The sequence below is a fragment of the Cardinium endosymbiont of Oedothorax gibbosus genome, from assembly GCF_936981045.1.
Classification (GTDB): Bacteria; Bacteroidota; Bacteroidia; order Cytophagales; family Amoebophilaceae; genus Cardinium.
In genome coordinates this window covers 230,687-288,357 of record NZ_OW441264.1, presented here as the reverse complement: position 1 = coordinate 288,357, position 57,671 = coordinate 230,687, and the positions used below count along the sequence as shown (strand labels likewise).

The window sequence follows — 57,671 nt, the reverse complement described above, 5'->3', positions numbered from 1 at the left end:
TAACCCAATATCCATTAAGCATAATGCTGCTATTTTAGCTAGTGGAACCTTAGTTGCTTTAGTAACAAAAGGGACTGTTCTTGAGGCTCTAAGGTTAACTTCCAAGACATATACTTCATTATACTTAACAATGAATTGAATATTCATAAGGCCTTTCACATTAAGAGCTATAGCCAGCATATTGCAATATTTTATTACTTTGTCAGTTATATGTTTAGTTAAGCTGAAAGCAGGCAAGCAACATATCGAGTCTCCTGAGTGAATGCCTGCAGTTTCCATTTGTTCTATTATTGCTCCAATTAAAAGCTCTTTGCCATCGAAAACAGCATCTACATCAATCTCAATGGCATGCTCTACAAACTGCTCTACTAAAAATGGGACATTGTTTCTGTTAGCTTCACTAAGATTAAGAAGGTAATCTTTTAATTCCTTTTGATTATATATTATTTTCATATTTCCCCCACCCAGCACATAAGAAGGACGTATAATAATTGGATAGGCAAGGGTAGCTTCTTGGATCTTTTGCTTACTATCGAATAGCAAACTATGAAAATGTGGTATTTCTAGTTTATGAATAAATTCTTTGAATAAGATTCGATCTTCAGTTGTCTCTATTGAAGCCATAGAAGAACCTAGAATCTTGACACCAATCTTATGTAAAGCTGAGGCTAGTTTAAGAGGCGTTTGACCACCAAATTGAACTATAACACCAAGTGGCTCTTCTATATTAATTATTTCTAATATATGTTCTAGCGTCAATGGTTCAAAATATAATCGATCAGATATGTCATAATCTGTAGAAACAGTTTCAGGATTGGAGTTAACCATAATTACCTCAAAACCTTTCTCCTTAAGCGCAAGAGCTGCATGGGTGCAACTAAAATCAAATTCTATGCCCTGTCCTATTCTATTGGGGCCACTACCTAGAATGATTACCTTTTTATTTTTTGTAGGTAAAGCTTCACAAGCCAAGTCATAGGTCGAATACATATAAGCTGTTGATGTAGCAAACTCAGCTGCACAGCTATCAACCCTTTTATAGACAGGCCTAATTTTAAGCTTATGCCTATAAGAACGCACCTGATCCTCGGTTACATTCAACAGTAAAGCTAGATAACTATCAGAAAAACCTTTGCTTTTTAGCTCCCACATCATAGAAGCATCTATTGCTTGTAGTGTTAAGCTAGTTACCAGGATTTCTGCATCGATTAGATCTTTTATTTGTAATAAAAACCACCTATCTATAGCAGTTACTTCATATATTTCTTCTATGCTGCAACCTAAACGTAAAGCATCCGCTATAAGGAAAACAGTATTTGGTTGGGGAAACCTAATGGCATCTAGTAAACACTGCGAAGTTAGTTGTTTTTTTTTATGGGTTTTACCTAATCCACTAAAGCCTAACTCGAGACTTTGTAAAGCTTTTTGCAAAGATTCCTGAAAGTTACGTCCAATTGCCATAACCTCTCCTACTGATCTCATTTGCGTATCCAGTCTATTGCTGGTATTGGGAAACTTTTCAAAATCAAATCTGGGTATTTTTGTAACGACATAATCGATAGTTGGCTCAAATGAACAGGGTATTACGGAATGGGTGATTTGATTCCTTAATTCATTCAGGGTATAACCAACCGCTAGTTTTGCTGCAACTTTTGCAATAGGGAAACCAGTTGCTTTAGAGGCAAGCGCTGATGAACGTGAAACGCGGGGATTGACCTCAATAAGCAATATTTGACCATTTTTAGGGTGCACAGCAAATTGCACATTAGCTCCTCCTGTATCTATGCCAATTGCTCTTATAAGTGCAAAAGCTGCAGCGCGCATATATTGATATTCCTTATCTGTTAGGGTCTGGGCGGGTGCTACAGTGATGGAATCTCCTGTATGTACCCCTACTGGATTTAAATTTTCTATGGTACATACAATGATGCAATTATCAGAAGGATCTCTCACTACCTCCATTTCAAACTCTTTCCACCCAATTATTGATTGATCAATAATAAGCTTTTGTTTGCTGTTCAAAGCAAAATTTTGTTGACAAATTTTTAGAAATTCTTCTTTTGTATAAGCAATACCGCTTTTATTACCACCTAAACTAAAAAAGCTTCTTATCACACAAGGTAAACCCAATTCATTTAATGCACAAAGTGCTTGATCTATATGTTCTACTATTAAAGATTTAGGTAGCTCCAACCCTAACTTATGTACTAAATATTTAAATAGTTCCCTATCTTCTGCCTTTTTTATAGAAGCATAACTAGCGCCTATCATTTTAACTCCATACTTGTTTAGTATGCCGGACTCATGCAATTGCATAGCTATATTTAAAGCGGTTTGCCCACCCATTGTTGATAGAATAGCGTCAGGTTTTTCTTTGTCAATTATTTTTTCAATAACCTCTACCGTAATAGGCTCTATGTAAGTTGCATGAGCAATTGCTACATCTGTCATGATAGTTGCTGGATTTGAATTGACCAACACCACTTTATAGTTATCTTCCAGTAAAGCTTTACATGCTTGTGTGCCAGCATAGTCAAACTCACAGCCCTGACCTATAATAATGGGGCCAGCGCCTATAACTAGTATAGTTGTTATATCATCTCTTCGTGGCATTTTTTTTATTTTTTTTGATACACTCTAAAAAACAATCAAATAGATAATTACCATCTCTTGGACCAGGGCCACCTTCTGGATGACCCTGAAAACCCATTGCATCAAAATGCTTGTGCTTTAAGCCCTGTATGGTGTTATCAAAAAGTGAGCGGCTTGTTACATATAAGGTATCTGGCAAATCCTCATCAGATACTGCGTAGTTGTGGTTTTGACTACTAATTATAACAGCTGATCTTCCATAATCATAGACTGGATGATTAGCACCATGATGGCCAAACTTCATTTTAAAAACTTTAGCTCCACAGGCTAATGCCAAAAGTTGATGACCTAAGCAAATGGCTAGCGTAGGGATCTTAGTTTGTAAGATCTCTTCTACTTTAGCAATAAGAGGTAGATATGCTCTAGGATCTCCTGGACCATTAGATAAAACTATACCATCTGGCTTAAGGCGGACAATGTATGCAACTGGTGTATGTGATGGTACAACCATTACTTCTAGCCCTTTAGCAACTAGGCAATTTAATATGGAGTTTTTTACCCCAAAATCATAAACTACAACTCTGTATTTATCTATTTGGTCTAGCTTAGTCGACTCAGAAAAGAATCGATTGGGAGCATTGTTTGGGTTATACCTATAGGCTTCTCTACAAGTAACTTTATCAATAAGATTAAAATTCATGTTTGCATTAAATGCTTGTATTAAATCAAGCGCAAGTACCTCATTTATATTTCCACACATAAGGCATCCTTTTAGAGAACCATATTTACGAATGTGTTGGGTCAGACATCTTGTATCTATTCCAGAAACAGCAAGTGTATTGTTTTCATCCAAATATGCCCTTAATGATTTTTCCATTCTATAACTACTACCGATTTCAATAAAATCGCGCATTACCATGCCAGAGACCCAAACCCGGCTAGATTCACTATCACAGCTGTTGATACCTGTATTGCCTATATGAGGGTAGGTAAACACTACTATCTGTGATGCATAAGAGGGATCCGTTATGATTTCTTGATAACCACTCATGGATGTATGGAATACAATTTCACCTACTGAAACCCCATTACTGCCAACTGAACGGCCATAGAAAACTGTGCCATCTTCTAACATTAGCAAAGAGTCATTCTTGTTTAGATATTTCATAATAAATAATCATTATGCAATAAATGTGTTATCTGTGCACAAGAAAATTATCCATAACTAAGTAATCCATCTCTGTTTTTTTAAAAGTATTTACAGCATCCAATGGAGTACAAACGATAGGCTCATTATCATTAAAAGATGTATTCAAAATCATGGGCACGCCTGTTTTTTCTAAAAATTTTGCTATTAAATGATAATAGCGGGGATTTGTCCTTTTATTTACCAATTGAACCCTGCTGGTATTATTCACATGGACCACGGCAGGAATTATGGGAATCTTATCTTCATGTACCGGAAAAGTAAAAAGCATAAATTGTTTGGATATTGAATCACAACAATCTGGAATTTTAAACCACTCCTGTGCGTATTCTTCTAATACGCTAGGTGCAAAAGGTCTAAAAGATTCTCTTTTTTTAATACGCAGGTTCAATATATCCTTCATCTTAGCATTCCTAGGATCTGCAAGTAATGATCTATTTCCCAAAGCTCTTGGTCCCCATTCCATTTTCCCTTGGAACCAACCTATAATATAATCGCCTTCTGCTAATAGTTCAGCAACTACTTCTTCTATATTGGTGATTTTATTGTAGTGTAATTCCTCTTTTCGAAGAACATGCTCTATGTCATTGGCCCCATACTCAGATGATGTATAGCTATGATCCATTACATATGTTCGCTGGTTGCCCATTAATGAATTCCAAATTTGAAAAGCTGCACCTAAAGCTGTTCCTGCATCGTTAGAAGCTGGTTGTATGTAGATACTTTCAAAGTATTTACTCTTTAAAATTTCATGATTGGCCACACAATTTAATGCTACACCGCCTGCTAGGCATAAATATGTTGATTTTGTTGCATTTGCAATGTATTTAGCAAGATGTAACATAGTGTCATTAGTGATTTTCTGCATACCAGCTGCAATATCTCTATGAGCTGATGTAATTTCCCTCAAGTTATTAACCTTTTTTACTTTAAACAGTTCCTCAAGACTGTGGAAATCTTCTAATCTGAATCTAGTAATATCATTATTAATGCTAAAAGTACCGTCACGCTCTAAACTTAACAATTGTTGAAAACAGTGGTGAAATTTATCTGGATTGCCATAAGCACTTAACCCCATTACTTTTGCAGCGTCATAATCTGAAAATCCCAAAAATTTAGAAATTTTTTCCCAGAGAAATCCTAATGAATTGGGGTAATTTATTTCTTTTAAAACAGACATGTTATTACCCTTACCTTGCCCTAACCAAGTACTAGCAAATTCTCCTATGCCATCTATACAAATAATAGCTGCCTCATCATAAGGAGAGACAAAAAACGCACTTGCTGCATGGCAAATATGGTGAGGAATCCACTTGATATTACTTTTATCATACCCTTCTAAATGGGCACTTAATAAATCAGGAACTTGCATTAATTTCTCTACAAACAACTCTTCTCCCATCTTACTTCCCCAGTTATGATGTTCATAGTAGGGATCAATATCTATATTTCGTAGCCGCTGCCTAGGTTCAAATGATATACCTATGCAATCGATCTCTTTAGGCTGAATTCCTGCTGATTTTAAACAGTAGTCAATAGAAGCAATAGGGAGTATGTTAGGGTTATCAACTTGCGCATCCTTGCCATGTTTTATACGAGATAACCTTTCTTCTTCTATACAAGAAACTAATATGCCATCTCTAATAATAGCTGCGCTTAGTTCATGATAGGTATGGTTAATGCCGAGTATGTAAGTAGGTGTTTTCATAGTTACAATTGTTTGAGTTAATTCTTAAACCGGATCTGTCCAATTAAGTGTGTAAATTATTTTTTTGGTTTATTAGATTCTATTTTCTAATTTAATTGAAAAATGTGCCATAGCCTCACTCCAATTATGAATAGGGATGGTCCACTTTCTAGTCATGTAATTAATAGTTAGATACAATGTTTTAAAAACAGCTAGATCGTTAGGAAATACCCTTTTATTTTTGGTAACTCTACGGAATTGACTATTTACAGATTCAACAGCATTTGTTGTGTAAATCACTCTACGTATGGCACTAGGGTATTGTAAAAATACCATCAAATTATCCCAGTTAGCATACCAAGATTTGGCTATTTGTGGGTATTGTTGATTCCACTTGGTAGCAAAAGCTTCTAAGGCCATCAATGCTTCTTCTTCAGTAACTGCAGTATAAACTGGTTTTAAATCAGCAACTAATGCCTTTCTATGTTTATAAGAAACATATTGCAAGCTATTCCTAATAGCATGAACAATACAGAGCTGATGTTCCGTTTTCGGGTGTACAGCAGTAATGGCCTCAGACATACCTGGCAAATTATCTGTACACGCAATGAGTATATCGTGCATGCCACGATTTTTGAGTTCTGTTAAATTCCCCAACCAAAATTTAGCTCCTGCATTTTCACTCATCCAAAGACCTAAAACATCTTGCATGCCCAATCTATCTATACCTAACGCAACGTAGACTGATTTATTGCTTATGCGCTTATCCTGTCTAACTTTAACTACAAAACAATCAAAAAAAACGATAGGATAAACCGACTCTAAGGGACGATTTTGCCATATTTTAACATCTTTGATAACAGCATCTGTGATGTTACTTATCAGGCTTTCACTAACTTCTGCGCCATATAACTCTTGTATTTGAATCTGAATATCTGATAGGCTCATGCCTTTAGCATATAGAGATAAGATCTTATCATCTAAACCAGGTATTCTTGTTTGACGCTTAGGTAATAAAACAGGTTCAAAAGTGGATGATCTATCTCTAGGGACCTCAACCGATATAACCCCATTATCAGTGATAATTTGCTTACTAGACAAGTCATTACAAGCATTATCTGAATCACTACCTGCATACTTGTTATAATCTAAATGGTTATCCATTTCTGATGCTAATGCTTTTTCTACAAGACGTTTGCTTAATTGTTTGAGTAAGCCGCCTTGATCAAATAGGGTCGATAGCTCTACACCTGAGTCTATCAGTACATCTATGGCCTTGCTTATCCCATCTTTAACTGTCTCTTTTCTTTTCATTGTTTTAAGTATTTTAGTTTATCTAAATATTATAACCCGAAATATATTTACACACTTAAAACAAAAGACCCCTTAAACCAGAAGCTTACCATGCTGTAATATCGGAAGCTAGCGATGCTTCTTGCTCTAATATATTCATATGATGCACATTGTCCATTTTAATAAGTTTAATGTTGCATTGATTGTTGACAATTTTATCTACATTATTATACGTAAGGGTGGAAGTATATTCGTGTATTTCTTTTATTTTCACCTTTGTATTTTCAAGCATTGTTTTAAATAATAATATATGGCTATGCTTTAATATGGAAGATATATGCTGCTCTACCAATTTATCTTCTGCATCCATATTTGATATTACTTTCTCTACATATGATGGATCATATCCTTGTGACATTATATATTCCATAAATCTATTTTTATAGTCTGCATCATTATTCCTTATAGATTGTAAATGTTGGTCAAGTAATATGGTATCCAGTAAATAAATTTTAATCTTAGTATTTCCTCTTTGCTCTAAAATAGATGCGATTTCTAATGCTAATTGCCCTCCTAATGACCAACCCAGTAAGTGGTAAATTTCTTGATCTGTTCTACTCATTACCTCATCAATATATGATAGATAATATTTAGCTAATTCATATAAGCTATCTATTTTATGCTCATGATATAAATTATATGAATCTATGCCATAACAACTAAAGTCGTAAGCTAATGCATCAGCTAAAGAAATATAGACTTCACACCCTCCATCTGCTGGATGTATCATAAACATATTGGGTTTGTCATAGGTGTTATTCAGTTTAATAAGTGTTTGATAACTATTTTTAGCTTGAAATATTCTAGATGATAATGATACAATATGCTTATATACAAATATATCAACTACCTTTAATTTAGATTGGAAACAATTATTTAACTTACTCATTAAACTTATAGCTAATATACTATTTCCCCCCAATCTAAAGAAATCATCTTCTATACTCACTTTATCTTCATCCAATCCTAATACCTCTGCCCATATCTGGCATACCTTTCTTTCTAGCTCATTCCTTGGCGCTACATAACCATCTTGGTTGGTAAACTCAGGCTCTGGTAAAGCCTTTCTATCCAACTTACCATTAATGGTAAGGGGTAGCTGATCTAGGTGTACCAATAGAGCGGGTACCATATAGCTTGGTAATTTAGATTGCAGATAACCAAGTATTACTCCTTCATCTAGTCTAGTCTCTGCTACATAATACCCCACTAGATATTTGTGACCAGCTCCACCATCTGCCTTATCTTTATGTTCTTTGGCTAGTACCACACTTTGTTTAATAGCTGGATAACTAGATAAAGCAGTTTCAACTTCCCCTAATTCAATACGATAACCTCTAATTTTAACTTGGAAATCATTACGCCCTATATATTTCAAATTACCATCTGGTAACCAACGCACTAAATCTCCTGTTTTATATAATCTTGCATTCTTTCCTAATCTTTTCTCTTCTGCAGTTTGGAATGGATTAGCTATAAATAGCTCAGCGGTAAGATCAGCTCTATTTAAGTAGCCTCGGGCTAGGCCGGCTCCGCCTATGTATAGTTCTCCTATAGCACCTATTGGTAAGGGAGCTAGATTACTATCTAATACATAGCATCTAGAATTAGATATAGGAGCACCTATTAAATGAGTATCTCCACTTATTATTTGTTTACCAGTTGTATATATGGTTGCTTCTGCAGGTCCATAATAATTATAAAGTTGATAATTATCTGACCAATACTTACCTGTATCCTTATCACATGGCTCCCCTGCATATATGATGCTATATAGTGTTGTATATGCTACTCTGGGTAGAACCGATAGTAATACCGGAGGTAAGTAGACATAATTGATATAATGATCTGTTATATACCTACTGATTAGTAATGCATCAGCTTTTACTGCTTCACTCAAGAGATGTAGTGCTCCAGATTGAAATAATACAGTAAAAAACTCTGAAACAGATACATCAAAGACATATGAGGTAAATGCAGTAACCTTATCTCCCTTGCTAAAATCATATACCCCATTTAAGGATAATATAGTATTTATTACCCCCCTATGCTCCACCATTACCCCCTTAGGCTTACCAGTAGTTCCTGAAGTATAGATTACATAGGCCAGATGAGTACTTATTGTTTCTGTATTTGGATTAGCTATTGATTGTAACAATAATTGTTCCCCTAAAAGTTTACCATCTATAGCTAAGCTATCGCATAGTTGACTTACTGCTACACCTTCCTGATTAACTATTCCAGCTGTATTAGTCAAATTATATTGACTAATAGCTTCTAACCTTTTCTGGTGGATCTGATTAGTCAATACTAACTTAGTATCAGTATCTTCTAGTATATACTGAATCCTTTCATCAGGATAACTTGGATCAATGGGTACATAGGCTCCTCCAGCTTTTAACACAGCTAGAATCGCTATCAACATATGCTCACTACGGTCCAAACACAAGGCTATTAACGCATCAGGTTGAATCTGATAATGCGCTACTAAATAATTAGCTAACTGGTTAGCGCTTTCATTAAGTTGCCTGTAGGTTAACTTTATCTCCTCATATACTATAGCTGTGTTATCTGGGGTTCTTGCTACCTGCTCTTCAAATAACTGATGGATAGTCTTACTACTTGGATAATCTCGATCTGTATCATTCCAGGTAGCTATAATTTGATTATACTGTGCTGGGGTAAGATAATCCAGATTAGATACCTGCTGATCAGGATCACTAGCTATTTGTTCAAGTAAGCCTTGAACGATCAATAATAAATCTGCTATAGTATCTTTGCTAAATAATTCTCCTGCATATTTAAGCACAAAAGTTAACTGATGATTGGCTTCATAAGCTATTACCGCTAATGGATAGTCCAGTTTCTCTACCGATTCTTTAAAGCTTATTTTTATATCTTCATGCGCTTCCTTACCAATTAAATCAGGATAATTTTCATATACAAATAAGCTATCAAATAACCTTTGACCCTCTTTCTGTAGCTTAGCCAAGCTTATATCGCTTCTGCTATTGATCTCATTGATATCGCTTTGGATCTTCCTGATAGCCTCTATAACGCTTATATCACCTTGATGGGTTACTACCAAAGGAAGGGTATTGATATATAACCCTACCGAGTGTTCTATATCATCTATAGGAAGATTTCTACCTGACACAGTAGTACCTACTACCGTTTGAAGACTGTTTCCATAAATACTTAATACTTTATGCCATACATATTGTAGCAACGCATTTAAAGTTACACCTGCTACCTGGCTTAATTGCTTTAATCCATCATACAGATTACCTATAATGCTTACTATTTGATCCTGAGGATTACGGATATGCCTATGTTCGTTGATGCGTAACTGTTGGCCACTACTAGATAATAATCCACTTAAGTCAGTTCGTTCTTCTATTTGTGCTATATATCCATCCCAGTAATCCTTATTGGCTGCCTGATGAGTCTGTATATATTGCTGTGCGGCTGGATAACTAGCATCTACTTTTAATGGTATAACTGCTTGCGCTTGTAGTTTTAAGTAAGTATCATGCACATATTTCAATAGTATTTGGTTGCTCCAACCATCTAGTATGGCATGGTGATTACTAAAAATGCAGGTATATAAATCTTTCTTTTGTTTAATTAAATATACTCTAAACAGATTACCTAAGGCTAGGTTATAGGGTTCCTGTCGATCTTGTTCTTGAATTTGCTTAATCTTAGTAGATTGGGCAGCCAGATCTTGCATTTGACTTATATCGATATAATGCCAATTTAAGTAACCTACCCTATCTATTATTTGAATCAACTCCCCTTGCCAGTCTAGTCTTAATCGTAAACTACCAAACTTAGCTTGAGCCAATGTCCAAGCTTCTTTTAAGTGATCAACATCTAATGAAGTATGATATTCCCAAATCACTTGTATGCGATAGGCATCATCGATGTCTCCTTGGCTTAAAGCATGGTAGATAAAGCCTTGTTGTAAGCTATTGGCCAAATATACTCCTTCTATTTCTCTGGATTCCTGTAATAGATCTAACCGCTCTTGACTGATAATGTAATCTATATCACTTGTGGTTAAATGACTTCTGGTTTGCCCTACGGTATGATCAATGACCTCTTCCAGTTTTTGCTTAAACGCGTCAGCCAGTTTTTGGGTAGTGGCTATATCTAGCTTACTGGATATATCAAACTGAAGTTGACCATTGATTACTAGGCCATTGATATTAATAATACAAGGATCTTGATTGGCACCATCTACGGTTATACCAGCCGCTTCACTAACAATAGGCCATCCATCTAATGTTCCATCTTTCTTATCAAATTGTCCTAGGTAATTAAAACTTATCTTGGGTAGATCCTTTTTATAACCCAATAAAGTGCCGTAACCTATGCCCTTATGGGGGATCTTTCTTAGATTGCCCTTGATATGCTTGATACTATCTGCTAATGATGCACTGATCTCTAAGCGAACCGGATAGATGGTAGTGAACCAACCTAATGTTCTAGTTACATCAATACTACCATCAATCGCTTCTCGACCATGACCTTCTAACACAATATGGTTAACCCTATGGCCAGTGATTTCAGCTAAACTATAACCAAGGGCTGTCAACAATAGATCATTGATTTGGGTATGGTAGGCTTGGTTACTTTTCTGTAACAACCGAACCGTTTGTTGCTTGCTTAGTTGTAGACTACTGTAGTGGCAGGTAGTTTCACTGACCATCAAACCATTCAACGGACTGCTGTTATAATCGGATAAAACATGGATCCAGTAGTCTTTTTCAGATGCATGACTAGCTGCATATTCCTCTACTGCATGCACCCATTGGCGGTAACTACTGCCTTTTAAGCCTAACTTATGACCATGGTAAATAGCCTTTAGATCTTCAGTCAATATACGCCAACTTACCGCATCTACTATTAAATGGTGTAGGGAAAAATGGATGCGGCTACTACCATCTTGATACCCATGGATATAGCCTATGTTATAGACTGGTCCATTTTCCAAATCAAATCCACTTTGCCAATCGGCTAATACTTCCTGTAACTTAGCCTCAAATGATTTACTACCTTCTTTAACTGGTAACGTCCTAACATCTAACACCTTTAGTGGTTCTACTGCTGCATTTGCATCATAATATTGCCCATAATGCTCCTGCTCTGCTACTTTCTTATACCTTAACCTAAAGCCATCATGGTGCTGGACCAATTGCGCTATACCTTTTTCTAGTTGATTTAAATCTAAATTAAGTGTTTTGATTAGAAATGCTTGATTCCAATGATGAGCAGCGGTAAAGTTATGTGCAAAGAACCATTGTTGTACCGGTAGTAAGGGTAGTTCACCCGTTAGTATACCTTGCTCAGTTTTTAACTGTGCATCACTATCTACCTTTTTACTCAAGACATGATCATAAAGTTTTTCAATGGTTTTATAAGTAAAAATATCTTTAACACCAATATGTAATCCTAGCTTTTGCCTTAATCTACTGACCAACTGAATACTTACAATACTATCTCCCCCTAATCTAAAGAAATCATCCTCTATGCCTACTTTATCTTCATCCAATCCTAATACCTCTGCCCATATCTGGCATACCTTTTTTTCTAGCCCATTCCTTGGCGCTACATAACCACCTTGATTGGTAAATTCAGGCTCTGGTAAAGCTTTTCTATCCAATTTACCATTAATGGTAAGAGGTAGCTGATCTAGGTGTACCAATAGAGCAGGTACCATATAGTCTGGTAATTTAGATTGCAGATAATTAAGTATTGCTCCTTCATCTAATCTAGTCTCTGATACATAATAACCCACTAGATATTTATGACCAGCTCCACCCTCTGCCTTGTCCTTATGCTCTCTAGCTAGTACCACACTTTGTTTAATAGCTGGATAACTGGATAAAGCAGTTTCAACTTCTCCTAATTCAATACGATAACCTCTAATTTTAACTTGGAAATCATTCCTTCCTATACACTCCAAATTACCATCTGGTAACCAACGTACTAAATCTCCCGTTTTATATAATCTTGCATTCTTTCCTAATCTTTTCTCTTCTCCAGTTTGGAATGGATTAGCTATAAACCGCTCAGCGGTAAGGTCAGATCTGTTTAAGTAACCTCGGGCTAGACCTGCTCCGCCTATATACAATTCTCCTATAGCTCCTATAGGTAGGGGAGTTAAGGTGGTATCTAATACATATGCCTTTCTATTAGTTAATGGAATACCAATAGGTATAGAATTTTTATCAGCTATATTATCTCTATTGATATTTAATGCACAACTAAATACGCTATTTTCAGTAGGGCCATAAGCATTAACAATATTTCGAGGTATATATGTTGAGCTTATTAGTTGAGATATTAGCTTTGGATCTAGTGCTTCGCCACCAACTAGTAGATACTTAAGTCCTCTAAAAATGCTTTGGTCCATTAAAAACAACTGATCAAACAAAGTTTTTGTCAAAAACAATACTGAAATTCCATTAGTTGCTAATATTTCTATAAACAGGTTAGTATTGTTAAGTATATCCATTCTATTACCTGGAATACGTAATCGGGCTCCCTTTAATAAAGCACCCCATATTTCAAAGACTGCAGCATCAAATGCTATATCAGCAAGTTGGATAAATGAATCAGTAGCGTCAATATCTACATAAGTAACATTTACTATAAGGGATATAACTGCTCTATGCTCCACCATTACCCCCTTAGGCTTCGCAGTAGTTCCTGAAGTATAGATTACATAGGCTAAATGAGTACTTATTATTGTTGCTGTATTTGGATTAGCTATTGATTGTAATAATAATTGCTCCCCTAAAGGCTTACTATCTATAGCTAAGATGTCGCATTGACTTACTGCTACACCTTCCTGATTAGCTATTCCAACTGTATTGGTCAAATTATATTGACTAATAGCTTCTAGCCTTTGCTGATGGATCTGATTAGTCAATACTAACTTAGTATCAGTATCTTCCAGTATATACTGAATCCTTTCATTAGGATAGCTTGGATCAATAGGTACATAGGCTCCTCCAGCTTTTAACACAGCTAAAATCACTATCAACATATGCTCACTACGGTCCAAACACAAAGCTATTAACGCATCAGGTTGAATTTGATAATGCGCTACTAAATAATTAGCTAACTGATTAGATTTTTCATTTAGCTCTTTATAAGTAAGCTTTACCTCTTCATATACTACTGCTATATGATCTGGGGTTCTTACTACCTGCTCTTCAAATAACTGATGGATGGTCTTATGAACTGGATATGCTTTATCTGTAGCATTCCAATTGTAAACAATTTGATTATACTGCTTATCAATAAGATAATCTAAATTACTTGCTGCTTGATAACAATCAGCTGCTATTTGTTCCAATAGTAACCTAATCAAGGATAACAAAGAGGCTATCGTGTCCTCACTAAATAATTCACCAGCATATTTAAAGGTAACTGTTAGTTGGTTATTACCTTCATAGGCTGTAACTGCCAATGGATAATCTAATTTCTCTATACTTCCCTTAAAGCTTAGCTTAATCTTATCTTGATGGCCACCAGTTGGATTAGGATAATTCTCATAGACAAACAAACTATCAAATAAGCGTTGACCACCTGGCTGTAGTTTAGCTAAACTTACATTGCTTCTACTATTTAGCTCATGAATGGTACTTTGAATATTCTTAATAGCATCTATAATGCTTTTATTTAACTGGTGTTTGACTACTAAAGGTAAAGTATTAATATACAGTCCTACTGAGCACTCTATATCATCTACTGGTAAATTTCTACCTGATAACGTAGTGCCTACTATCGTTTGAGTATTATCTCCATAAATACTAAGTAGTTTATGCCAACTATATTGTAATATGGAATTTAAGGTTATACCCTCCTGCTGACTTAATGATTTTAGACGACCATATAAGTTATCACTAATAGTTAAGGTTTGCTCAACTGGTTGAAGAATATGCTTATAATCGCTTAGCCGCTTATCTCTATTTATAAGCAAACCACTCAAATCGCTATGCTCGTCTATTTGAGCAATATAGTTGTCCCAGTAATCCTTATGATCTGCTTGATGGTTTTGTAGATAGTGCTGTGCCGATAGGTAAGTATGATCTGGCTGTACTGAAATCACTTCTCGATTTTGTAATCGTATGTAACAATCATGCACATACCCTAGTAAGATGGGGCTACTCCATCCATCTAATATAATATGATGGCTGCTAGAGATACAGGTATAAAGATTCTGTTTTTGTTTAATTAAATAGACTCTAAACAAATTACCTTCCCCTAAATCATAGGGTTCAAGGCGATCTTGTTGTTGAATATGTTTGATTTGATTTTCTTGCTCTGTTAAGTTTGCTTCTTGACTTAGATCTATATAGCGCCAATCTAGGCTACCTTCTTTATCTATGATTTGTACCACTTTTTCTTCCCAATCTAATCTTAATCGTAAACTAGCATATTTAGCCTGTGCGTGGCTCCAGGCTTCTTTTAGTTGCTCTACATTCAATGGATTATGATATTGCGAAATCGTTTGAACAAAATAAGCATCATCCACATCTCCCTGATGTAAAGCATGATAGACAAAGCCTTGTTGCAAACTATTGGCTAAATATATTCCTTCTATCTCCCTGGATGCCTGTAATAGATCTAACCTCTCTTGGCTGATGATATGATCTATATCACTTACCGTTAAATAGCTTCTGCTTTGACTTGCAGTATGGTCAATGATAGCTGCTAAGTGTTTCTTAAAACTATTCGCTAATTGATCAGTAGCTTGTTTATCCAGTTTGCTTAGTATAGTAAAGGTCAACCTTCCATCTACCACTAAGCCATTAATGTTCAGGATATGATGGTCTTGGTTAGTAGCATCTATTTGTACACCACTACCCTCTCCTACTATCTGCCAATCATTCTGAACTTGACCACTACCAAACTGTCCTAAATAGTTAAAGCTTATCCTTGGTAAGACATCATCTTGATAACCTATTAATGGACCATAACCTATTCCCTTATTAGGTATTTCCCTTAAACTTTCTTTAATATGTTTAATGCTATCATCCAATCTCTCCCTTACCGTTAACCGAACTGGATAAATAGTAGTAAACCAACCTAATGTTCTAGTTACATCAATACTACTATCAATTTCTTCCCGACCATGGCCTTCTAACACTATGTGATTAACCTTATTGCTTGTAACTCTAGCCAAACTGTAAGCAAGGGCTGTCAACAATAGATCATTGATTTGGGTATGATAGGCTTGGTTACTTTCCTGTAACAACTGAGTAGTTTGTTCTGGACTTAGTTGTATACTGGCCTGGTTAGCAGTAGTTTCACTAACTATTAATTTATTGAATTGATCCCCATCATAATCCACTAAGATAGCATTCCAGTAAGCTTCTTCCTCTTGATGATTAATAGCATATGCTTGCACTGTCTTTACCCATTGGCGGTAGCTACTGCCTTTACTACCTAAATCTTTACCATAGTAAATATTTCTTAAGTCTTCAGCTAATATGCGCCAACTTACGCTATCTACCATTAAGTGATGAAGGGCAAAATAGATTCTAGCACTGCCATCCTTATAACCATATAGATAACCAATGCTATAGAGTGGGCCCTCTGTTAAGTTAAAGTTACTTTGCCAAGCAGTGTATACTTCTTGTAGTTTGTTTTCAAATGGTTGACTGACTTCTTGCAATCCTAATGTCTGAATATCTAATATTTTTAATGATGCTGGTATAGCCTGCGCATCATAATATTGATAGTAACTCCCATCACCTGACTTGCTATATTTTAATCTAAAACTATCATGATATTGAATCAATTTAACTAGACTCTTTTCTAATTGATCCAGCTCTAATTTTGGCGTCTTAATTAAAAATGATTGGTTCCAATAATGAGGATTAGAAAAATCATGTTCAAGGAACCATTGCTGTACTGGTAGTAAGTCGACTTTACCACTTAATATACCCTGTTCGGCTTGTATAAGTGGTAGTGCTTTATCCTGCACTTTGCTTAAAACATGATCATAAAGACTAGCAATGCTTTTATAGCTAAAGATATCTTTAACACTAATCTGTAATCCTAATTTTTGTCGCAACCTACTTACCAACTGAATACTGACAATACTATCTCCTCCTAACCTAAAGAAATCATCTTCTATGCCCACTTTATCTGCGGCTAATCCCAATACCTCTGCCCATATCTGGCATACCTTTCTTTCTAGCTCATTCCTTGGCGCTACATAACTATCTTGATTGGTAAATTCAGGCTCTGGTAAAGCTTTTCTATCCAATTTACCATTAATGGTAAGGGGTAGCTGATCTAAGTGTACTAATAGAGCAGGTACCATATAGTCTGGTAATTTAGATTGCAGATAATTAAGTATTGCTCCTTCATCTAATCTAGTCTCTGCTACATAATAACCCACTAGATATTTATAACCAACTCCACCCTCTGCCTTGTCCTTATGCTCTCTAGCTAGTACCACACTTTGTTTAATAGCTGGATAACTAGATAAAGCAGCTTCAATCTCTCCTAGTTCAACACGATAACCTCTAATCTTAACTTGAAAATCATTCCTTCCTATATATTCCAAATTACCATCAGGTAACCATCTAACTAAATCTCCTGTTTTATATAACCTTGCGTTTTTTCCTGATCTTCTTTCGTCTTCAGTTTGGAAGGGATTGGCCATAAATCGCTCGGCGGTAAGATCTGGTCTATTGAAATAACCTCTAGTTGGACCTATACCTCCTATGTATAGTTCTCCTATGGCACCTATAGGTAAGAGGGTTAAGTTACTATCTACTACATAACACCTCATGTTGGAAATAGGCACCCCTATCGTTATTAGAGTATCATTTTGGATAACATTAACTATAGAAGTTATAGATGCTTCCGTAGGTCCATATTCATTTATTATGGTGAGATCATCACGTACTGCTAGCCTTATTTTGTTGTAGCGATCTTGACTGAGCAAGTCTCCTCCACATACCAATCTCTTTAAACTTGCAACTTGACTAAAATTGCATTGCTCTAAAAAGGTAGGTGTAGCATCCATATGGGTAACTTTATGGGTAATTAGATAATTATAAAACTGTTGTTTATCTAACCATAACTGGTTTGGAATAAGTACCAATAGGTAACCACCTAATAGAGGCAATACCATTTGCTCTACTGAAGCGTCAAACACATAATCAGCAAATTGTAAAATGGCTTCATTATTATCTGTATGGCCAAGCTGATACCTATCTGTTAAATCATATCTTAAATTCACGACCCCTTTATGTTCCACCATCACTCCTTTAGGCTTACCAGTAGTTCCTGAAGTATAAATTATATAGGCTAGGTTGGTATCTACTACTGCTATATCTGGATTATCAATAGATTGTAATGATAATTGTTCGTGTAAAGGTTTACTATCTATAGCTAAGCTATCGCATAGTTGACTTACTGCCACACCTTCCTGATTAGCTATTCCAGCTATATTGGTTAAACTATATTGATTAATAGTTTCTAACCTTTGCTGATGGATCTGATTAGTCAATACTAACTTAGTACCAGTATCACCTAATATATATTCCACTCTATCATCGGGATAATCAGGAGAAATAGGTACATAGGCTCCTCCAGCTTTTAATACAGCTAAAATCGCTATCAACATATGCTCACTGCGATCCAAATATAAAGCAATCAATGTATCTGGCTTAATCTCATAATGCTGTATCAGATAGTTAGCTAACTGATTGGCTCTTGCATTGAGTTCTTTATAGGTTAGCTGGGTTTCTTCATATGCTACTGCTATATGATCTGGGGTTCTTGCTACCTGCTCTTCAAATAACTGATGGATAGTCTTATGAGCTGGATATGCTTTGTCTGTAGCATTCCAATTGTAAACAATTTGATTATACTGCGCTGGGGTAAGATAACCTAAATTAGATACCTGCTGATGAGGATAACCCACTATTTGTTCAAGTAAGCTTTGAACGATCAATAATAAATCTGCTATAGCATCTTTGCTAAATAATTCTCCTGCATATTTAAGCGCAAAAGTTAACTGATGATTGGCTTCATAAGCTATTACCGCTAATGGATAGTCCAGTTTCTCTACCGATTCTTTAAAGCTTATTTTTATATCTTCATGCGCTTCCTTACCAATTAAATCAGGATAATTTTCATATACAAATAAGCTATCAAATAACCTTTGACCCTCTTTCTGTAGCTTAGCCAAGCTTATATCGCTTCTGCTATTGATCTCATTGATATCGCTTTGGATCTTCCTGATAGCCTCTATAACGCTTATATCACCTTGATGGGTTACTACCAAAGGAAGGGTATTGATATATAACCCTACCGAGTGTTCTATATCATCTATAGGAAGATTTCTACCTGACACAGTAGTACCTACTACCGTTTGAAGACTGTTTCCATAAATACTTAATACTTTATGCCATACATATTGTAGCAACGCATTTAAAGTTACACCTGCTACCTGGCTTAATTGCTTTAATCCATCATACAGATTACCTATAATGCTTACTACTTGATCCTGGGGATTACGAATGTGTCTATGCTCATTGATATGTAACTGTTTGCTACTACTAGATAATAATCCACTTAAGTCAGTTCGTTCTTCTATTTGTGCTATATATCCATCCCAGTAATCCTTATTGGCTGCCTGATGAGTCTGTATATATTGCTGTGCGGCTGGATAACTAGCATCTACTTTTAATGGTATAACTGCTTGCGCTTGTAGTTTTAAGTAAGTATCATGCACATATTTCAATAGTATTTGGTTGCTCCAACCATCTAGTATGGCATGGTGATTACTAAAAATGCAGGTATATAAATCTTTCTTTTGTTTAATTAAATATACTCTAAACAGATTACCTAAGGCTAGGTTATAGGGTTCCTGTCGATCTTGTTCTTGAATTTGCTTAATCTTAGTAGATTGGGCAGCCAGATCTTGCATTTGACTTATATCGATATAATGCCAATTTAAGTAACCTACCCTATCTATTATTTGAATCAACTCCCCTTGCCAGTCTAGTCTTAATCGTAAACTACCAAACTTAGCTTGAGCCAATGTCCAAGCTTCTTTTAAGTGATCAACATCTAATGAAGTATGATATTCCCAAATCACTTGTATGCGATAGGCATCATCGATGTCTCCTTGGCTTAAAGCATGGTAGATAAAGCCTTGTTGTAAGCTATTGGCCAAATATACTCCTTCTATTTCTCTGGATTCCTGTAATAGATCTAACCGCTCTTGACTGATAATGTAATCTATATCACTTGTGGTTAAATGACTTCTGGTTTGCCCTACGGTATGATCAATGACCTCTTCCAGTTTTTGCTTAAACGCGTCAGCCAGTTTTTGGGTAGTGGCTATATCTAGCTTACTGGATATATCAAACTGAAGTTGACCATTGATTACTAGGCCATTGATATTAATAATACAAGGATCTTGATTGGCACCATCTACGGTTATACCAGCCGCTTCACTAACAATAGGCCATCCATCTAATGTTCCATCTTTCTTATCAAATTGTCCTAGGTAATTAAAACTTATCTTGGGTAGATCCTTTTTATAACCCAATAAAGTGCCGTAACCTATGCCCTTATGGGGGATCTTTCTTAGATTGCCCTTGATATGCTTGATACTATCTGCTAATGATGCACTGATCTCTAAGCGAACCGGATAGATGGTAGTGAACCAACCTAATGTTCTAGTTACATCAATACTACCATCAATCGCTTCTCGACCATGACCTTCTAACACAATATGGTTAACCCTATGGCCAGTGATTTCAGCTAAACTATAACCAAGGGCTGTCAACAATAGATCATTGATTTGGGTATGGTAGGCTTGGTTACTTTTCTGTAACAACCGAACCGTTTGTTGCTTGCTTAGTTGTAGACTACTGTAGTGGCAGGTAGTTTCACTGACCATCAAACCATTCAACGGACTGCTGTTATAATCGGATAAAACATGGATCCAGTAGTCTTTTTCAGATGCATGACTAGCTGCATATTCCTCTACTGCATGCACCCATTGGCGGTAACTACTGCCTTTTAAGCCTAACTTATGACCATGGTAAATAGCCTTTAGATCTTCAGTCAATATACGCCAACTTACCGCATCTACTATTAAATGGTGTAGGGAAAAATGGATGCGGCTACTACCATCTTGATACCCATGGATATAGCCTATGTTATAGACTGGTCCATTTTCCAAATCAAATCCACTTTGCCAATCGGCTAATACTTCCTGTAACTTAGCCTCAAATGATTTACTACCTTCTTTAACTGGTAACGTCCTAACATCTAACACCTTTAGTGGTTCTACTGCTGCATTTGCATCATAATATTGCCCATAATGCTCCTGCTCTGCTACTTTCTTATACCTTAACCTAAAGCCATCATGGTGCTGGACCAATTGCGCTATACCTTTTTCTAGTTGATTTAAATCTAAATTAAGTGTTTTGATTAGAAATGCTTGATTCCAATGATGAGCAGCGGTAAAGTTATGTGCAAAGAACCATTGTTGTACCGGTAGTAAGGGTAGTTCACCCGTTAGTATACCTTGCTCAGTTTTTAACTGTGCATCACTATCTACCTTTTTACTCAAGACATGATCATAAAGTTTTTCAATGGTTTTATAAGTAAAAATATCTTTAACACCAATATGTAATCCTAGCTTTTGCCTTAATCTACTGACCAACTGAATACTTACAATACTATCTCCCCCTAATCTAAAGAAATCATCCTCTATGCCTACTTTATCTTCATCCAATCCTAATACCTCTGCCCATATCTGGCATACCTTTTTTTCTAGCTCATTCCTTGGCGCTACATAACCACCTTGATTGGTAAATTCAGGCTCTGGTAAAGCTTTTCTATCCAATTTACCATTAATGGTAAGAGGTAGCTGATCTAGGTGTACCAATAGAGCAGGTACCATATAGTCTGGTAATTTAGATTGCAGATAATTAAGTATTGCTCCTTCATCTAATCTAGTCTCTGATACATAATAACCCACTAGATATTTATGACCAGCTCCACCCTCTGCCTTGTCCTTATGCTCTCTAGCTAGTACCACACTTTGTTTAATAGCTGGATAACTGGATAAAGCAGTTTCAACTTCTCCTAATTCAATACGATAACCTCTAATTTTAACTTGGAAATCATTCCTTCCTATACACTCCAAATTACCATCTGGTAACCAACGTACTAAATCTCCCGTTTTATATAATCTTGCATTCTTTCCTAATCTTTTCTCTTCTCCAGTTTGGAATGGGTTAGCTATAAACCGCTCAGCGGTAAGGTCAGATCTGTTTAAGTAACCTCGGGATAGACCTGCTCCGCCTATGTATAATTCTCCTATCGCCCCTATGGGTAAGGGGGTTAGGCTATCATCTAATATATAGCACCTCATATTGGAAATAGGCACTCCTATCGTGATTAGAGTATTATGTTGGATAACACTAACTGTAGAAGTTATAGATGCTTCCGTAGGTCCATATTCATTTATTATGGTGAGATCATCACCTACCGCTAGCTTTATTTTGTTGTAGCGATCTTGACTGAGTAAGTCGCCTCCACATACCAATCTCTTCAAACTTGCAATTTGGCTAAAATTACATTGCTCTAAAAAGGCAGGCGTAGCATGCATATGAGTAACTTTATGGGTAATTAGATAATTATAAAACTGTTGTTTATCTAACCATAACTGGTTTGGAATAAGTACCAACAGGTGACCACCTAATAGAGGCAATACCATTTGCTCTACTGAAGCGTCAAACACATAATCAGCAAATTGTAAAATAGCTTCATTATTATCTGTATGACCAAGCTGATACCTACCTGTTAAATCATATCTTAAATTCACGACCCCTTTATGTTCTATCATGACTCCTTTAGGTCTACCAGTAGTTCCTGAAGTATAGATTACATAGGCTAAATGAGTACTTATTGTTTCTGTATTTGGATTAGCTATTGATTGTAATAATAATTGTTCCCCTAAAGGCTTACCATCTATAGCTAAGATGTCGCATAGTTGACTTATTGCCACACCTTCCTGATTGGCTATTCCAACTGTATTGGTCAAATTATATTGACTAATAGCTTCTAACCTTTGCTGATGGACCTGATTAGTCAATACTAATTTAGTATCAGTATCTTCTAGTATATACTGAACTCGCTCATCAGGATAGCTTGGGTCAATGGGTACATAGGCTCCTCCAGCTTTTAACACAGCTAGAATCGCTATCAACATATGCTCACTACGGTCCAAACACAAGGCTATTAACGCATCAGGTTGAATCTGATAATGTTTTATTAAATAGTTGGCTAACTGGTTAGATTTCTCATTTAGCTCTTTATAAGTAAGCTTTACCTCTTCATATACTACTGCTATACGACCTGGAGTCTTCTCTACCTGTTCTTCAAACAATTGATGAATGGTCTTATGAGCTGGATATGCTTTATCTGTAGCATTCCAGGTAGCTATAATTTGATTATACTGTGCTGGGGTAAGATAATCCAGATTAGATACCTGCTGATCAGGATCACCAGCTATTTGTTCAAGTAAGCTTTGAACGATCAATAATAAATCTGCTATAGCATCTTTGCTAAATAATTCTCCTGCATATTTAAGCGCAAAAGTTAACTGATGATTGGCTTCATAAGCTATTACCGCTAATGGATAGTCCAGTTTCTCTACCGATTCTTTAAAGCTTATTTTTATATCTTCATGCGCTTCCTTACCAATTAAATCAGGATAATTTTCATATACAAATAAGCTATCAAATAACCTTTGACCCTCTTTCTGTAGCTTAGCCAAGCTTATATCGCTTCTGCTATTGATCTCATTGATATCGCTTTGGATCTTCCTGATAGCCTCTATAACGCTTATATCACCTTGATGGGTTACTACCAAAGGAAGGGTATTGATATATAACCCTACCGAGTGTTCTATATCATCTATAGGAAGATTTCTACCTGACACAGTAGTACCTACTACCGTTTGAAGACTGTTTCCATAAATACTTAATACTTTATGCCATACATATTGTAGCAACGCATTTAAAGTTACACCTGCTACCTGGCTTAATTGCTTTAATCCATCATACAGATTACCTATAATGCTTACTACTTGATCCTGGGGATTACGAATGTGTCTATGCTCATTGATATGTAACTGTTTGCTACTACTAGATAATAATCCACTTAAGTCAGTTCGTTCTTCTATTTGTGCTATATATCCATCCCAGTAATCCTTATTGGCTGCCTGATGAGTCTGTATATATTGCTGTGCGGCTGGATAACTAGCATCTACTTTTAATGGTATAACTGCTTGCGCTTGTAGTTTTAAGTAAGTATCATGCACATATTTCAATAGTATTTGGTTGCTCCAACCATCTAGTATGGCATGGTGATTACTAAAAATGCAGGTATATAAATCTTTCTTTTGTTTAATTAAATATACTCTAAACAGATTACCTAAGGCTAGGTTATAGGGTTCCTGTCGATCTTGTTCTTGAATTTGCTTAATCTTAGTAGATTGGGCAGCCAGATCTTGCATTTGACTTATATCGATATAATGCCAATTTAAGTAACCTACCCTATCTATTATTTGAATCAACTCCCCTTGCCAGTCTAGTCTTAATCGTAAACTACCAAACTTAGCTTGAGCCAATGTCCAAGCTTCTTTTAAGTGATCAACATCTAATGAAGTATGATATTCCCAAATCACTTGTATGCGATAGGCATCATCGATGTCTCCTTGGCTTAAAGCATGGTAGATAAAGCCTTGTTGTAAGCTATTGGCCAAATATACTCCTTCTATTTCTCTGGATTCCTGTAATAGATCTAACCGCTCTTGACTGATAATGTAATCTATATCACTTGTGGTTAAATGACTTCTGGTTTGCCCTACGGTATGATCAATGACCTCTTCCAGTTTTTGCTTAAACGCGTCAGCCAGTTTTTGGGTAGTGGCTATATCTAGCTTACTGGATATATCAAACTGAAGTTGACCATTGATTACTAGGCCATTGATATTAATAATACAAGGATCTTGATTGGCACCATCTACGGTTATACCAGCCGCTTCACTAACAATAGGCCATCCATCTAATGTTCCATCTTTCTTATCAAATTGTCCTAGGTAATTAAAACTTATCTTGGGTAGATCCTTTTTATAACCCAATAAAGTGCCGTAACCTATGCCCTTATGGGGGATCTTTCTTAGATTGCCCTTGATATGCTTGATACTATCTGCTAATGATGCACTGATCTCTAAGCGAACCGGATAGATGGTAGTGAACCAACCTAATGTTCTAGTTACATCAATACTACCATCAATCGCTTCTCGACCATGACCTTCTAACACAATATGGTTAACCCTATGGCCAGTGATTTCAGCTAAACTATAACCAAGGGCTGTCAACAATAGATCATTGATTTGGGTATGGTAGGCTTGGTTACTTTTCTGTAACAACCGAACCGTTTGTTGCTTGCTTAGTTGTAGACTACTGTAGTGGCAGGTAGTTTCACTGACCATCAAACCATTCAACGGACTGCTGTTATAATCGGATAAAACATGGATCCAGTAGTCTTTTTCAGATGCATGACTAGCTGCATATTCCTCTACTGCATGCACCCATTGGCGGTAACTACTGCCTTTTAAGCCTAACTTATGACCATGGTAAATAGCCTTTAGATCTTCAGTCAATATACGCCAACTTACCGCATCTACTATTAAATGGTGTAGGGAAAAATGGATGCGGCTACTACCATCTTGATACCCATGGATATAGCCTATGTTATAGACTGGTCCATTTTCCAAATCAAATCCACTTTGCCAATCGGCTAATACTTCCTGTAACTTAGCCTCAAATGATTTACTACCTTCTTTAACTGGTAACGTCCTAACATCTAACACCTTTAGTGGTTCTACTGCTGCATTTGCATCATAATATTGCCCATAATGCTCCTGCTCTGCTACTTTCTTATACCTTAACCTAAAGCCATCATGGTGCTGGACCAATTGCGCTATACCTTTTTCTAGTTGATTTAAATCTAAATTAAGTGTTTTGATTAGAAATGCTTGATTCCAATGATGAGCAGCGGTAAAGTTATGTGCAAAGAACCATTGTTGTACCGGTAGTAAGGGTAGTTCACCCGTTAGTATACCTTGCTCAGTTTTTAACTGTGCATCACTATCTACCTTTTTACTCAAGACATGATCATAAAGTTTTTCAATGGTTTTATAAGTAAAAATATCTTTAACACCAATATGTAATCCTAGCTTTTGCCTTAATCTACTGACCAACTGAATACTTACAATACTATCTCCCCCTAATCTAAAGAAATCATCCTCTATGCCTACTTTATCTTCATCCAATCCTAATACCTCTGCCCATATCTGGCATACCTTTTTTTCTAGCCCATTCCTTGGCGCTACATAACCACCTTGATTGGTAAATTCAGGCTCTGGTAAAGCTTTTCTATCCAATTTACCATTAATGGTAAGAGGTAGCTGATCTAGGTGTACCAATAGAGCAGGTACCATATAGTCTGGTAATTTAGATTGCAGATAATTAAGTATTGCTCCTTCATCTAATCTAGTCTCTGATACATAATAACCCACTAGATATTTATGACCAGCTCCACCCTCTGCCTTGTCCTTATGCTCTCTAGCTAGTACCACACTTTGTTTAATAGCTGGATAACTGGATAAAGCAGTTTCAACTTCTCCTAATTCAATACGATAACCTCTAATTTTAACTTGGAAATCATTCCTTCCTATACACTCCAAATTACCATCTGGTAACCAACGTACTAAATCTCCCGTTTTATATAATCTTGCATTCTTTCCTAATCTTTTCTCTTCTCCAGTTTGGAATGGATTAGCTATAAACCGCTCAGCGGTAAGGTCAGATCTGTTTAAGTAACCTCGGGCTAGACCTGCTCCGCCTATATACAATTCTCCTATAGCTCCTATAGGTAGGGGAGTTAAGGTGGTATCTAATACATATGATTTTAAATCAGGTATGATCTTACCTATATATGAGTACGCTACCAAATCCTGTTGTGTTATTGGTTTATGGGTGACATGCACAGCAGTTTCTGTAATACCATACATATTGATTAACTTAGGCTGATCATAGCCATAGCAAGCAAACCAATCTTGTAATTGGAAGGGCTTTAAGACTTCACCACCAAATATAACATACCTTAAGTGGGTTAGTTTTTCCTTATGAATAGCTATCTCTATAAATTGATAAAAAGCACCAGGCGTTTGGTTTAATATGGTTACTTGCTCCTTATTGCATAACTCGTAAAACAAGTTGAGCTCTCTTGTTTCCTCATAGGAGGGTATAACCAACTTGCCTCCGTAAAGCAATGCTCCCCATATCTCCCACACACTAAAGTCAAATATATAGGCATGGAATAATGTCCAAACCTCTTTATCACTAAACTGATACCAATTATCTGTTGCTGTAAATAACCTCATAATATTACCATGCAGTTGTAATACCCCCTTAGGCTTACCAGTAGTTCCTGAAGTATAGATTACATAGGCTAAATGAGTACTTATTGTTTCTGTATTTGGATTAGCTATTGATTGTAACAATAATTGTTCCCCTAAAGGCTTACCATCTATAGCTAAGATGTCGCATAGTTGACTTACTGCTACATCTTCCTGATTGGCTATTCCAGCTGTATTGGTCAAATTATATTGACTAATAGCTTCTAACCTTTGCTGATGGACCTGATTAGTCAATACTAATTTAGTATCAGTATCTTCTAGTATATACTGAACTCGCTCATCAGGATAGCTTGGGTCAATGGGTACATAGGCTCCTCCAGCTTTTAACACAGCTAGAATCGCTATCAACATATGCTCACTACGGTCCAAACACAAGGCTATTAACGCATCAGGTTGAATCTGATAATGTTTTATTAAATAGTTGGCTAACTGGTTAGATTTCTCATTTAGCTCTTTATAAGTAAGCTTTACCTCTTCATATACTACTGCTATATGACCTGGAGTCTTCTCTACCTGTTCTTCAAACAATTGATGAATGGTCTTATGAGCTGGATATGCTTTATCTGTATCATTCCAGGTAGCTATAATTTGATTATACTGTGCTGGGGTAAGATAATCCAGATTAGATACCTGCTGATCAGGATCACTAGCTATTTGTTCAAGTAAGCCTTGAACGATCAATAATAAATCTGCTATAGTATCTTTGCTAAATAATTCTCCTGCATATTTAAGCACAAAAGTTAACTGATGATTGGCTTCATAAGCTATTACCGCTAATGGATAGTCCAGTTTCTCTACCGATTCTTTAAAGCTTATTTTTATATCTTCATGCGCTTCCTTACCAATTAAATCAGGATAATTTTCATATACAAATAAGCTATCAAATAACCTTTGACCCTCTTTCTGTAGCTTAGCCAAGCTTATATCGCTTCTGCTATTGATCTCATTGATATCGCTTTGGATCTTCCTGATAGCCTCTATAACGCTTATATCACCTTGATGGGTTACTACCAAAGGAAGGGTATTGATATATAACCCTACCGAGTGTTCTATATCATCTATAGGAAGATTTCTACCTGACACAGTAGTACCTACTACCGTTTGAAGACTGTTTCCATAAATACTTAATACTTTATGCCATACATATTGTAGCAACGCATTTAAAGTTACACCTGCTACCTGGCTTAATTGCTTTAATCCATCATACAGATTACCTATAATGCTTACTATTTGATCCTGAGGATTACGGATATGCCTATGTTCGTTGATGCGTAACTGTTGGCCACTACTGGATAATAACCCACTTAAGTCAGTTCGTTCTTCTATTTGTGCTATATATCCATCCCAGTAATCCTTATTGGCTGCCTGATGAGTCTGTATATATTGCTGTGCGGCTGGATAACTAGCATCTACCTTTAATGGTATGACTGCTTGCGCCTGTACTTTTAAGTAGGTATCATGCACATATTTAAATAGTATTTGGTTGCTCCAACCATCTAGTATGGCATGGTGATTACTAAAAATGCAGGTATATAAATCTTTCTTTTGTTTAATTAAATATACTCTAAACAGATTACCTAAGGCTAGGTTATAGGGTTCCTGTCGATCTTGTTCTTGAATTTGCTTAATCTTAGTAGATTGGGCAGCCAGATCTTGCATTTGACTTATATCGATATAATGCCAATTTAAGTAACCTACCCTATCTATTATTTGAATCAACTCCCCTTGCCAGTCTAGTCTTAATCGTAAACTACCAAACTTAGCTTGAGCCAATGTCCAAGCTTCTTTTAAGTGATCAACATCTAATGAAGTATGATATTCCCAAATCACTTGTATGCGATAGGCATCATCGATGTCTCCTTGGCTTAAAGCATGGTAGATAAAGCCTTGTTGTAAGCTATTGGCCAAATATACTCCTTCTATTTCTCTGGATTCCTGTAATAGATCTAACCGCTCTTGACTGATAATGTAATCTATATCACTTGTGGTTAAATGACTTCTGGTTTGCCCTACGGTATGATCAATGACCTCTTCCAGTTTTTGCTTAAACGCGTCAGCCAGTTTTTGGGTAGTGGCTATATCTAGCTTACTGGATATATCAAACTGAAGTTGACCATTGATTACTAGGCCATTGATATTAATAATACAAGGATCTTGATTGGCACCATCTACGGTTATACCAGCCGCTTCACTAACAATAGGCCATCCATCTAATGTTCCATCTTTCTTATCAAATTGTCCTAGGTAATTAAAACTTATCTTGGGTAGATCCTTTTTATAACCCAATAAAGTGCCGTAACCTATGCCCTTATGGGGGATCTTTCTTAGATTGCCCTTGATATGCTTGATACTATCTGCTAATGATGCACTGATCTCTAAGCGAACCGGATAGATGGTAGTGAACCAACCTAATGTTCTAGTTACATCAATACTACCATCAATCGCTTCTCGACCATGACCTTCTAACACAATATGGTTAACCCTATGGCCAGTGATTTCAGCTAAACTATAACCAAGGGCTGTCAACAATAGATCATTGATTTGGGTATGGTAGGCTTGGTTACTTTTCTGTAACAACCGAACCGTTTGTTGCTTGCTTAGTTGTAAACTACTGTAGTGGCAGGTAGTTTCACTGACCATCAAACCATTCAACGGACTGCTGTTATAATCGGATAAAACATGGATCCAGTAGTCTTTTTCAGATGCATGACTAGCTGCATATTCCTCTACTGCATGCACCCATTGGCGGTAACTACTGCCTTTTAAGCCTAACTTATGACCATGGTAAATAGCCTTTAGATCTTCAGTCAATATACGCCAACTTACCGCATCTACTATTAAATGGTGTAGGGAAAAATGGATGCGGCTACTACCATCTTGATACCCATGGATATAGCCTATGTTATAGACTGGTCCATTTTCCAAATCAAATCCACTTTGCCAATCGGCTAATACTTCCTGTAACTTAGCCTCAAATGATTTACTACCTTCTTTAACTGGTAACGTCCTAACATCTAACACCTTTAGTGGTTCTACTGCTGCATTTGCATCATAATATTGCCCATAATGCTCCTGCTCTGCTACTTTCTTATACCTTAACCTAAAGCCATCATGGTGCTGGACCAATTGCGCTATACCTTTTTCTAGTTGATTTAAATCTAAATTAAGTGTTTTGATTAGAAATGCTTGATTCCAATGATGAGCAGCGGTAAAGTTATGTGCAAAGAACCATTGTTGTACCGGTAGTAAGGGTAGTTCACCCGTTAGTATACCTTGCTCAGTTTTTAACTGTGCATCACTATCTACCTTTTTACTCAAGACATGATCATAAAGTTTTTCAATGGTTTTATAAGTAAAAATATCTTTAACACCAATATGTAATCCTAGCTTTTGCCTTAATCTACTGACCAACTGAATACTTACAATACTATCTCCCCCTAATCTAAAGAAATCATCCTCTATGCCTACTTTATCTTCATCCAATCCTAATACCTCTGCCCATATCTGGCATACCTTTTTTTCTAGCCCATTCCTTGGCGCTACATAACCACCTTGATTGGTAAATTCAGGCTCTGGTAAAGCTTTTCTATCCAATTTACCATTAATGGTAAGAGGTAGCTGATCTAGGTGTACCAATAGAGCAGGTACCATATAGTCTGGTAATTTAGATTGCAGATAATTAAGTATTGCTCCTTCATCTAATCTAGTCTCTGATACATAATAACCCACTAGATATTTATGACCAGCTCCACCCTCTGCCTTGTCCTTATGCTCTCTAGCTAGTACCACACTTTGTTTAATAGCTGGATAACTGGATAAAGCAGTTTCAACTTCTCCTAATTCAATACGATAACCTCTAATTTTAACTTGGAAATCATTCCTTCCTATACACTCCAAATTACCATCTGGTAACCAACGTACTAAATCTCCCGTTTTATATAATCTTGCATTCTTTCCTAATCTTTTCTCTTCTCCAGTTTGGAATGGATTAGCTATAAACCGCTCAGCGGTAAGGTCAGATCTGTTTAAGTAACCTCGGGCTAGACCTGCTCCGCCTATATACAATTCTCCTATAGCTCCTATAGGTAGGGGAGCTAAAGTGGTATCTAACACATATAACTTACAATTATCATATATATTTCTTTTAGCTACATTACCATTAGAATGTATCTCAATGCAATAAACACCAACTGTTGTTTCAGTTGGACCATATTCATCATATATTTTTACCTTGTTATTAAGATATGGTAGCTTGCTTAGAATAGTGACACCTAATTTCTCTCCGCCAAATATAACTTTATTAATTCGTGTACCATTTAAAAAATCAATTAATAACTCACCATAACTTGGTGATAGCTTCACCATAGATATTGAATTATTGACTAGATAATTTCTGTATGATTCCAAATCTTCTAATTGACCACCATAAACAGCAACTTGGAACCCTAAACACAAACTACATAATGTAGTTGTAACAGTAAAATCAAAACTAAGACTTGAAGACAGGTCAACTTTCTCACTATAAGATAACTCTATATAATTCTGAAAATTCAAAATATAATTTACTATTCCTTTATGCTCTACCATTACCCCCTTAGGCTTACCAGTAGTTCCTGAAGTATAGATTACATAGGCTAAATGAGTACTTATTGTTTCTGTATTTGGATTAGCTATTGATTGTAACAATAATTGTTCCCCTAAAGGCTTACCATCTATAGCTAAGATGTCGCATAGTTGACTTACTGCTACATCTTCCTGATTGGCTATTCCAGCTGTATTGGTCAAATTATATTGACTAATAGCTTCTAACCTTTGCTGATGGACCTGATTAGTCAATACTAATTTAGTATCAGTATCTTCTAGTATATACTGAATTCTCTTATCAGGATAACTTGGGTCAATGGGTACATAGGCTCCTCCAGCTTTTAATACAGCTAAAATCGCTATCAACATATGCTCACTGCGATCTAAAAATAAGGCTATTAACACGTCAGGTTGAATCTGATAATGTTTTATTAAATAGTTAGCTAACCGGTTAGCGCTTTCATCGAGTTGCCTGTAGGTTAACTTTACCTCCTTATATACTACTGCTATATGACCTGGAGTCTTCTCTACCTGTTCTTCAAACAATTGATGAATGGTCTTATGAGCTGGATATGCTTTATCTGTAGCATTCCAGGTAGCTATAATTTGATTATACTGTGCTGGGGTAAGATAATCCAGATTAGATACCTGCTGATCAGGATCACCAGCTATTTGTTCAAGTAAGCCTTGAACGATCAATAATAAATCTGCTATAGTATCTTTACTAAATAATTCCCCTGCATATTTAAGCGCAAAAGTTAACTGATGATTGGCTTCATAAGCTGTTACTGCTAATGGATAGTCTAGTTTCTCTACCAATTCTTTAAAGCTTATTTTTATATCTTCATGCGCTTCCTTACCAATTAAATCAGGATAATTTTCATATACAAATAAGCTATCAAATAACCTTTGACCCTCTTTCTGTAGCTTAGCCAAGCTTATATCGCTTCTGCTATTGATCTCATTGATATCGCTTTGGATCTTCCTGATAGCCTCTATAACACTTATATCACTCTGATGGACTACTACCAAAGGAAGGGTATTGATATATAACCCTACTGAGTGTTCTATATCATCTATAGGAAGATTTCTACCTGACACAGTAGTACCTACTACCGTTTGAAGACTGTTGCCATAAATACTTAATACTTTATGCCATACATATTGTAATAATGCATTTAAGGTTACACCTGCTACTTGGCTTAGTTGTTTTAATCCATCATACAGGTTACCTGTAATGCTTACTATTTGATCCTGAGGATTACGGATATGTCTATGCTCGTTGATGCGTAACTGTTGTCCACTACTGGATAATAATCCACTTAAGTCAGTTCGTTCTTCTATTTGTGCTATATATGCATCCCAGTAATCCTTATTAGTTGTTTGATGCGCCTGTATGTATTGCTGGGCAGCTGGATAACTAACATCTACCTTTAATGGTATGACTGCTTGCGCCTGTACTTTTAAGTAGGTATCATGCACATATTTAAATAGTATTTGGTTGCTCCAACCATCTAGTATGGCATGATGATTACTAAAAATGCAGGTATATAAATCTTTCTTTTGTTTAATTAAATATACTCTAAACAGATTACCTAAGGCTAGGTTATAGGGTTCCTGTCGATCTTGTTCTTGAATTTGCTTAATCTTAGTAGATTGGGCAACCAGATCTTGTGTTTGACTTACATCGATATAGTGCCAATTTAAATGGCCTATCTTATCTATTATTTGAATCAACTCCTCTTGCCAGTCTAACCTTAATCGTAAACTACCAAACTTAGCTTGAGCCAATAGCCAAGCTTCTTTTAAATGATCAACATCTAATGGAGTATGATATTCCCAAATCACTTGTACGCGATAGGCATCATCGATATCTCCTTGGCTTAAGGCATGGTAGATAAAGCCTTGCTGTAGGCTATTGGCCAAATATACTCCTGCTACCTCTTTATCGCTTTGTAAGCTATCCAAGCATTCTTGACTGATGATGTAATCTATATCACTTACGGTTAAATAACTTCTGGTTTGCTCTATGGTATGATCAATGACCTCTTCCAATTTTTGCTTAAATGTATGAGCCAGTTTTTGGGTAGTGGCTGTATCTAGCTTACTAGATATATCAAACTGCAGTTGACCATTGATTACTAAGCCATTGATATTAATGATATAAGGATCTTGATTGGCACTATCTATGGTTACACCAGTCGCTTCACCAACAATAGGCCATTGATCTATTCCATCTTTTTTATCAAATTGCCTTAGGTAATTAAAACTTATCCTGGGGAGATCCTTTTTATAACCCAATAAAGTGCCATAACCTATGCCCTTATGAGGGATCTTTCTTAGATTTTCCTTGGTATGTTTGATACTATCTGCTAATGATGCACCAATCTCTAAGCGAACTGGATAGATGGTAGTAAACCAACCCAATGTTCTAGTTACATCAATACTACCATCAATAGCTTCTCGACCATGACCTTCTAACACAATATGGTTAACCTTATGGCGAGTAATTTCAGCTAAGCTATAACCAAGCGCTGTCAGTAATAAATCATTGATTTGGGTATGATAGGTTTGGTTACTTTCCTGTAACAACCGGACCGTTTGTTGCTTGCTTAGCTGTAGGCTGCTGTAGTGGCAGGTAGTTTCACTGACCATCAAGACATCCAATGGACTGCTGTTGTAATCGGATAAAACATGGATCCAGTAGTCTTTTTCAGATGAGTGGCTAACGGCATATGCCTCTACTGCATGCACCCATTGGCGGTTACTACTGCCTTTACTACCTAGATCTTTACTGTAGTAAATAGCTCTTAAGTCTTCAGCTAATATACGCCAACTTACCGCATCTACTATTAAATGGTGTAGGGAAAAATGGATGCGGCTACTACCATCCTGATAGCCATGGATATAGCCTATGCTATAGACTGGTCCATTTTCCAAATCAAATTCACTTTGCCAATCGGTTAATACTTCCCGTAACTTAGCCTCAAATGATTTACTACCTTCTTTAACTGACAATGTCCTAACATCTAACACCTTTAGTGGTTCTACTACTGCATTTGCATCATAATATTGCCCATAATGCTCCTGCTCTGCTACTTTCTTATACCTTAACCTAAAGCCATCATGGTGCTGGAACAGTTGCGCTATACTTTTTTCTAGTTGATTTAAATCTAAATTAGGTGTTTTGATTAGAAATGCTTGATTCCAATGATGAGCAGCAGTAAAGTTATGTGCAAAGAACCATTGTTGTACCGGTAGTAAGGGTAGTTCACCCGTTAGCATACCTTGCTCAGTTTTTAGCTCTGCATCACTGTCTACCTTTTTACTTAAGACATGATCATAAAGTTTTTCAATGGTTTTATAAGTAAAAATATCTTTAACACGAATATGTAATCCCAGTTTTTGCCTTAATCTACTGACCAGTTGAATACTTACAATACTATCCCCCCTTAATCTAAAGAAATCATCCTCTATGCCTACCTTATCTGCAGCTAATCCCAATACCTCTGCCCATATCTGGCATACCTTTCTTTCTAGCTCATTCCTTGGCGCTACATAACTATCTTGATTGGTAAATTCAGGCTCTGGTAAAGCTTTTCTATCCAATTTACCATTAATGGTAAGGGGTAGCTGATCTAAGTGTACTAATAGAGCAGGTACCATATAGTCTGGTAATTTAGATTGCAGATAATTAAGTATTGCTCCTTCATCTAATCTAGTCTCTGCTACATAATAACCCACTAGATATTTATGACCAACTCCACCCTCTGCCTTGTCCTTATGCTCTCTAGCTAGTACCACACTTTGTTTAATAGCTGGATAACTAGATAAAGCAGCTTCAATCTCTCCTAGTTCAACACGATAACCTCTAATCTTAACTTGAAAATCATTCCTTCCTATATATTCCAAATTACCATCAGGTAACCATCTAACTAAATCTCCTGTTTTATATAACCTTGCGTTTTTTCCTGATCTTCTTTCGTCTTCAGTTTGGAAGGGATTGGCCATAAATCGCTCGGCGGTAAGATCGGCTCTATTTAAGTAACCTCGGGCCAGACCTGCTCCGCTTATATATAATTCCCCTATGGTGCCTATTGGTAAGGGAGTTAAGGTGGTATCTAATACATATGATTTTAAATCAGGTATGATCTTACCTATATATGAGTACGCTACTAGATCCTGTTGTGTTATTGGTTTATAAGTGACATGCGCAGCAGTTTCTGTACTACCATACATATTGATTAACTTAGGCTGATCATAGCCATAGCAAGCAAACCAATCTTGTAATTGGAAGGGCTTTAAAGCTTCACCGCCAAATATAACATACCTTAAGTGGGTTAGTTTTTCCTTACGAATAGCTATCTCTGTAAATTGATAAAAAGCACTAGGCGTTTGATTTAATATGGTTACTTGCTCCTTATTGCATAACTCGTAAAACAAGTTGAGCTCTCTTGTTTCCTCATAGGAGGGTATAACCAACTTGCCTCCGTAAAGTAATGCTCCGCATATCTCCCACACACTAAAGGTAAATATATAGGCATGGAATAATGTCCAAACCTCTTTATCACTAAACTGATACCAATTATCTGTTGCTGTAAATAACCTCATAATATTACCATGCAGTTGTAATACCCCCTTAGGCTTACCAGTAGTTCCTGAAGTATAAATTACATAGGCTAGATGCGTACTTATTGTTTCTGTATTTGGATTAGCTATTGATTGTAACAATAATTGTTCCCCTAAAGGCTTACCATCTATAGCTAAGATGTCGCATAGTTGACTTACTGCTATATCTTCCTGATTGGCTATTCCAGCTGTATTGGTCAAATTATACTGATTAATAGCTTCTAACCTTTTCTGGTATACCTCATTAGTCAATACTAACTTAGTACCCGTATCCTCTAATATATACTGAATCCTTTCATCAGGATAGCTTGGGTCAATGGGTACATAGGCTCCTCCAGCTTTTAATACAGCTAAAATCACTATCAACATATGCGCACTGCGATCCAAACATAAGGCTATTAACGCATCAGGTTGAAGCTGATAATGTTCTATTAAATAGTTGGCTAACTGATTGGCTCTTGCATTTAGCTCTTTATAAGTAAGCCTTACATCTTCATATACTACTGCTATATGATCTGGGGTTCTTGCTACTTGCTCTTCAAATAACTGATGGATAGTCTTATGAGCTGGATATACTTTATCTGTAGCATTCCAATTGTAAACAATTTGATCATATTGTTCCTTAGAAAGTAGCAAGTAAGATATAATAGGTTTTAAATTGGCTATATCCTTTACAGCAACCAATTCATCCAAGATGGCTAAAAACAGCCGCTTATAGCTGTCTATAAAGTCATCTAATAAATCTCTGTTAATGTTATCTAATCTATACCTTACTCGATAACAAATTTGATTATCCCTAAATTCTTGTTCAAATAATAATTTTGTAGATAGATCAATATTAGTATTACTATGAACCTGTGCTGTTATACCTTTAAATGCAAAAGGCTTATCTTTTAAGTTCGTCTGAACAAACTGGACATCTAATAGAGATTTGTCGGATACTGATATAATATCAAATATAGGTAGATAGCTATGGTCAACAACCCCATATTTTAATGATTGGATAAATGCTTTAGATTGATCAATTAGATCTAAAATATTATTTACTTGACTAAAGTTATAAAGAATGATATTGGTATTAAAACCGACCCCATATAAGAAATCTCTTCCCTGTTCAATGGGCACTAGATAACTTATGCCAAAATTATTTTGGCCAGTGTATTTGTACAGTAAAAGGGCAAATATACTCTGACTAAATAGATAAGGGGTTATGTTACATTGTTCTTTCAACCTATCTAGTTTCAATAATACTGTTTGATCAAAGCTGAACCTTAGCTCTCCTATACCAGTAAGCTCGGAGATTGACCATCCAGATACATCTTGTATAGGATGGTTGCATCTAAAGCGTAGAAAACTTAAATCTATAGGTTCGCTGTCCAACAATTTTTCTCTCCAAAATAACTTGCTAGTTGCATGGTTGCGTTGGTAATTTTTTACCAATGTATCAGATAAAGCTGAAATCTTTAATACTTGCTCTTGAGTAGAAACAGCGGATGTATAATACTTGCTATTATAGTAATTGGATAACTCATTTACAAAATGATCAAATGATAATCCATCTACAACTATATGGTGCAAAACAATAATGAACCTGTACTGATTGCTTTGTGTTTTTGCCAATCCAAATCTATACAATGGGCCATTTGTTAACTCACAAGGCTTTTGTATATATGCTAATACATCTTGTTTGGTTAATCCATTTTTAAAATGGGTTAATGCATATATTTTAGGGTTCTTTATCCAATATAGTTCTCCATCTATCTCTTCGATATGGCTATTTAATATTACATGATCAGCAATAAAGCGTTGAATAGCATCATTTAATCTAGATATATTTAATTTACCTGTTAACTCCTGATCCCATACTATATTGTAATCACTTCTATATGGATCTAATTTCCATTCATAAAAAAATATTTTATGAAAAGGTGATAATAATAATCGTCCCATGACTTTTTATCATTTTAGTTATGTAACCAACTAATCAGCATATTCAATTTACTTAAACCTATTTTTTATGTATACACTGTTAGTGAGCCTCTTGCTGTACTCTTAACAAATCCGTCTTTCCGTTAGGAAGTTAGGGAAAAGCATTAAAAAAATATTTTAGAAGGTACCATATAGTTAGGAAAGGATGCCTCCAAAATAAAATGATATGATGATTTCACCGATATAAGACTATATTTATCTTTGATTGGTTACCATGCATTCATTTCCTAACCTTGCTCCTGCTTTTTAAGGCTCCTCTTAGACCTTTAATTTCAACAAGGCTTTATGTACGATATAAAAGGAAAAAAATTGTATTATGCAATATGCTCTGATATTTTATATAAAAATTCTTCTTTTAAAAAATTATTTTTATGTGATTAAGAGTATAATTTATGACAAGAATAAGATTATGCTAAATTAGGGTCTTGTACTGTATCTATTTTAATGTTTATTTTAACTCTATACTTAGGGGCTTAGAACACAACTGTGGGGATGACCAATCCTCCAATCTAAGTCCATTGTCGCAAACAAGATGTAACCAGTAAATTATTATATACTATGTCAGACAAACATGAAACATATATATGCTTGATAAATGAGGAAGAACAGTATTCACTTTGGTTTGCATGGAAACCCATTCCACATGGTTGGAAGCAGGTTAGGCCCAAAGGTAGTAAAGAGGAGTGCTTGCAATACATCAATCAGGTATGGACAGATATGAAACCAAAAAGCCTTAGGGAAAAAATGGACAAATTAACTGCCTCTAATTAGGGAAAATCTAAGCAAAGCAGCTTTGCTTGATACTTGGTGTATGTTTGCATATGGGCTATAGGACATAAAGTGAAATAATCATAAGCTAGGGCAATATATGCTAAAGGGTTTAATGGAATGTGCTGGTATTTTTGAACAAAAACTTTTAGACCAGTTGGTATTCAATCAAAACCCTAATAAAGTGTTTATTTATATTGTCAATCTAGCTGAGTGCAAATTAAATATAAACCCATTCCTTCAATGTTTAGCAGCTGAAGAACAAGTTCAAGCCAGCAAATATTATACGGACCATTTAAGGAGGCAGTACATTATCTCACATGGAATTTTAAGGTATATATTAGGCTATTACACTAAGCAGCATCCAAAAGATATTATATTTTCCTACGGAGCCTATGGTAAACCTTTCTTGAAGGAGTCTAATATTACCTTTAATATGTCCCATTCGCATGACCTAGTTGGTTATGCGATTGCTTTAGATAGTAGAGTGGGTATTGATATTGAACTACATGATAAGAATCTAGAAGTGCAAGAGCTGGCTCATCTGGTATTTACTCCCACAGAATATCGCTTTTTTACTTGCCTGAATGGTGATGCAAAAGTTAGTTTTTTTTACGATATATGGACTAAAAAAGAATCATTGATTAAAGCAAATGGGCAGGGGTTATCCTATCCGATTAACACCATTGAGACCATGGGGGCAAATACTATTGCGCTTGCTAGTAAACAAAATCGGTATCCGAAAAGTTGGTATTGTTTTCCATTAAGGGTAAAGGGTGATTATTCAGCTGCTTTAGCTATAGAACATAAAATAAATCAAATCGCTTATGTAGAAATGCATAACCACTATATTTTCAATAAAATTAAAATCTTGTAATATTAATGGCAATTATAAGCATATAAGTACTTACATAGTATAAAGTGCCCCTGCAAGAATCCACAATGGTAATTCCAAAACACCAATAAATAAAATAGAATAAATAATTAAAATGAAACCTCTCTTATACAGCATTTGTTTGATGTTACTTATCGATGGAATAAACAGTGGTTTACTGTTTCCTATACTTCCAGAGTTATTTATGAATCGTAAGCTTGGACTAAAAATTGACAATATATGCTGCGCATATGAGACATTGTATAGCCTAACGCTTGCTTTATTTCCTTTATCAAGTATGGTTGGCATGCCAATATTAGGAGCGCTATCAGATAGGTATGAGAAAAGTAAAATTATCCTATATGGATTGATAGGATTAGTAATGAATAGCCTATTAAGTATAGCTGCAATAGCAACCCATAATATATGGTTATTTCTACTGAGCATATGCTTAAGTGGATTTTTATCTGGTACTTATGCAGTAGGTAATGCCTTAATTAGTTATATATCTGATAATGAACAGGACAGAATGAATAATTTTAAGTTACCCATGCTTGCATCTATGTTGGGTTTTATATTAGGTCCCGGATTATCTATATGCATCAGTCAAATAAATATGGCCAATCCATTAATTATTCCATTTGTTATCGTTTGTATACTTAGCATAGCTAACCTCCTGCTACTATGGAATAGCTTTAGGAAAATTAACATAAAGTACCATATGGAGATGACACCCAATAAATCTTGCTTTAATCTATTACATGCTCTAAGGTCGATAGCAACTTCATTAACATATATATTTGGTACCCCATACTTAATCAAGTTGGCTTTTAGCTATTTATTATTTATGCTTGGTTTTGGGCTATTTGTAGAATCACTATCACTGTATCTAGCATATAACCATAGTTATACACCTAATAAGATTGGTATATTCTTTATAGTCATGTTCATAACTATGGCAATGAGCATGTATTCATTACAAAAACTAATGGTTAAGTACATTACTTATAAAACTCAAATCAAGTTATCACTACTCGTCACTGCCCTATTATTAATATTTGGTTCAATTTCCAGACAAATCATATCATGTTTATCTGTAACAGATCACCTGTATATTACATGGATAATAGCAATATTATTTTATATATTTACTCCATTTTCTACATTAGGATTTACCAACTTATTTGCTGGTAGCGTAAGCAAAGAAAGTCAAGGCAAGATAATCGGTAGTAGCGGGCAAATAGCTTCCATGGGTTTCTTTATTGCTGGGCTATTTATAGGGAAGTTAATGATTCTGAATTGCAACCTTATACTATTGTTATCTGGCATATCCCTTATGCTAAGTTATATAGTGTTAGAAAATTTTACAGAATAGCAATTTCTTCTTAAATATAAGAGTCTTCCGAGTATACATGGACAGGGTACAGTCTAAAAGCTCCTAAAGCTCAATGCTATAATCCAGAAATAGATATCAAATTGGGTATACGATCGCGTGATTTAGTAGATGCATTTATGGATAAGGTGTTAGACCATGCCCAAGCTTGTGGTATTGAAAAAGCTGTATCCGATACAGTGGAAGATCCTAAGTTATATACGCAAGCCATACAAACAGTCCATAAAAAGTTAGCTACAAGATAACTAATTGCACAGCCACTGTTTGAGTAAGTGGTGCAACAGAATATCAGTAAAATAGCATCAAAATCGACACCAGATCAGTCTAATCAATTATTGGCCAAAGTAACCGAAGATCTGCCTAAGCTTGAGCAACTGTTCCTGCAACAGGAACAGTTACCACAAGCGCAATGCTCAGCAGAAGGTCTCAACTTCCCAACCTGCTCATACTACCCAAAAGCTGATATCAATCTTGTAAAGTAAGAAATGTGCAGCATGCAACAGAAAGACCAGCTCGTTGATAACCTTTCACGTATGGAAAATGCATATAAAACTTGACACGAACTATAAAATTGTCCAGTTCTAGTTTCCCTTTGTCTGAATTTTTCAGCTACTGACGGGATTATTTCTTTTAGTTTTGGATTAGACTGCTTGATAGTTTCAAACAAATAAAGCTGATTTTCTTGTATTCTTCGTTCAGGTTTATCCCTTTAGTTATGTGTTCATAAAGTACTTTTTTCACGTGAGTTCGGGATTAGATTATTTTTTCATTTGATAATCAATATTAATAAAAATTTATAAAATTTGTTTTATAGACAGTTAAATAGGTAGTTGAATAACAAATAATTCTTATAATCAGTTTATTATATATATTATATTTATAAAATTAGATATAAAAACTTGTTAAATAGGTGCAAATATTAACTAAATAATTGATATTAAATTGTTGTAAATCAGTCAAATAAATCCCGCACTCACGTTAATACTAAGATATAAGCTTTTTGATCGAGCAAAAAGTAGTATATACGTTCCTTTAATCGAGCAAAAAGTCAGATAACTACTCCTTTAATTTTATGAATTGTATTAAATTCGTAGCTGGGTGCTTTACATATATTAAATAATGTAAGTTGATCTCTAAATTTAAAGCCAATAGCCCACTCTGTATTTAACGGCTTTTTTACTTCTTAATCCCGGATACACCTTTGATATGCGTCACGTGGTGCATCGTATAATAGCAGATGATAGAATAAATGATTCACATTCTAATTGATGGCCAGATAAGGTCATTTCCCAAAGGGATTACTGGTTTACATATTGCCCAACAGTTGGGGATGCAAATGGACATTTTAGCGGTTCAGGTCAATGAGGAAGTCTATGACTTGACCCGTGCTATTGAAATAGATGCCCCCCTTCGTTTTCTTAGATGGGACGATGATGCAGGCAAGCAGCTCTTTTGGCACTCTTCTGCGCACCTTTTGGCGGCAGCTTTGGAGCTCCTTTATCCTGGTGTTAAATTTGGTATAGGTCCTCCTATTGCACAGGGATTCTATTATGATGTAGACTTAGGTGTCTATGCGGCTGATGCTTTAGACCTAGAAGCTATAGAAAAAAAAATCATTACGCTGGCCCAGCGAAAAGATCCATTTATCCGTCGAGTAGTTTCCAAACAAGAAGCAGTTGACTTTTTTAGTAAAAAAGAAGATCCTTATAAGTTAGAACTACTAGAAGGGTTAAAGGATGGTACGATTACCTTATACCAACAAGGCGATTTTATAGATTTGTGTAAAGGTGTTCATCTTCCGCATACTGCATGGGTTAAGGCTGCTAAAATTTTAAATGTTTCAGGAGCCTACTGGCGTGGCAATGAAAAAAATAAACAGCTTACCCGTATCTATGGCATTACCTTTCCAACTAAAAAAGAACTTTCTAATTTTCTCCATATTAGAGAAGAAGCCCAAAAAAGAAGTCATATAAAGATCGGAAAAGCCCTTGGCTTGTTTACCTTTTCAGAAAAAGTAGGCCTAGGTCTGCCTCTTTGGTTGCCTAATGGTGCGCTATTGTGTGATACCTTGGTGCAGTTTCTTAAAAAGGAGCAAATCAAACGTGGGTATCGGCCGGTAGTTACCCCTCATATTGGCCATAAGGCACTGTATATCACCTCTGGTCATTATGAAAAGTATCAAGAAGATTGTTTTCAACCCATTCGTACTGCTGAAGCTGAAGAAGAGTATCTCTTAAAGCCTATGAATTGCCCCCATCATTGTGAGATTTACAATAGTATACCCTGGTCTTATAAAGAGCTACCCATACGTTTGGCAGAATTTGGAACCGTCTATCGTTGCGAGTTACATGGTGCCTTGCATGGATTGACCAGAACCCGTTGTTTTACGCAAGATGATGCTCATATTTTCTGCCGTTCAGATCAAGTGCCAGAAGAGTTTGCTAAAGTAATTGATTTGGTGCTTTATATATTTGGTTTATTGGGTTTTAAGGACTATACTGCGCAACTCTCTTTTAGAGACCCTAATAGCGATAAATATATAGGGGAGTCGAAGGATTGGGATTTGGCCGAAGCAGCGATTCAAGCCATTGCCCAAGAGAAGGGTTTACAAGCTACTACTGTGCTTGGTGAAGCTGCTTTTTATGGTCCAAAGGTCGATTTTATGGTGAAAGATGTTTTAGGACGGAGTTGGCAATTGGGTACCGTGCAATTGGATTACCAATTGCCCATTCGGTTTGATTTGACCTATATGGGAGCTGATGGTGGGAAGCATCGACCCGTTATGATCCATCGTGCGCCATTTGGTTCTCTGGAGCGGTTTATAGCCATTCTTATTGAGCATACCGGTGGAAAGTTTCCACTTTGGCTAGCCCCAGAACAAGTAGCTCTTTTGGCTCTTTCTCATAAATATAATGGTTATGGTACGGTTGTACAGCAAAAGCTATTGGAAAAGGGTATGCGTGCTACATTAGATAGCCGGAATGAGACCATTGGGAAAAAAATCCGTGAGGCCACATTGCGCAAAGTCCCCTATATTGTAGTGGTTGGGGAAAAAGAAATGGCAGATGAAACCGTTTCGGTTCGAAAACAAGATGGGCAAATCACTATGGCGTTAAATGACTTTATGAAGCAAATTTGTACGGAGGTGGCTACGATGGGTGTTGTGGTTTAACTAAAAGGGATAATTTGTGTAAATTAATTTGGAAGTTGTTTTATAATGCCTTCAGCTAAAATAAGTACCATGCAATGGACCATATCGGAATTAGTAGAGCGGTTTAATGGGAAACTGTTAAGTGGTAGTAGAGATGCAACCTTAACCCATCTTTGTCCATTGACAGAAGCGCGTTCTGGCGGTATTGGTTTTTTTGCTGATGCCAGATATGCTGCTGATTTTTATCAAACCCAAGCTTCTGCTATTTTGGTAGCCAAAGATTTTAAACCCGTTGGACCGGTAGCAGCTGCCTTGATTGGTGTACAAGATCCTTATGGTTGTTTTTGTCTCCTCATAGAGGAAGTGCAACAGCAAAGCATGGCCCCCAAGTGCGGCATAGAATTTCCCTCTTATATAGGCCAGCAGGTTACGGTAGGGGAAGATATTTACCGAGGGGCTTTTTCCTATATTGGCCACCATGTGGTTATAGGCAAAGGGGTAAAAATTTATCCACATGTTTATGTGGGAGATTATGTAACCATTGGAGACCATACGGTACTCTATAGTGGGGCTAAAATAGTGGCTTATACGGTGATAGGTAGTCGATGTGTCATCCATTCCGGTGCCGTAATAGGTAGTGCAGGTTTTGGCTTTTTAAGCCATCCGGATGGTAGCTATAAAGCTATCCCTTCAATTGGTAATGTACGACTAGAGGATGATGTGGAAGTTGGTGCCCATACCACTATAGATGCGGCTACTGTAGGTAGCACCATAGTAGGCAAAGGGACTAAGATAGATAACTTGGTTCAAGTGGGCCATAATGTTCAAATCGGCAAGCATACCGGTATTGCGGCACAGGTAGGGATTGCTGGATCCACTAAGGTAGGTGATTATTGTAGGTTGGGTGGTCAAACAGGTATTGCGGGTCACCTCCATTTGGGAGACCATATTACAGCCATTGGTCGAGCCGGTATTACCCGCTCCTTTCAAAAAGGACATATTACCCTTTCCGGTACACCTGCTTTTGAAAATAAAAAATTCTTATATTGCTATGCTCGATTTAAAAATCTGACGCCAGCAAGAAAGGAGCATTAGCCCCTAAAAGTAGTGGAGCAGCTGTGTGTATGGATCGTTAGTGTGCCCCCCGCTTATGGCCCTCAATAAAGGAATTTAGCACTTCAGTTCGGGATTAGACGTATTGTGAACCAGTCATATATATATTAGTTATAGAAGGTTTTTTCTCTTTTAGTGCATAAGCTGTAATTCCAGCTATCAAATTGACTAGAAAATTAGGTATGCTTCTATGCCTGGAATGTTCTATCTGGCTAATATTTTTGAGATGATCTATAATAGTTTCAATTATAGATCGTTTTCTAAGCATCAGTTTATCCCAGAGTGGCATAAAAGAATTTTTCATATTTTTTCTGATCTGGGTAATGAGTTCCACGCCTTTCTCGATCAGTTTTTTAAATAAATCTTTGCTTATGTAACCTTTATCGGCAAACATTTTACCCATGAAGTGTTTACATAAATTTTCTACAGGAAGCCTATCATTAGTTTTACCTGTGGTCAGTCGAAAATTCATGATTTCTCCTAAATCATTGACTATCAAGTGCAACTTTAATCCAAAAAACCAACCGATGCTGGTTTTACCTTTAGTAGCAATCGATTTAAAAACCCTGTGCGTATAGGCTCTTTTGATATGGCAAACCTTGATGGCTGTTGCATCCATAAAATAACAACCTGTTTTTGTTTTAGAAAGACTTTGTGTAAAACAGTACAAGGGAACTAACGTTCTTTGGATCAGTTCTATAAATCTATTCTAGCTTACTAACTTTCCAAATTTACTAGAATGAAATTGCTGTAAATGAATATAATAAGACTTAAAATTTCTAAAACCAATCACATGAAAGGCAATAAGAATAGTCATTATTTCACCCAAAGTTAATGAACAAGTTCTAGTAGGTTTTCTTTTAGAGTTGGTTAACAGTTGTTTTTCCATATACGGCATAAACTTTATGAGAAATTCATCAACAGCATAATATATTTCAACTAATTTTTCTACATTCATAACTGGCTCCTTTGGATAATCTGGTTAGTATTTTTTTATCTCCAAATTTAAAACACAAAGGAGCTTTTTAAAGCTATTTTTTAACAAGCTAATCCCGAACTCAAGTTTTATCCAGGACGACAATACCCCTATACACTGAGCCAATGGCGTCAATTTTTAGGCATAAACGTTACTGATTATTAAATATAGAATAAAACAAGAAAAATCGCCCCTTTTAAAAAGGGGCGATCAGAAAGCGCAGCTTACAGATGAAAAGAAAAACAGTTTAGTGGGAGAGTGTGCAGGGTGGCTTCTGCTTTTCCAGCTCTAAACTGGGCTTTCAGCAGCTTTTTAGACAGGGCTTGATTTTTTGGATACTTTTTGATCAAGCAAAAAGTATCATATAAAATCCTTTTTAAAAGATCTTTATGATGCAACGCCAACAACAGACCATTCAACGTATCATTAGTTTTGAAGGCATTGGGCTTCATACGGGTAGAAAGGTTAAGGTTACACTGGCCCCTATGCCCATTGATACAGGCATACAATTTCAACGGGTGGATCTTCCAGATCAGCCTTTTATAAAGGCATTGGTAATCCATGCAATTGCAGTAGAAAGAGGTACCGTTCTTGAAAAAGATCAAGCACGGGTAGCTACTGTCGAACATTTGTTAGCGGCCATTGTAGGGTTGCAAGTGGATAATATTTGCATCCAACTAAATGGACCAGAAGTGCCAGATATAGATGGTAGTGCATTAGCCTTTGTAGATCTTCTATTAGAAGCAGGGCTGCTGCAACAGGAAGCTTCCCGAAAGTTTTTTAAACTCAAGGAAAAGTTTGTCTATCATGATCCTTATACCGGCAGCCATTATAAAGTCTATCCTGATACAGATTATAACTTGCATGTGACCATTGCTTACAACAGATGGCCGATTGGGCATCAATATGCAAGTCTCTCCACATTAGCCCATTTTAAAAAAGAAATTGCTTCTGCCCGCACTTTTACCTATTTAGATGACATCGTTGCCTTGTATCGCAAAGGGTTGCTACAGGGAGGCGATCCTATCAAAGCGGTTATTTTCTCTGATCATACCGATAATACAGAACGGTTGCAGCAGGTCACCCAATTATCTGGTAAACAGGTTGAAAATTTGATAACACCTGCTCCGTCTAGTTTATCTTCTCTACGCTATATCAATGAACCAGCTCGTCATAAATTATTAGACCTGATCGGTGATGTAGCCTTATTGGGTAGGCCTCTGCAAGGGAAGCTGGTGGTCCATAAGCCTGGGCATAGCGCCAACATACGTTTCGTAGCGGCTTTAAGAAAGCATGTATGGATGCAAGAACAAAAAGGAGCTCCCATTTGTGACCTACAAGCTACACCGCTATTTGATGTAAAGCAGATTAGTAAAATGTTGCCCCATCGTTATCCTTTTCAGTTGGTAGATAAAATTATGGAGTTAGGTAATTCCTATGTGGTTGGGGTTAAAAATGTAACGATGAATGAGCCTTTTTTTCAAGGTCATTTTCCCTGCACCCCTGTTATGCCTGGCGTTCTACAAATAGAAGCATTGGCACAAGCCGGTGGTATATTGGTGTTGCATAAGGTACCAGATCCAGCGCAATATTTGACCTATTTTCTTGCTATTGACAGGTGCAAATTCCGTCGTATAGTAGTACCTGGAGATACCTTAGTATTGCATTGTGCATTGCTGGCAGATGTGAAATTTAGTGCTACTGAAAAGCAATCTGTAGGGATTGCAAAGGTAAAAGGACGTATTTTTGTAGGTGAGCATTTGGTGTGTGAGGCAGTATTATTGGCGCAAATTGTCAAGCAACATGAGGCAAGCTGATATCCATCCCAGTGCTCTGCTGGGCAAAGCGGTGACCATAGGTAATTTTGTAACGATTCAAGCAGATGTAGTCATAGGTGATGGTACCTATATAGGTCCTCATGCAACCATTATGTCTGGAAGTCGTATTGGAAAAAACTGCCAGATTTTTCCAGGGGCGGTTATTGGTGCCTCTGCACAGGAGCGTAAAGCAACCAATTTAAGCACCTATGTGGAAGTCGGGGACCATACGGTTATACGTGAATTTGTTACCCTCAATAGAGGTGCTTTTGGCAATACCCTTATAGGGTCCCATGTATTGCTTATGGCTTATGTACATGTTGCCCATGATTGTATCATTGGCGATCATGTGATCGTAACCAATGCAGCACAATTGGCAGGCCATGTACAATTGCACCACCATGCTGTAATAGGCGGTATGGCAGCGGTCCATCAGTTTATGCGGGTAGGGGCCTATAGTATGGTCGCTTCTAAAAGTATTGTGCGTAAGGATGTGCCCCCTTTTATTAAAGTAGCACGAGAACCATTGCGCTATTATGGTATCAACCTGGTTGCCTTACAACGGAATGGCTTTACTAAAGAACAATGCAATAACATATACTATACCTACCGTTTGATTTATCATAGTCAATTATTGTTGCCGCTGGCATTAGAAGAGGTGGATAAACAGGTTGGCCATACGCAAGAGAAAGAAATGATCCTCTCTTTTATACGCAATAGCCATAAAGGCATTGTGAAAAAGACCAACACTTAATGTAAGTGTGGTATAGGTATTTGTTCAGTTGGTAGTGAGGGCTTAAGGAAAATATCAGTCTGCCTATCTTAAAGCTAGCCCACATTACAGTAGCAAATCCAATCCTTTTTTATAAATTTAAGGACCGATTTAGATGCTGTACTGAAATACATTGAAGTGGTTAAGAACCGTGGAAAGTAGTTGAAAGAATTGACAAACAGCTGTTGGGGTGGGTTGTTTTGTAGTCTTTAGTAGTATGGCATACGATGATCTAGTTGCTTAGCAGTATTGGTATGTTTACCAAACTTCTGCGTAGATTTGCATCTTCCTATTTCTTTTTCTGTAGGGTCGTTTTTTGAAGATGTAGTAGAACCAATAGGTAAAAGATCTATTTATAATGTCTTTAATTTTTTGATTTCATAACAAGATAATGTCCCATACTGGAAAAATTATTCAAATTATAGGTCCTGTAATTGATGTCCGTTTTAGTGAGGCAGCTCACTTACCTAGCATATTGAATGCATTGTACATCAAAACCCCTGCTGGCAAATTGGTTACCTTAGAATGCCAACAACATCTGGGTGAGCATTGTGTACGAGCCATTGCTATGGAAAGCACAGAGGGGTTAACGAGAGGGTTAGAGGTAATAGATACAGGCGCTCCTATTCAAGTGCCGGTAGGCGATGTGGTACGTGGTCGTCTTTTTAATGTGACAGGAGTAGCTATAGATGGCATGGCTCAACCAGAAACGGATCAGAAGCTACCCATTCATAGAGCTGTACCACCTTTTGATCAACTCTCTTCCACAACAGAAATCCTCTATACCGGTATCAAGGTTGTTGATCTACTGGCTCCTTATGTGAAGGGTGGTAAGGTGGGATTGTTTGGTGGTGCAGGGGTAGGTAAAACGGTTTTGATTATGGAACTCATTGATAACATTGCTAAATCCTATAATGGTCTTTCGGTATTTGCTGGTGTAGGGGAACGCACACGTGAAGGCAATGACCTCTTGCGAGAAATGATTGAAGCAGGTGTAATCAATTATGGGGAAGCATTTACGCAAGCTGTGGAACAAGGCAATTGGGACCTTAGCAAAGTAGATTATGAAGCATTGAAAACGTCTCAGGCTACACTTGTATTTGGTCAAATGAATGAATCTCCTGGCGCAAGGGCGCGTGTGGCACTGACTGGACTTTCTATTGCAGAATATTTTCGTGATTATGGTGAAGCAGGAAAAGATATCCTCTTTTTTATTGACAATATTTTTCGTTTTACACAAGCTGGCGCAGAAATTTCTACTTTATTGGGGCGCATACCTTCTGCGGTAGGGTATCAGCCAACCTTAGCCACAGAGATGGGTGCCATGCAAGAACGCATTACTTCTGTTAAACATGGCTCTATTACATCTGTTCAAGCGGTTTATGTTCCAGCAGATGATTTAACCGATCCTGCTCCTGCTACTACCTTTACCCACCTAGATACTACGACTGTCCTTTCCAGAAGGATAGCCGCACTTGGCATTTATCCAGCAGTGGATCCTTTAGCTTCTTCTTCAACAGTATTACATCCTGAAGTACTAGGAAGTCTACATTATGATACTGCTCAAAAAGTAAAAAAAACCCTTCAGCGTTATAAAGAACTACAGGATATTATAGCCATTTTGGGTATGGATGAACTTTCAGAGGAAGATATACGCACGGTTTACCGTGCTAGAAAAGTAGAGCGATTTTTATCCCAGCCATTTAATGTCGCAGAAAGATTTACAGGGATCAAAGGAGAACGTGTACCTATAGAAGAGACCATTAAAGGATTTAATATGATCATCGATGGGGCGGTAGATCATCTACCTGAAATGGCTTTTAATTTGGTCGGGAATATCGAGCAAGCGATTCAAAAGGGAGAGAAACTCCTAGGAAATCAGTATAAAGAGAAGCATTAGTGCCATTTGGTTTGGTGGGAAGCGTTAAGGAATCTGGATGAATAGATTTAAAAGGGTTGCGTATCTCATAGCTAGCTTTTAAAAAATCTCTTTTTTTATTTAAATTTACCAAGTAAATAAGCACCTGATTGAAGTGGGGAGCATCATTCAAGTAGTAAGCCATTAGCGGGGTAGTATAGTGCATTTGGATCATAGCTTGATTAGAGCACTGCTTTTTTTGTTCGCTTGTCCACTTGATCTTTATCCTATTTATATGTAACTATGTAATCATTAGGCTGTTTGTTGGTAGGGGTGGGTAGGCGATAGTAAGTATGGCGTGTTCCCTATTCGATATTCCTTTTGTATTGATATAAATTAAAAGTTAAAACTGTACTGTAATGAATTATAGATTTTTATCTACATTGGCACTTGTTATCTGCATGTATACTGGTGTAAAAGCGAATCATTCGCCTAAGGCTATGGAGAAGCCTCAAGTAACACCATCTAGTTTAAAGATTGGGTATGTGGATGTTGGTTATATTTTAGACAATCTACCAGAAGCTAAAAAAAATAGTACTGAAATACAGAGCTTTGAAAAGCAGCTGAATAATCAGATTAAAACAAAGTTTGATGAATATCAAGTAAAAACTGAAGCCTTTCAGCAGCAGGTAGATACTCTTACAGAAGCTCAAAAGAAGCAGAAAATAATAGAAATACAAGACTTGGGGCGTGTTATTCAGGGGCTTGAGGATCGAAAGCCTGCTCAAATGGCGGAAAAGTATAAAGCAGTTATGCAGCCCCTCCATGACAAAATGCAAGAGGTCATTAAAGAGGTTGCAGAGAAACACGCTTATACTTTTGTTTTGAACAAAAACACAGATGCTGGTCCTGTAGTACTTTTTGCTCAGAAGTCATTGGATCTTTCTGAGCTTGTATTGGAAAAACTTAAAGCAATGGCGCCTAAAGAGGTGCAACCGCCTCTAGTAGGTTCGAAAGCTCCGTTTCCTGCTAAAGCAGCTCCAACTAAGAAGTCTGTTAAGAATAAATAAATCACTTCTTTCTTATTGCTTTATAGTATAAGGAATGGGTAAATACTGGTTGCTGTGACTTTTAGTGACCAGTATCTCACTGTAGTATCATTTTTTATAGATTCATTTTGAGGATATCTCGTTTGAGTAGGCTTTTTGTTTGTAGCTTCTTGCTGTTGCTCCTTGTTTACTGCCTGGTGCGCAGTTGTAGTGCTAAAACAAGTACACAAGATGCGCAAAAGGAGTCTTTTATTGCTTGTGTAGGTAAGCAATATTTATATCCGTCAGACATTTCGTCAATAGATCTTTCTCACATTGATGCTGCAGATGCGGATTTTTTTATTAAAAAATATGTAGAGGAATGGGCGTGTAAACAACTCCTGATTGCCCAGGCCAACCATCAAGCTATTCCGCTTTCTATGGAAGATAGGTTCAACGACTATAAGCATGACCTGTTGGCATACCATTTTTTAGAAACCCTTATTGAATCTGAGTTTGACGCCAATGTATCATCAAAAGAAATAGCAGATTATTACCAAAAGTATAAGCAGAGGGACTTTATACTCCATCATGATATTGTAAGAGGTATTTTTTTGGCGATTCCTAAAAAAGCGGTTTGTATTAATGCGGTAAAGTCGCTCATGTTATCAAACAAAGCTTCGGATCGAAAAAAATTACAAGCATGCTGTAAGCCTTATGCCCGTACTACTATATTAGAAACGAATCAATGGTTTCCTTGGGAAGCTGTTTTGGCTAAAATCGGTTACCATCCCCCTGGGGATGCAACTAGATTGTTAAAAACCAATAAATTTATCCATGTAGCAGGTCAAAAACATATCTATTTTTTAAAGATAAATCAGTATAAATTAGCACAAGACATTGCTCCATTAAAAGCAGTGGAAGATCGGATTAGAGCCATTATACTCCATAAAAGGAAATTAGATCTGATTAACAAAATAAAATGTAAACTCTTAGAAGATGCTAAAAAAAATCGTACTTGTATTATCCAGATGGATTAGAAGCGTTATTCCTTTTCTTGTTTTACTTACTTACGCTTGGTTGCCTGTAACTAGAGCCAGTGATACACTGTTATTAGATAAAGTCATTGTTACGGTAAATCAAGAGCTGATTTTGCATTCTGATTTAGAAGAAGCGTGCAAGCAAGTGACTTTGGAAGGTAAGGAAGCAGATAAGTCTGTCGAGATGGACCTATTGCGAGAGTTGGTTTTAAATAAAATTTTCTTGGCAAAGGCTGCTCTATTAGATGATGTTAAAATTCCCAAAGCGCGTATTCAAAGAGCGTGTGATTTTAGAATAGCCAGTTTGATACGGCAGTACGGTTCTGAAGAAAAGCTTGTTCAGGCTGCCCATCAATCTATTTATCATATTAAGAAAGGTATAAAGAAGAGGCTCAAGGCAGAATATTTGGCTTCATGCGTCTACCAGCACCTTACACAACATATAGTGGTGCGGCCAGCAGAGGTAAAAGCTTATTTTAATGCATTACTGCCACATAGTCGTCCCTACTATCCTGCCTCTGTTGAGGTACATCAACTGATTATTTATCCTAAGGCAAGTGCAGCAAGACAAGAAGCAGTTAAAAGTAAACTTTTGCAGCTAAAGCAATTGCTGCTAGATGGTGTGGTTACCTTTTCTGACTTAGCTAAGCAACATTCCGATGATCTCCATTCTGCCTCTAAAGGCGGGGAAATCGGTTGGGTACCTTTGGGCGCATTGGCGCACGCTTATGAATCGGCTACTCTTTCGCTTAAGCCTGGTGAGATAAGTGATCCTATAGCCTCTGAATTTGGGTTTCACCTTATAGAGCGAATAGGGCGTAATAAGGACCAGTATAATACGCGCCATATCCTAAAGGTTGTTGAGCCAACAGAAGAAGAGATTAGGTTAACGGAGCGTGAATTGAAGGCAATTAAAAATAAAATAGTTGCTGGCACATTGACCTTTAAAGCAGCTGTACAGCAATATTCAGAAGACAAGGAAACAGTTGCTCAGGGAGGATTGATTACGACCAATCATCAAGGGGGAGACTTGTTACCTGGCCGCCTAGTCTCTGTTGAAGACTTGGACCCAGAGGTCTATTTTGCAATTGATGGGCTTGAGGCAGGCACAGTTAGTGCGCCCCAGTATATGGGTAGACCATATAGATCAGCTTGGCGCTTGCTCTATCTCAAGCAAAAGGTAGCGGCTCATCCAATGAATCTCGCGCAGGATTATGAAAGGATCCACTATGATTTACTACAGCAGAAAAAGAAAAAGGCCGTTGATGCATGGATTCAAAAGGCTAAGTCAGAATTTGTGATTAGTTTTTCCCCAGAATATCGTGCAGTGGAGCAGTTGCTTTGATCGTTGCTTAAAAGTGTGCCTTTTTTTCCATTAGAGCTTGACTTCTTGCATACTTTTTGGTCAAGTAAGCAGTAGCATATATGTGCCTTTGATTAAGCTAAAAATAGTATATAAAGTTTTTATAACTTGCATCTGATGAGGGAGCGCATCCTTACGTTGACGCCATTATCTGATAGGTAGAGAACCTTTGCTAAACTTTTAGCGGCTGCAAGGTTTTTACAATCCAGAGTAAATCCAATCATCTCAGTTTATTTTGGATAAATTTTAATAAATTGGTATACCTAGCATCAGCCATTTTTTACCGGGCATTAGTGTAGGATGAGTTGAGTATAAAGTTGGATTGATGCACCTGTTCTGTATAGCGTAGTGTTATCACCATGTATCCCTTTTAGGCATGTCAGAAATTATCGCTGGTCTTGACATAGGCACCAGTAAAATTCGTGTAGTTATAGGGGCACAAAGTCAGTATGATGTCAATAAACTTGAGGTGTTAGGTATGGGCAGTGCTGTTGCAGATGGCGTTGTACGCGGTATGATTGTTAACATTGATAAAACGGCTATTGCCATCAAGCAAGCACTACAAGCTGCTGAAGAAGATTCTGGCATAAACATCAATATTGTAAATGTAAATATTGCTGGAAGGCATGTAGCAGGTGCTTGCCACCATGGTAGCATTACTAGGGATAGGCTAGAGGAAGAGATTACGGTGGAAGATATCAAAAAACTTACTAGTGATATGTATCGCATTGTACCCCCTCTGGGTACAGAAATTGTTCATGCCATGCCGCAGGAGTATACCATAGATTATGAAATTGTAACCCAAGATCCAGTAGGCATGTCAGGCGTGAAATTGGAGGCAAATTTTCATATCGTTACTGCTAAAACGCATGCCATTCAAAATATACATAAGTGTGTTAAAAAAGCTGGTGTAGAAGCAGAAATGGTTATGGCTTCTGCCTTAGCGGCCAGTTTGGCCATATTGAGCGATGAAGAAAAAAAAGCAGGTGTTTGTTTGGTCGATTTTGGTGGTAGCATTATTAACTTGGTGGTGTTTTATGATGCCCTTATTCGCTATACCGCTACCATTCCACTTGGAGGGCATATGATTACTTCAGATATACAACAAAGTTGTATGGTTATGGAACGGCAAGCAGAGTTATTAAAAGTAAAATTTGGTAGCATTGAACCTAGTGCTTTGGCTACTCAAGCGGTAGTAACCATTCCAGGGTTTCGTAGTCGTACGCCCAAGGAAGTAGTGACCAGCAATTTGACTAAAATTATACAAGCACGTGTAGAAGAAATAGTAACCTTTATCCATGAAGAAATTTTACGTTCTGGTTTTTATGAAAAACTAGTCGCTGGTATGGTCCTAACAGGTGGAAGTGCTAATTTAGCAGGTATGCCATCCATGTTTCAGCAGATCACTGGATTGGATACCCGTTTGGGCTTTCCAGATGAGTATTTAGAAGAGGGCAGTAGCAAGCAACTGCACGATCATAGCTATGCAACCGCTGTTGGACTAACTTTAGCTGGATTTAAAACGTTGGATTATAGAGAAGCCTATTATAGAACCGCCCAATCTGTTGACTTGAATTTTACGAAAAAACATATTAAAAAAGCAAAAAAAAGCAGTTTTTCTTTTGCACGTATGATTACCAAAACGAAAGCTTTTTTAATAGATGATTATGATGATAACTAGTGGCCAAAACATTACCATACTACTTAAATATAGGTATTTTTCGTACAAAGTACCGCATTGTGTAAGTTATGAAGGATATTACCTATAAGTTTGAGCTACCCTCTCGCCATAAATCTATTATCAGAGTGATAGGGGTAGGCGGTGGTGGCAGCAATGCAGTAAATAACATGTATAAACGTGGCATTAAAGATGTTTCCTTTATTGTTTGCAATACAGATGTTCAAGCGTTACAAAGTAGCCCTATACCCATTAAACTTCAAATTGGCGCAGCCCTTACAAGTGGGCTAGGTGCTGGTGCCAATCCAGAAGTGGGGCGTAATGCTGCATTAGAAAGCAAAGAAAGCATTCGAGAATTATTGGACGATGATACAAAGATGCTTTTTGTTACGGCTGGTATGGGTGGTGGAACCGGTACAGGTGCTGCCCCTATAATTGCTAGTATTGCGCGTAAACAGGGTATTCTGACCGTTGGTATTGTCACCCTCCCCTTTTCATTTGAGGGTAAAAAAAAGTATTTGCAGGCCCAGGAGGGCATTAATGAATTGCGGAAACATTGTGATACAGTGCTTATCATTTTAAATGATAAAATCCAATCCATATTAGGGGGGCTTTCTATCAGTGAAGCTTTTCAAGAAGCAGACAATGTATTAACCACTGCTGCTAAAAGCATTGCCGAGATTATTACGGTACCTGGTTATGTAAATGTGGATTTTGAAGATGTTAAGACGGTAATGAAAAATGCTGGGGCAGCGGTTATGGGTTCTGGTGAAGCAGAGGGTGAAGGCAGGGCATTACAGGCTGCTGAAACAGCACTTGCTTCTCCTTTATTGGACTATACAGATATTCGTGGTGCTAAAAAGATACTCTTGTCTATTGTTTCCGGTCAAACAGCTGAGTTACAAATGGATGAATTAACCATTATTACTAATTATATACAGGAACAAACCGGAAATGATGCTGAAATGATTTTTGGCCATGGTTCTGATCCAGAAATGTCAGAAAGCATTAGGGTGACGGTTATTGCGACTGGGTTTAATAGAGAAGAAGGAGCAGAGAATCAAGATGCTTTTGATCATCCAAAACCGCATGTCATTAACTTTGGTAGTGAAACGTTGCCTCATCCAACGCCCAATCAGCAGATCTTGCAAGCATCAACGGAAAAAACAGAGGTTGAGATAGCATTAAAATCACCCAAAAAAAGAACAAAGGAGTCTAGTGAAGCGGAAGAATCTGCTGTAC

At 36.8% G+C, this 57,671-nt stretch carries 19 protein-coding genes and 1 pseudogene (2 of these 20 running past the window's edge); 14 read left to right on the top strand and 6 right to left on the bottom strand.

Going from position 1 to position 57,671, the window contains the following annotated elements; genetic code table 11:
• From carB to NBW36_RS01215, 5 genes are all read right to left on the bottom strand, one after another.
• Positions 1–2,613, bottom strand: the 5' portion of a protein-coding gene (carB, locus tag NBW36_RS01235; protein ID WP_250238586.1) for a carbamoyl-phosphate synthase large subunit. The gene continues 594 nt to the left of window position 1, outside the view; the window shows 2,613 of its 3,207 coding nt (coding positions 1–2,613); the start codon lies at positions 2,611–2,613; its stop codon lies beyond the left edge, outside the window.
• Complete coding sequence (carA, locus tag NBW36_RS01230) at positions 2,597–3,727, bottom strand: glutamine-hydrolyzing carbamoyl-phosphate synthase small subunit (RefSeq protein WP_250239064.1); 1,131 nt, start codon at positions 3,725–3,727, stop codon at positions 2,597–2,599. Before carA ends, carB begins: the two co-directional genes overlap by 17 nt.
• A 61-nt stretch (positions 3,728–3,788) precedes the next feature.
• Complete coding sequence (locus NBW36_RS01225; protein WP_250238584.1) at positions 3,789–5,507, bottom strand: carbamoyltransferase family protein; 1,719 nt, start codon at positions 5,505–5,507, stop codon at positions 3,789–3,791.
• Positions 5,508–5,579: 72 nt separating this feature from the next.
• Complete coding sequence (locus tag NBW36_RS01220; RefSeq protein ID WP_250238583.1) at positions 5,580–6,800, bottom strand: IS256 family transposase; 1,221 nt, start codon at positions 6,798–6,800, stop codon at positions 5,580–5,582.
• Positions 6,801–6,885: 85 nt separating this feature from the next.
• The gene (locus tag NBW36_RS01215) at positions 6,886–38,559 is read right to left on the bottom strand and encodes a non-ribosomal peptide synthase/polyketide synthase (protein WP_250238582.1); all 31,674 of its coding nucleotides are present in this window, start codon (positions 38,557–38,559) and stop codon (positions 6,886–6,888) included.
• Between the two features lie 597 nt (positions 38,560–39,156).
• Between NBW36_RS01215 and NBW36_RS01210 the strand changes: the two genes are divergently transcribed.
• The 6 genes from NBW36_RS01210 to lpxD all read left to right on the top strand — a co-directional run bounded on the left by NBW36_RS01210 (position 39,157) and on the right by lpxD (position 45,879).
• Positions 39,157–39,369 carry an MbtH family protein gene (locus tag NBW36_RS01210; RefSeq protein ID WP_250238581.1) on the top strand — a complete coding sequence of 71 codons (213 nt, stop codon included), beginning with the start codon at positions 39,157–39,159 and terminating at the stop codon, positions 39,367–39,369.
• A 112-nt stretch (positions 39,370–39,481) separates the two neighbouring features.
• Positions 39,482–40,243 carry a 4'-phosphopantetheinyl transferase family protein gene (locus tag NBW36_RS01205; protein WP_250238575.1) on the top strand — a complete coding sequence of 254 codons (762 nt, stop codon included), beginning with the start codon at positions 39,482–39,484 and terminating at the stop codon, positions 40,241–40,243.
• Positions 40,244–40,355: 112 nt separating this feature from the next.
• Complete coding sequence (locus NBW36_RS01200; RefSeq protein ID WP_250238573.1) at positions 40,356–41,615, top strand: MFS transporter; 1,260 nt, start codon at positions 40,356–40,358, stop codon at positions 41,613–41,615.
• Positions 41,616–41,716: 101 nt separating this feature from the next.
• Positions 41,717–41,878 (top strand): hypothetical protein, encoded by a 162-nt coding sequence (locus NBW36_RS01195; protein ID WP_250238571.1) that lies wholly within the window; start codon positions 41,717–41,719, stop codon positions 41,876–41,878.
• Positions 41,879–42,882: 1,004 nt separating this feature from the next.
• On the top strand, positions 42,883–44,805 hold the full coding sequence (thrS, locus tag NBW36_RS01190; protein ID WP_250238569.1) for a threonine--tRNA ligase: 1,923 nt from the start codon (positions 42,883–42,885) through the stop codon (positions 44,803–44,805).
• A gap of 45 nt (positions 44,806–44,850) precedes the next feature.
• Positions 44,851–45,879, top strand: coding sequence for a UDP-3-O-(3-hydroxymyristoyl)glucosamine N-acyltransferase (gene lpxD, locus NBW36_RS01185; protein ID WP_250238565.1), 1,029 nt, complete (start codon positions 44,851–44,853; stop codon positions 45,877–45,879).
• Between the two features lie 94 nt (positions 45,880–45,973).
• Here lpxD and NBW36_RS01180 read toward each other — a convergent pair.
• Positions 45,974–46,855, bottom strand: a pseudogene (locus tag NBW36_RS01180) (IS982 family transposase).
• 407 nt (positions 46,856–47,262) lie between these two features.
• Between NBW36_RS01180 and NBW36_RS01175 the strand changes: the two are divergent.
• From NBW36_RS01175 to ftsZ, 8 genes are all read left to right on the top strand, one after another.
• Complete coding sequence (locus NBW36_RS01175; RefSeq protein ID WP_250238563.1) at positions 47,263–48,690, top strand: bifunctional UDP-3-O-[3-hydroxymyristoyl] N-acetylglucosamine deacetylase/3-hydroxyacyl-ACP dehydratase; 1,428 nt, start codon at positions 47,263–47,265, stop codon at positions 48,688–48,690.
• A complete protein-coding gene (lpxA, locus tag NBW36_RS01170; RefSeq protein ID WP_250238561.1) occupies positions 48,677–49,444 on the top strand; it encodes an acyl-ACP--UDP-N-acetylglucosamine O-acyltransferase in 768 nt (255 codons plus the stop codon). Before NBW36_RS01175 ends, lpxA begins: the two co-directional genes overlap by 14 nt.
• A 409-nt stretch (positions 49,445–49,853) precedes the next feature.
• Positions 49,854–51,362 (top strand): F0F1 ATP synthase subunit beta, encoded by a 1,509-nt coding sequence (gene atpD, locus NBW36_RS01165; protein ID WP_250238558.1) that lies wholly within the window; start codon positions 49,854–49,856, stop codon positions 51,360–51,362.
• A 458-nt stretch (positions 51,363–51,820) separates the two neighbouring features.
• Positions 51,821–52,390, top strand: coding sequence for an OmpH/Skp family outer membrane protein (locus NBW36_RS01160; RefSeq protein ID WP_250238556.1), 570 nt, complete (start codon positions 51,821–51,823; stop codon positions 52,388–52,390).
• Positions 52,391–52,566: 176 nt separating this feature from the next.
• Complete coding sequence (locus tag NBW36_RS01155; protein WP_250238554.1) at positions 52,567–53,388, top strand: hypothetical protein; 822 nt, start codon at positions 52,567–52,569, stop codon at positions 53,386–53,388.
• On the top strand, positions 53,348–54,733 hold the full coding sequence (locus NBW36_RS01150) for a peptidylprolyl isomerase (protein WP_250238552.1): 1,386 nt from the start codon (positions 53,348–53,350) through the stop codon (positions 54,731–54,733). Before NBW36_RS01155 ends, NBW36_RS01150 begins: the two co-directional genes overlap by 41 nt.
• Positions 54,734–55,127: 394 nt before the next feature.
• Entirely contained in the window at positions 55,128–56,432 is a 1,305-nt protein-coding gene (ftsA, locus tag NBW36_RS01145) for a cell division protein FtsA (RefSeq protein WP_250238551.1), read from the top strand.
• A gap of 68 nt (positions 56,433–56,500) precedes the next feature.
• A protein-coding gene (ftsZ, locus tag NBW36_RS01140) for a cell division protein FtsZ (RefSeq protein ID WP_250238550.1) crosses the window boundary here: on the top strand, positions 56,501–57,671 show its 5' portion. Its footprint extends 260 nt past the window's final position; the window shows 1,171 of its 1,431 coding nt (coding positions 1–1,171); the start codon lies at positions 56,501–56,503; its stop codon lies beyond the right edge, outside the window.

Excerpts from the sequence above, each read along its gene's own strand:
- carA (WP_250239064.1), bottom strand. The coding sequence starts at position 3,727 with ATGTTAGAAGATGGCACAGTTTTCTATGGCCGTTCAGTTGGCAGTAAT.
- NBW36_RS01225 (WP_250238584.1), bottom strand. The coding sequence starts at position 5,507 with ATGAAAACACCTACTTACATACTCGGCATTAACCATACCTATCATGAA.
- NBW36_RS01220 (WP_250238583.1), bottom strand. The coding sequence starts at position 6,800 with ATGAAAAGAAAAGAGACAGTTAAAGATGGGATAAGCAAGGCCATAGAT.
- NBW36_RS01215 (WP_250238582.1), bottom strand. The coding sequence starts at position 38,559 with ATGGGACGATTATTATTATCACCTTTTCATAAAATATTTTTTTATGAA.
- NBW36_RS01210 (WP_250238581.1), top strand. The coding sequence starts at position 39,157 with ATGTCAGACAAACATGAAACATATATATGCTTGATAAATGAGGAAGAA.
- NBW36_RS01205 (WP_250238575.1), top strand. The coding sequence starts at position 39,482 with ATGGAATGTGCTGGTATTTTTGAACAAAAACTTTTAGACCAGTTGGTA.
- NBW36_RS01200 (WP_250238573.1), top strand. The coding sequence starts at position 40,356 with ATGAAACCTCTCTTATACAGCATTTGTTTGATGTTACTTATCGATGGA.
- thrS (WP_250238569.1), top strand. The coding sequence starts at position 42,883 with ATGATTCACATTCTAATTGATGGCCAGATAAGGTCATTTCCCAAAGGG.
- lpxD (WP_250238565.1), top strand. The coding sequence starts at position 44,851 with ATGCCTTCAGCTAAAATAAGTACCATGCAATGGACCATATCGGAATTA.
- NBW36_RS01175 (WP_250238563.1), top strand. The coding sequence starts at position 47,263 with ATGATGCAACGCCAACAACAGACCATTCAACGTATCATTAGTTTTGAA.
- lpxA (WP_250238561.1), top strand. The coding sequence starts at position 48,677 with ATGAGGCAAGCTGATATCCATCCCAGTGCTCTGCTGGGCAAAGCGGTG.
- atpD (WP_250238558.1), top strand. The coding sequence starts at position 49,854 with ATGTCCCATACTGGAAAAATTATTCAAATTATAGGTCCTGTAATTGAT.
- NBW36_RS01160 (WP_250238556.1), top strand. The coding sequence starts at position 51,821 with ATGGAGAAGCCTCAAGTAACACCATCTAGTTTAAAGATTGGGTATGTG.
- NBW36_RS01150 (WP_250238552.1), top strand. The coding sequence starts at position 53,348 with ATGCTAAAAAAAATCGTACTTGTATTATCCAGATGGATTAGAAGCGTT.
- ftsA (WP_250238551.1), top strand. The coding sequence starts at position 55,128 with ATGTCAGAAATTATCGCTGGTCTTGACATAGGCACCAGTAAAATTCGT.